At 65.9% G+C, this 56878-nt stretch carries 56 protein-coding genes and 1 pseudogene; 30 read left to right on the top strand and 27 right to left on the bottom strand.

Annotated elements, in window-relative coordinates; genetic code table 11:
- Nucleotides 1-62 precede the first annotated feature (62 nt).
- The 21 genes from ccsB to ABTU82_RS15270 form a co-directional block, all read right to left on the bottom strand.
- The gene (gene ccsB, locus ABTU82_RS15370) at nucleotides 63-1079 is read right to left on the bottom strand and encodes a c-type cytochrome biogenesis protein CcsB (RefSeq protein ID WP_407174072.1); all 1017 of its coding nucleotides are present in this window, start codon (nucleotides 1077-1079) and stop codon (nucleotides 63-65) included.
- A complete protein-coding gene (gene lnt, locus ABTU82_RS15365; protein ID WP_407174070.1) occupies nucleotides 1072-2664 on the bottom strand; it encodes an apolipoprotein N-acyltransferase in 1593 nt (530 codons plus the stop codon). Before lnt (ABTU82_RS15365) ends, ccsB begins: the two co-directional genes overlap by 8 nt.
- A complete protein-coding gene (locus tag ABTU82_RS15360) occupies nucleotides 2636-3292 on the bottom strand; it encodes a DsbA family protein (protein WP_407174069.1) in 657 nt (218 codons plus the stop codon). Before ABTU82_RS15360 ends, lnt (ABTU82_RS15365) begins: the two co-directional genes overlap by 29 nt.
- 20 nt (nucleotides 3293-3312) lie before the next feature.
- A complete protein-coding gene (gene resB, locus ABTU82_RS15355) occupies nucleotides 3313-5007 on the bottom strand; it encodes a cytochrome c biogenesis protein ResB (protein ID WP_407174068.1) in 1695 nt (564 codons plus the stop codon).
- Complete coding sequence (locus ABTU82_RS15350) at nucleotides 4988-5737, bottom strand: cytochrome c biogenesis CcdA family protein (protein WP_407174067.1); 750 nt, start codon at nucleotides 5735-5737, stop codon at nucleotides 4988-4990. The genes resB (ABTU82_RS15355) and ABTU82_RS15350 overlap by 20 nt, the downstream gene beginning before the upstream one ends.
- Nucleotides 5734-6393: a TlpA family protein disulfide reductase gene (locus ABTU82_RS15345; RefSeq protein ID WP_407174066.1), complete on the bottom strand. Its 660-nt coding sequence runs from the start codon at nucleotides 6391-6393 to the stop codon at nucleotides 5734-5736. The genes ABTU82_RS15350 and ABTU82_RS15345 overlap by 4 nt, the downstream gene beginning before the upstream one ends.
- Before the next feature lie 89 nt (nucleotides 6394-6482).
- The gene (locus ABTU82_RS15340) at nucleotides 6483-6899 is read right to left on the bottom strand and encodes a hypothetical protein (RefSeq protein ID WP_407174065.1); all 417 of its coding nucleotides are present in this window, start codon (nucleotides 6897-6899) and stop codon (nucleotides 6483-6485) included.
- A gap of 179 nt (nucleotides 6900-7078) precedes the next feature.
- Complete coding sequence (locus tag ABTU82_RS15335; RefSeq protein ID WP_407174064.1) at nucleotides 7079-7345, bottom strand: hypothetical protein; 267 nt, start codon at nucleotides 7343-7345, stop codon at nucleotides 7079-7081.
- Between the two features lie 94 nt (nucleotides 7346-7439).
- Nucleotides 7440-7784, bottom strand: a complete 345-nt coding sequence (locus tag ABTU82_RS15330; protein ID WP_407174063.1) for a hypothetical protein — start codon at nucleotides 7782-7784, stop codon at nucleotides 7440-7442.
- Nucleotides 7781-8143, bottom strand: coding sequence for a hypothetical protein (locus ABTU82_RS15325; protein ID WP_407174062.1), 363 nt, complete (start codon nucleotides 8141-8143; stop codon nucleotides 7781-7783). The genes ABTU82_RS15330 and ABTU82_RS15325 overlap by 4 nt, the downstream gene beginning before the upstream one ends.
- A 70-nt stretch (nucleotides 8144-8213) precedes the next feature.
- Entirely contained in the window at nucleotides 8214-8576 is a 363-nt protein-coding gene (locus ABTU82_RS15320; protein ID WP_407174061.1) for a single-stranded DNA-binding protein, read from the bottom strand.
- A 10-nt stretch (nucleotides 8577-8586) separates the two neighbouring features.
- Entirely contained in the window at nucleotides 8587-8832 is a 246-nt protein-coding gene (locus tag ABTU82_RS15315; protein WP_407174060.1) for a glutaredoxin domain-containing protein, read from the bottom strand.
- 838 nt (nucleotides 8833-9670) lie between these two features.
- Nucleotides 9671-10057 (bottom strand): hypothetical protein, encoded by a 387-nt coding sequence (locus ABTU82_RS15310; protein WP_407174059.1) that lies wholly within the window; start codon nucleotides 10055-10057, stop codon nucleotides 9671-9673.
- The gene (locus ABTU82_RS15305) at nucleotides 10057-10719 is read right to left on the bottom strand and encodes a ParA family protein (protein ID WP_407174058.1); all 663 of its coding nucleotides are present in this window, start codon (nucleotides 10717-10719) and stop codon (nucleotides 10057-10059) included. Before ABTU82_RS15305 ends, ABTU82_RS15310 begins: the two co-directional genes overlap by 1 nt.
- A 989-nt stretch (nucleotides 10720-11708) precedes the next feature.
- On the bottom strand, nucleotides 11709-13670 hold the full coding sequence (locus ABTU82_RS15300) for a TOTE conflict system archaeo-eukaryotic primase domain-containing protein (protein WP_407174057.1): 1962 nt from the start codon (nucleotides 13668-13670) through the stop codon (nucleotides 11709-11711).
- A 191-nt stretch (nucleotides 13671-13861) separates the two neighbouring features.
- Nucleotides 13862-14101: a hypothetical protein gene (locus tag ABTU82_RS15295; protein ID WP_407174056.1), complete on the bottom strand. Its 240-nt coding sequence runs from the start codon at nucleotides 14099-14101 to the stop codon at nucleotides 13862-13864.
- Nucleotides 14102-14383: 282 nt separating this feature from the next.
- Nucleotides 14384-14650, bottom strand: coding sequence for a hypothetical protein (locus tag ABTU82_RS15290; protein ID WP_407174055.1), 267 nt, complete (start codon nucleotides 14648-14650; stop codon nucleotides 14384-14386).
- Nucleotides 14651-14904: 254 nt separating this feature from the next.
- Nucleotides 14905-15330, bottom strand: a complete 426-nt coding sequence (locus ABTU82_RS15285; RefSeq protein ID WP_407174054.1) for a helix-turn-helix domain-containing protein — start codon at nucleotides 15328-15330, stop codon at nucleotides 14905-14907.
- A 116-nt stretch (nucleotides 15331-15446) separates the two neighbouring features.
- A complete protein-coding gene (locus tag ABTU82_RS15280) occupies nucleotides 15447-16343 on the bottom strand; it encodes an FHA domain-containing protein (RefSeq protein ID WP_407174053.1) in 897 nt (298 codons plus the stop codon).
- On the bottom strand, nucleotides 16340-17464 hold the full coding sequence (locus ABTU82_RS15275; protein WP_407174052.1) for a M23 family metallopeptidase: 1125 nt from the start codon (nucleotides 17462-17464) through the stop codon (nucleotides 16340-16342). Before ABTU82_RS15275 ends, ABTU82_RS15280 begins: the two co-directional genes overlap by 4 nt.
- 3 nt (nucleotides 17465-17467) lie before the next feature.
- Nucleotides 17468-18160: a hypothetical protein gene (locus ABTU82_RS15270; RefSeq protein WP_407174051.1), complete on the bottom strand. Its 693-nt coding sequence runs from the start codon at nucleotides 18158-18160 to the stop codon at nucleotides 17468-17470.
- A gap of 530 nt (nucleotides 18161-18690) precedes the next feature.
- Between ABTU82_RS15270 and ABTU82_RS15265 the strand changes: the two genes are divergently transcribed.
- From ABTU82_RS15265 to ABTU82_RS15145, 25 genes are all read left to right on the top strand, one after another.
- Entirely contained in the window at nucleotides 18691-19209 is a 519-nt protein-coding gene (locus ABTU82_RS15265) for a DUF6668 family protein (protein WP_407174050.1), read from the top strand.
- Nucleotides 19210-19220: 11 nt separating this feature from the next.
- On the top strand, nucleotides 19221-19511 hold the full coding sequence (locus ABTU82_RS15260) for a TrbC/VirB2 family protein (protein ID WP_407174049.1): 291 nt from the start codon (nucleotides 19221-19223) through the stop codon (nucleotides 19509-19511).
- 22 nt (nucleotides 19512-19533) lie between these two features.
- Complete coding sequence (locus ABTU82_RS15255) at nucleotides 19534-20262, top strand: DUF8175 domain-containg protein (RefSeq protein ID WP_407174048.1); 729 nt, start codon at nucleotides 19534-19536, stop codon at nucleotides 20260-20262.
- Between the two features lie 2 nt (nucleotides 20263-20264).
- The gene (locus ABTU82_RS15250; RefSeq protein WP_407174047.1) at nucleotides 20265-21881 is read left to right on the top strand and encodes a TrbL/VirB6 family protein; all 1617 of its coding nucleotides are present in this window, start codon (nucleotides 20265-20267) and stop codon (nucleotides 21879-21881) included.
- A gap of 14 nt (nucleotides 21882-21895) precedes the next feature.
- Nucleotides 21896-23416 (top strand): SCO6880 family protein, encoded by a 1521-nt coding sequence (locus ABTU82_RS15245; RefSeq protein WP_407174046.1) that lies wholly within the window; start codon nucleotides 21896-21898, stop codon nucleotides 23414-23416.
- A complete protein-coding gene (locus ABTU82_RS15240; RefSeq protein WP_407174045.1) occupies nucleotides 23416-25077 on the top strand; it encodes an ATP/GTP-binding protein in 1662 nt (553 codons plus the stop codon). The genes ABTU82_RS15245 and ABTU82_RS15240 overlap by 1 nt, the downstream gene beginning before the upstream one ends.
- The gene (locus tag ABTU82_RS15235; RefSeq protein ID WP_407174044.1) at nucleotides 25074-26849 is read left to right on the top strand and encodes a type IV secretory system conjugative DNA transfer family protein; all 1776 of its coding nucleotides are present in this window, start codon (nucleotides 25074-25076) and stop codon (nucleotides 26847-26849) included. The genes ABTU82_RS15240 and ABTU82_RS15235 overlap by 4 nt, the downstream gene beginning before the upstream one ends.
- The gene (locus ABTU82_RS15230) at nucleotides 26846-27256 is read left to right on the top strand and encodes a DUF4913 domain-containing protein (protein WP_407174043.1); all 411 of its coding nucleotides are present in this window, start codon (nucleotides 26846-26848) and stop codon (nucleotides 27254-27256) included. Before ABTU82_RS15235 ends, ABTU82_RS15230 begins: the two co-directional genes overlap by 4 nt.
- Nucleotides 27257-27277: 21 nt before the next feature.
- Nucleotides 27278-27544 carry a hypothetical protein gene (locus ABTU82_RS15225; protein WP_407174042.1) on the top strand — a complete coding sequence of 89 codons (267 nt, stop codon included), beginning with the start codon at nucleotides 27278-27280 and terminating at the stop codon, nucleotides 27542-27544.
- A 2-nt stretch (nucleotides 27545-27546) separates the two neighbouring features.
- Complete coding sequence (locus ABTU82_RS15220; protein ID WP_407174041.1) at nucleotides 27547-28548, top strand: hypothetical protein; 1002 nt, start codon at nucleotides 27547-27549, stop codon at nucleotides 28546-28548.
- 258 nt (nucleotides 28549-28806) lie between these two features.
- Nucleotides 28807-29163: a Cd(II)/Pb(II)-sensing metalloregulatory transcriptional regulator CmtR gene (cmtR, locus tag ABTU82_RS15215; RefSeq protein WP_407174040.1), complete on the top strand. Its 357-nt coding sequence runs from the start codon at nucleotides 28807-28809 to the stop codon at nucleotides 29161-29163.
- 170 nt (nucleotides 29164-29333) lie between these two features.
- The gene (locus tag ABTU82_RS15210) at nucleotides 29334-31253 is read left to right on the top strand and encodes a heavy metal translocating P-type ATPase (protein ID WP_407174039.1); all 1920 of its coding nucleotides are present in this window, start codon (nucleotides 29334-29336) and stop codon (nucleotides 31251-31253) included.
- 511 nt (nucleotides 31254-31764) lie between these two features.
- Complete coding sequence (locus tag ABTU82_RS15205; RefSeq protein ID WP_407174038.1) at nucleotides 31765-32538, top strand: copper resistance CopC family protein; 774 nt, start codon at nucleotides 31765-31767, stop codon at nucleotides 32536-32538.
- A 50-nt stretch (nucleotides 32539-32588) separates the two neighbouring features.
- On the top strand, nucleotides 32589-33062 hold the full coding sequence (locus tag ABTU82_RS15200) for a signal peptidase II (RefSeq protein WP_407174037.1): 474 nt from the start codon (nucleotides 32589-32591) through the stop codon (nucleotides 33060-33062).
- Nucleotides 33059-33673: a TlpA family protein disulfide reductase gene (locus ABTU82_RS15195; RefSeq protein ID WP_407174036.1), complete on the top strand. Its 615-nt coding sequence runs from the start codon at nucleotides 33059-33061 to the stop codon at nucleotides 33671-33673. Before ABTU82_RS15200 ends, ABTU82_RS15195 begins: the two co-directional genes overlap by 4 nt.
- A complete protein-coding gene (locus tag ABTU82_RS15190; RefSeq protein WP_407174035.1) occupies nucleotides 33670-34413 on the top strand; it encodes a cytochrome c biogenesis CcdA family protein in 744 nt (247 codons plus the stop codon). Before ABTU82_RS15195 ends, ABTU82_RS15190 begins: the two co-directional genes overlap by 4 nt.
- Nucleotides 34394-36103, top strand: coding sequence for a cytochrome c biogenesis protein ResB (gene resB / locus ABTU82_RS15185; protein WP_407174034.1), 1710 nt, complete (start codon nucleotides 34394-34396; stop codon nucleotides 36101-36103). The genes ABTU82_RS15190 and resB (ABTU82_RS15185) overlap by 20 nt, the downstream gene beginning before the upstream one ends.
- Nucleotides 36100-36774, top strand: a complete 675-nt coding sequence (locus ABTU82_RS15180; protein ID WP_407174033.1) for a DsbA family protein — start codon at nucleotides 36100-36102, stop codon at nucleotides 36772-36774. The genes resB (ABTU82_RS15185) and ABTU82_RS15180 overlap by 4 nt, the downstream gene beginning before the upstream one ends.
- A complete protein-coding gene (gene lnt, locus ABTU82_RS15175; RefSeq protein ID WP_407174032.1) occupies nucleotides 36746-38332 on the top strand; it encodes an apolipoprotein N-acyltransferase in 1587 nt (528 codons plus the stop codon). The genes ABTU82_RS15180 and lnt (ABTU82_RS15175) overlap by 29 nt, the downstream gene beginning before the upstream one ends.
- An 80-nt stretch (nucleotides 38333-38412) precedes the next feature.
- Nucleotides 38413-38955: a vitamin K epoxide reductase family protein gene (locus ABTU82_RS15170; RefSeq protein WP_407174031.1), complete on the top strand. Its 543-nt coding sequence runs from the start codon at nucleotides 38413-38415 to the stop codon at nucleotides 38953-38955.
- Between the two features lie 215 nt (nucleotides 38956-39170).
- Nucleotides 39171-40868 (top strand): bifunctional copper resistance protein CopD/cytochrome c oxidase assembly protein, encoded by a 1698-nt coding sequence (locus ABTU82_RS15165; RefSeq protein WP_407174030.1) that lies wholly within the window; start codon nucleotides 39171-39173, stop codon nucleotides 40866-40868.
- 645 nt (nucleotides 40869-41513) lie between these two features.
- A complete protein-coding gene (locus ABTU82_RS15160; protein ID WP_407174029.1) occupies nucleotides 41514-42497 on the top strand; it encodes an NAD(P)-binding domain-containing protein in 984 nt (327 codons plus the stop codon).
- A 31-nt stretch (nucleotides 42498-42528) separates the two neighbouring features.
- Nucleotides 42529-43440, top strand: coding sequence for a cation diffusion facilitator family transporter (locus ABTU82_RS15155; protein ID WP_407174171.1), 912 nt, complete (start codon nucleotides 42529-42531; stop codon nucleotides 43438-43440).
- An 84-nt stretch (nucleotides 43441-43524) separates the two neighbouring features.
- Nucleotides 43525-44553 (top strand): cytochrome c oxidase assembly protein, encoded by a 1029-nt coding sequence (locus ABTU82_RS15150; protein ID WP_407174028.1) that lies wholly within the window; start codon nucleotides 43525-43527, stop codon nucleotides 44551-44553.
- The gene (locus ABTU82_RS15145; RefSeq protein WP_407174027.1) at nucleotides 44510-44869 is read left to right on the top strand and encodes a DUF6804 family protein; all 360 of its coding nucleotides are present in this window, start codon (nucleotides 44510-44512) and stop codon (nucleotides 44867-44869) included. Before ABTU82_RS15150 ends, ABTU82_RS15145 begins: the two co-directional genes overlap by 44 nt.
- Before the next feature lie 68 nt (nucleotides 44870-44937).
- Here ABTU82_RS15145 and phoA read toward each other — a convergent pair whose 3' ends face one another.
- From phoA to ABTU82_RS15130, 3 genes are all read right to left on the bottom strand, one after another.
- Nucleotides 44938-46818 (bottom strand): alkaline phosphatase, encoded by a 1881-nt coding sequence (gene phoA, locus ABTU82_RS15140; protein ID WP_407174026.1) that lies wholly within the window; start codon nucleotides 46816-46818, stop codon nucleotides 44938-44940.
- A 1067-nt stretch (nucleotides 46819-47885) separates the two neighbouring features.
- Nucleotides 47886-48773 (bottom strand): peptidoglycan DD-metalloendopeptidase family protein, encoded by an 888-nt coding sequence (locus tag ABTU82_RS15135; RefSeq protein ID WP_407174025.1) that lies wholly within the window; start codon nucleotides 48771-48773, stop codon nucleotides 47886-47888.
- Nucleotides 48774-49731: 958 nt separating this feature from the next.
- On the bottom strand, nucleotides 49732-50073 hold the full coding sequence (locus tag ABTU82_RS15130) for an ArsR/SmtB family transcription factor (protein WP_407174024.1): 342 nt from the start codon (nucleotides 50071-50073) through the stop codon (nucleotides 49732-49734).
- Between the two features lie 91 nt (nucleotides 50074-50164).
- Between ABTU82_RS15130 and ABTU82_RS15125 the strand changes: the two are divergent.
- A pseudogene (locus tag ABTU82_RS15125) lies at nucleotides 50165-51480 on the top strand (FAD-dependent oxidoreductase).
- Nucleotides 51481-51528: 48 nt separating this feature from the next.
- Here ABTU82_RS15125 and ABTU82_RS15120 read toward each other — a convergent pair.
- The gene (locus ABTU82_RS15120; RefSeq protein ID WP_407174023.1) at nucleotides 51529-51927 is read right to left on the bottom strand and encodes an arsenate-mycothiol transferase ArsC; all 399 of its coding nucleotides are present in this window, start codon (nucleotides 51925-51927) and stop codon (nucleotides 51529-51531) included.
- A gap of 21 nt (nucleotides 51928-51948) precedes the next feature.
- Nucleotides 51949-52623, bottom strand: coding sequence for an arsenate reductase/protein-tyrosine-phosphatase family protein (locus tag ABTU82_RS15115; protein WP_407174022.1), 675 nt, complete (start codon nucleotides 52621-52623; stop codon nucleotides 51949-51951).
- Nucleotides 52624-52671: 48 nt separating this feature from the next.
- Here ABTU82_RS15115 and ABTU82_RS15110 point away from each other — a divergent pair, with 48 nt between their 5' ends.
- The 3 genes from ABTU82_RS15110 to ABTU82_RS15100 are packed head-to-tail and all read left to right on the top strand — an operon-like array spanning nucleotide 52672 to nucleotide 55092.
- The gene (locus ABTU82_RS15110; RefSeq protein WP_407174021.1) at nucleotides 52672-53433 is read left to right on the top strand and encodes an aquaporin; all 762 of its coding nucleotides are present in this window, start codon (nucleotides 52672-52674) and stop codon (nucleotides 53431-53433) included.
- A gap of 11 nt (nucleotides 53434-53444) precedes the next feature.
- Nucleotides 53445-54824, top strand: coding sequence for an FAD-dependent oxidoreductase (locus ABTU82_RS15105; RefSeq protein ID WP_407174020.1), 1380 nt, complete (start codon nucleotides 53445-53447; stop codon nucleotides 54822-54824).
- Nucleotides 54825-54855: 31 nt separating this feature from the next.
- Nucleotides 54856-55092 carry a hypothetical protein gene (locus ABTU82_RS15100; RefSeq protein ID WP_407174019.1) on the top strand — a complete coding sequence of 79 codons (237 nt, stop codon included), beginning with the start codon at nucleotides 54856-54858 and terminating at the stop codon, nucleotides 55090-55092.
- An 84-nt stretch (nucleotides 55093-55176) separates the two neighbouring features.
- Here the strand turns inward: ABTU82_RS15100 and ABTU82_RS15095 are convergent, their stop codons facing one another.
- On the bottom strand, nucleotides 55177-56169 hold the full coding sequence (locus tag ABTU82_RS15095; RefSeq protein ID WP_407174018.1) for a bile acid:sodium symporter: 993 nt from the start codon (nucleotides 56167-56169) through the stop codon (nucleotides 55177-55179).
- 95 nt (nucleotides 56170-56264) lie between these two features.
- Between ABTU82_RS15095 and ABTU82_RS15090 the strand changes: the two genes are divergently transcribed.
- Nucleotides 56265-56684: a MerR family transcriptional regulator gene (locus tag ABTU82_RS15090; protein ID WP_407174017.1), complete on the top strand. Its 420-nt coding sequence runs from the start codon at nucleotides 56265-56267 to the stop codon at nucleotides 56682-56684.
- Nucleotides 56685-56878: the final 194 nt, after the last annotated feature.

Raw genomic sequence — 56878 nt, 5'->3', positions numbered from 1 at the left:
CTCAGTGTCCGGGGGCGGGAGCGGTGCGGGCATGCGGTGATCTCTCGGTGAAGGTTGGCGGGTCAGGTGAGGCCGGAGTATGCGTGCAAGCCTTTGAAGAAGATGTTGACGATGGTGAAGTTGAACAGCACGGCGGTGAAGCCGATGATCGACAGCCATGCGGAGCGGGTGCCGCGCCAGCCGCGGGTCGCGCGGGCGTGGATGTAGCCGGCGTAGAGCACCCAGATCACGAACGTCCACACCTCTTTGGTGTCGAATCCCCAGTACCGGCCCCAGGAGTCGTTGGCCCAGATCGACCCGGCGATGAGGGTGAAGGTCCAGAAGATGAACCCGATGATCGCGAACCGGTAAGCGAGGGATTCCAGCGTGTCGGCGGTCGGCAGCGTGCGCAGGTATCCCGACCGGACCGGCTTCGCGCCCTCACCCTGGGCTGTCGCTCGTCGTTCCCGGCGGGCTTGGAGGAGTTGTGTGGCGGAGAGGCCGCAGGAGATCGCGAACAGGGCGGTGCCGAGGGATGCGACGAAGACGTGGATGACGAGCCAGACGCTCTTGAGCGGGTCCATCAGCGGGGTGATCTCGACGTAGAACGCGAGGGTCGCACCGCCGAGGAGCAAGGCGACCATGCCGATGAGGAAGGAGCCCAGGAAGCGTAGGTCGTACCGGCGGAGCACGGTGAGGTAGACCGCGACGATCAGCAGTGTCCCGGTGAGCGCGAACTCGTACATGTTCGCCCACGGGACCCGTTCCGCGGCGAGTCCTCGCCCGATGGCACCAGCGAGGTGGAAGACGAACGCGAACCCGGTCAGGACGGTGCCAATGCGCGCCCAGATCAGACGCTGCCGCTGCCCCGGCCGGGTGCGGACCTCGTTCAGTGCGGGACGTTCGTCGTCCATGTTGTGCGTGGTTCTTTCGCCGCCGGCGGTCACCAGCGCGGGAACCCGCTGGGGTTCGTCGCGGCGTACGGAGCGTTGGGCCAGGTCGACCGCGTAGGCCACGAACGCGAGCAGGTACACGGCGATCGCGGTCCACACCAACAGCAGGGAGATGCTGTCCAGGGTCAGGGATTCGGGGTCAGGCATTGGTTGCTCCTTGTGCAGATAGTGGGCGGTTGCGGCGGCGCCAGTGGCTGATTCCGGCGAGGGTGAGACCGGTGATCGCGCTGAAGGCGATCAGGGCGGTGAGGGCACCGCCGAGTACAACGGCGGGAGTGAGGCCGTCGCGCAGCGGGACGCGGGTGATCGCCGCGGCCGCCTGGTCGACCCCGGCGCCGGCGATGATCTGTCCGTCCGGGGCGATGACCTGGCTGGTGCCGACAGTGGAGACGTTCACCACGGCGCGTCCGGTCTCGATCGCCCGCATCCGGGCGAACGCGAGCTGTTGAAGGTTCTCGTCGGTGCCGCGGAAGTCGGCGTTGTTGGTCTGGAACACGTAGACCTGAGCGCCCTGGCGGGCGGCGTCCCAGATGACGGAGTCGTAGATGACGTCGAAGCAGATCGCCAGACCGACCTGCACCCCGTCGACTGTCACGAACGGAGGGTTCTGGCCGGGGGTGTATTCGCGTTGGATCAGGCCGATGAGGTGGGGCACGATTTGCTCGTAGAACCACCGGTCCGGGACGTACTCGCCGAAGGGGACGGGGTTGACCTTGTCATGCAGCTGCGGGGCGCCCTGCCCGTCCCACAGCATCGAGGTGTTGAACACATCGCCGTCGCGCGCGGTGGCCGCGTTGGCCAGCAGCGGGGCGCCGGCCCGGGCGACGAGGTCGGTGAGGTGGCGCGCGGTGGCCGGGTCGGTGAGGGGGTCGCTGTCGACGGCACCCTCGGGCCATACCAGTAGGTCCATGTTCTTCCCCAGCAGGGGGTCGGTCGCGGTCGTCTGCGCGGCCAGCACGCCCCCGGGGGTGCGGTCGTCGAAGTACCCGGAGGGCCCGTTTCCCTGCACCCAGCCGATGTCCATCCGGCCGGCATCCCCGGTGGGGAACTGCGGCACGATCACCAGGACGGTCAAGATCACCGCTGCGGGCAGGATGCCGCGGACACGCCGAAACCCGCCGGCCCGCCACCACTGCACGAGGCACGCGCAGGCGGCGACGATGAGGAAGCTCAGCCCGGTCACCCCGACCCAGGACGCCGCTTCGGGGAGCGGGCCGTTCGCTTGGGTCATCCCGATCCGGGCCCAGGGGAACCCGGAGTAGGGCCAGGACCCCATCACCAGCTCCCGGACGCTCCACAGCCCCGCTACCAGCAGCGGCACCCCGACAAACCACAGGACGGCGTGTCCGCGGGCGCGGTCGGTCCACCGGTACGCGAGGGCGAGCGGGATCGCCCCGATCCCGAATAGCACCGTTTCCAGGCCGGCTAACGCCACCCAGGGGATGGGGCCGAGGTACGAGCCCACCCAGACCAGGTGGGTGAAGAAGAACGCGGCGCCGAATGCCGCACCGGCCAGGAACGCGCCGCCGATGCTGCGGCCGATCATCGTGCTCAACGCGGAGGCGATGCTCACAAACGCGAGCGGCCACCATCCTACGGCGGGAAAGGACAGGTCCAGGAGCCCGCCGGCGGTCGCAGCGACGAGGATCGCTGCCCACAGCGGCACCCCCCGCCGTGCGGCGGGAACGACGTCTGTCGGCCTGTCAGTCAGCGAGGGCGCGGTCGAGGGCATTGGTGAGATCGGTCAGTTGGGTTAGCTCGAGTCGTTTGCCGTCGAGGAAGAACGTGGGCGTGCCCTGCACACCCATCTGTTGCCCTTCGGCGAAGTCTTCTTCGACGCGTTCCCGGGTGGCGGGGGCCGCGACCGCCTGGTCGTAGGCGGCCATGTCCAGGCCGAGGTCGTCGGCGAAGCTGCGGAACAGGTCAGCTTCGGAGACTTGCTGCTCGCCCCACTCGGCCTGTGTCTCGAACAGCCGGTGGTACATGTCCTCGACCCGGTCCTGCTGCGCGGCTGCCTCCACTGCGAGGGCGGCGTTCATCGAGTTGTAGTGGCTGGGGATCGGATAGTACCGGAACACATAGTTGATTCGCCCGTCGTACTGCTTCCGGATCTCTTCAACGTACGGGTAGAACGCCCCGCACACCTCGCATTCGAAGTCGAGGAACTCCACCAGGGTCGGCGCGTCCGTCCCGGCGCTGTCCAGGACGTGTGAGTTGCTGCGGGCGGCGGGCAGCGCGGCGGCGGCGTTGTCATCTTCGGAGGCTTGGGGGCGGGTGGTAGTCGTGTAGATGATCGCGCCGATGACGAGCACGATCACGGCCGCGATCGCGATGAGTGTGACTTTTAGGGGAGTCTTCATGGGTTCTTCCAGTCGCTGGTCTATGGGGTGTGCTCATCGCGGGCGGCGAGGTTGCTGTCGCGGATGCTGGCGATCGCGTCGGACAGCTGCGGGTCCTCCCCGCGCGCGAGGCCCGCGTACTCCAGACGCAGGATGGGCGTCTTCGGGCTGCCCGTGAGGGATGCTTTGACGAACACGCGGCGTCGCGGAATGAGAAGCCCGGCGATCAGGCCCACGGTCGCCAGGGTGGCGAAGACGAGCACCCAGGTCGCACCGGTGTCGCGTTTGATGTCCAGCGATGCGAACCGCTTCACCGCCGCCAAGGGGTTCGTGCCGCCGGATGCGTCCTCGAAGGTGACAGTCCCCCATCCGTTGGGGAGCTCGGCGGTCTGCCCAGGAGTGAGCTCGATCGAGTCGGCACCACTGGTCCCGCCGGTGAGCTGGGTCATCCCGCTGGTGTCGAGGGTGTACACCGACCGGGGCACCCCGTCATCGATGCCGAGGCTGCCGGAAAACACGTTGAACGTAACGACCGGGTTCACCAGGTCGGGATACACGGACGTGAACGCCCCCGTAGCAAGAGCACCCTGGGTGGGGTAGAAGAATCCGACGAGCCCAACCTGTTCGGGGAGCCCGTCCGCGACCTTGATGATCCCGAGGGAGGTCATCATGCTGTCTTGCGGGAGGAACGGCTGCGATTCGCTGTACACGACCGTGCCTTCGGCATTGCGGACGGTGATGGTGGGTGCGTAGCCGTTGCCGAGCAGGTAAACCCGGTCGCTGCCGACGGTGATGGGGTAGTTCACGCGGACGCTCTCGGTGTCCTCTCCCCCGGTGCGGGCGTCGCGGATGGTGAGGTTCGCACCGAAGTCGCCCGCTTGACCCGCGCCGGGAACTCCCGGTGGCACGTAGCTGACGTCGAAGCTGTCGAGGGTCAGCGAGTACGGGTCCAGCTGGGTGCCGTCCACGAACCTGCCCGGGGTGAACGAGGAGTAGTCGTTGAGGGTGTTGACGAACGTGGTCCCCTCGACGATGACCCGCTGCCCGGTGTAGGAGAAGCCGCTGGCGGCGAGCACGGCGACCAGCACCCCGACGAGGGAGGCGTGGAAGATCAGGTTGCCGGTCTCACGGAGATACCCACGCTCGGCCGACACCGACCAGGACCGCGCGGTGTCATACCGCTCGACGCGGTATCCGCGGCGGCGCAGGTCTGCGGCAGCAGCGGTGATCGTGTCCGCTGCGTCGGCGTCGGGGTTCTCGGCCGAGGCGGGGACGTCTTCGAGAAGGTGGGCGCTCAACCGACTGAGCCGTGCCGGGGTGCGTGGTGGCCGGGTGCGGAGCGCTTTCCAGTGATGCCGGGTGCGAGGAATGATGCAGCCGATCAGCGAGATGAACAGCAGCAGGTAGATCCCGGAGAACCAGGCGGAGTTGTACAGGTCGAACACCTGGAGCCCGTCGAGGATGGGGGCCAGGTCGGGGTTGTCCCGGAAGTATTGGAGGACACCGTTGGGGTCCGCGGTGCGCTGGGGGAAGATCGACCCGGGAACCGAGGCGATGGCCAGCAGGAGCAGCAGCAGGATCGCGGTGCGCATGCTGGTCAGTTGCCGCCACCCCCACCGCAGCCACTCGAGGGGTCCCAGCGTCGGGGAGGTGACGGTCTCCGGCTCGTCCTGATCGATATGATCCGCGGGCCGGAAGGGGGCGGTGGGTGCCTGGTCAGAGAGGGAGCGTGACATTGAGCATCACCCCCTGCAGAACGGACATCAACGCACCCCAGATGCCGGTGACCATCAGCACGCCCAGGGCGATCAGCAGGCTGCCGCCGATGATGTTGACCACCCGGATGTGACGTCGGAGGAAGGTGACCGAGCGGGTGGCCCAGCCCAGTCCGAGCGCGAGCAGGAAAAACGGGATGCCGAGGCCGAGGGAGTACGCCAGGCCCAGCAGCGCGGCACGGCCGGGGTCGCCGAGATTCCAGGACACCGACATGATCGCCGCCAGCGTCGGTCCGATGCAGGGGGTCCAACCGATCCCGAGCGCGATTCCCAGCAACGGTGCGCTGAGCAGGCCCAGGTTGCCGCGGAGACGGGGTCGGAGGGTGCGTTGCGCGCGGGGGAACGCGCCGATGAACACCAGTCCCAGAACGATGACGACTACCCCGAGGACCCGAGTGAGGATGTTCGCGTATTCGAGGAAGAACAGTCCCGCCACCCCGCCGAGCACCGTGACGGTCATGAACACGAGAGTGAACCCGGCGACGAACAACGCCACCCCGCCGAGCAGCCGTCCACGGCCGGCGGCGGGAGTTGGTGTCGGGGAGGTGGAGAGGGAGGACCCGAGGTAGCCGAAGTATCCGGGGACGAGCGGGAGGACGCACGGGGAGACGAAAGAGATTAGGCCCGCGAGCATGGCGATGAGCACGGCCACCCAGAGCGCGCCGTCGAAGATGAGCCCTTCGGCGCTCATTCGCTCTCCGCCAATGCGTCCGCGACCAGGGTGGATAGGATCGACGCGGCCGGGAGTTGCCCGATGATCCGCGCGGCAACCCTGCCCTGACGGTCCATCACCAGGGTCGTCGGGGTCGCCTGGATGGGGGTGACCGCGGCGAACGCGAGCTTGGTCTTCCCGTCGACGATGTCAATCACGCTCGGGTAGGTGATCCCGTAGTCCTCCGCGAACGACAGCGCGGTAGCAGGCTGGTCGTAGATGTTTACCCCGATGAATCCCACCCCTTCGGGCTGGTAGGTCTGCCACACCTCTTCCAGTAGGGGTGCCTCGACCCGGCACGGGCCACACGCGGCGTACCAGAAGTTCACGACGTACACCTCACCGGCGAAGTCGTCGCTGCCGACGGGGTTGCCGCGCTCATCGACGCCGGCGAACACCACTGACTCGCCGCGGTCCGCCTCAGAGATCTCGACGATGCGCTTATCAACGCTGGTGGAACCGGTGCCGCTGTTCACCGTGGCGGCAAGCTCATCCTGGGATGTGCACCCCGCGACCGCGAGCACAGCGGTCGCGGCGAGCATCGCGGCCGCCGCACGGAAGGTGCGCCAGGACCTTCGATGGGCAAGCGGGGGGATGGCGCGGGTGACGGAAGTCACCCAGAACGGGTTTGCCACGACGTACTCCTACCAGGACTCAACAAGCGTGCGGTCTGGCAGTGCAGACACCGCACGCTTTCACGGGTGCGAGGGGGTTGAGTCGTGGATCAGGTTCGGGAAACGCCCAGCTGCGTAAGAGTGAGCACCGGCATCCGGGACGGCGGGACCGCGATCAGCCCACGCACCATTCCCGCGACACGCTCGACGCTGCACGAGCGGGACCGTGCACGCCAGGCCAGAACGACGAGCGCCAACGCGCACGCCACTCCCAGCAGGCACAGGGCACCGAGATATCCGGCCTCACCGGCGTCCCCACCCGTTGTCACCGCCGCGACGGGTACCGGCTCGTTGGTGACGATCAGCTCCGCCACCGGCGCCACCGCGAGGTCTTCGGTCTCCGAGTGTGTCGCAGCCCAGCACCCCATCAACAGCACCACGACGAGTCCCAGGCCCACGAGCAGCCGGGCCACTGCCCAGTCCGCGCGCGCAGCGATAGCGCGTTCGGCGGTGGCGGAGCGGATCATTGGGGATGGTCCTACGTTCTTGGGTGGTCAGGAAACGGAAATCACATTAGACACTATCAGGTGTATATTCAGCACCTGCTGACCATTTGCGTCTCGCGTTAATGTGATGAACCGGCCGGGAGTTCAAAACGTGGGTGTGGTCCTTCGCGGTGAGGGAGCCCCGTCCGAAGCTGTAGCCGTCAGCCTCGGCTTGTGCGGCGGAACCGATGCGTGAGCACGCCGGCGGCGATCGCAAATGCCGTGGCGGCGAGGCCGGCCGGCACCAGCAGGTACGGCACGACGACGAGCATGGAACGGCCCAGGAAGCTCTCAACGTGAATGAGGCTGGCCAGGGTGCAGGCGAAACTCACGAGGGCCAAGACGGTCCATTGGCGGCCGCTGTAGCGCAGCACGCGGACGCCGGCACCGTCGTGCCAGCACAGCCGTAGAGGCTCGGGGATCTTCACGGCGTTCTCCTGTCGGTCGGTGGCTCCATTGTCGCGCACAGCGACACCCCCCGCCGGGAGAGAGTGCGGCCGGGGGCGTGCTGAGTATGTGGGGTTAGTCGTTGCGCGAGGGCGGGACGTTGGCTGCCTCGATCAGATGCGGGAGGAGGCGCTGCAAGACCAGTCGAGAGTGATACAGCTCCCCCAGGGTGTAGTCCGCGAGGGTGACGTGATCGTGCTCGTCCAGGTGCGATACCGGGTCAGCGATGAACAGCAGCGACCCCCGCACCGCCTCGACGCGCTCGGAGACGGTGAGGAGGTCCCAGTCTTCGCGCATGGCGTGTAGGTGCCAGTTCACGGGCTGAGTGGGCGGCTCGGGGCCGCGCAGCAGCCGGTCGCCTTTCCGGGCGACCGATAACGGCCCGTGGCTGGCATACGTCAGTGCGTCGTCCTCGTTCACAGTTCGTCGAACCACCGCACCACACCGTTTGCGGAGTGGGCGGCCCGGAGCGCTTCGGCGGCGGCGGACAGCGCGGCCGCGGCCCGTTCGAGTTCGGCGGCGGCGGTGACGGTTCCTGTCGCTCCGTCCCCTCGGCTGTCCTCCCCCGCATAGTGTGTGCCGTCGACGACCCGTGAATGCCACCCTCCGAGCTGTCGACAGACCTGTTCGAGGTCGTCGACCGTGGCGACGAGCTCTCCGAGAAGCGTGTACGAGTCGAAAGGCGCGGGCACGTCTCGGGTCGAGTGTGCAAGGGTCCTGGCTTGAGCTGAGAGGTCGCGGGCGACCTCGACCTGGCGGTGTTGTTCGTTCTCGGCCATGTCTTACCTTCTCTGGGATCACCGACACGGCCGGGGCGGCTCTGACAGCCCCGGCCGTGTCGCGGGTTGGTTACTGCTGGTCGTCGCGGGCGTTGCGGCTGATGGTGACCGTCGCTCGAGCGAGGTCCGCGCCGATGCTGTCGGCGTCGATGACTCGGCCGTACTGCCTGTTGGCGTCGTCTCCCCAGCTCGACGTGTGCTCGCGTCCGGTGACGATCACGGCGTCTCCCTTGTGCAGGGACGCGGCCGCATTCTCGCCCAGCTCGAACCGGGCTTCGATGAAGTGGGTGGTCGGGGTGTCGTGGGCCTGCCACTTGCCCTGTCGGTACTCCCCCGTGTTCTCGATGACGCGCAGCTTGGTGATCTGGATGCTGCCGGCCGGCACGACCTCGGGGTCGGCGGCCAGGTTTCCGGTGATGGTGCGTGTGGACATGGTGTCTCTCCTATCGATTACTTGCGATGCGGTCGATGTGGTCGGGGCGGAAGCCGCTCCAGTGGTCCTCGTCGGTGATGACGACGACGGGTGCTTCGGTGTATCCCAGGTCCTCGACGACGTAGGCACGCGCCGCCTCGTTCTCTCGGATGTTGACCTCTGCGAACTCGATGCCCTTGGTCGTCAGCACTTTCTTGGTGAGTGTGCAGCGGGCGCATGACGGGCCGGTGGTGTACACCGTGATCGGCTCAGCCATTGCTCTTGCCCTTCTCTCTACCAACCGTTCTTCTTTGCCTTCCGGCAATCAAGAGATTTACGGCGAGCGGTGCGGGAGGGAGCAACGGACGTGGAATACCGGACTGAGCGCAGCGAGGGAGGATATGCCGCGAAAGCCGATGGCCCGACGCGAAGCCGGCGTATTCTCCGAAGCCGGAAAGGTCAAAGAATGAGTGAGAGTCACAGTGCCGCGCAGCGGCTCCCATAGCGAGCCGGCCTCCGTGCCGGTGCGCCTGGCGGGTGGTCGTCGCTGTCGTTGTCATGCCGGTTCGGCCGTGCTAGAGGTGGACCAGAGGCCTGCCCCGGCGGCCGGTGCGGCGCTCTCAGGCTCGCGTGAGCCTGGTGGTCGGTGCACGGGCGTCGTAGGTGCACTCGAGCTCGGCGCCGGCCGCCAGGGCTGTTAGGGCGGCGCGCTGGCCGTCGATGAGCGTGTGGCGTAGTGGCGGCCGTGGCGGTCGACGTTGGCTTGTACGGGATTTCCGACGAGCTAGACGGTCTTGCCGTACAGCAGCAAGTCGAGGAAGTCACGAGCTTCCTCCGCGTGGCAATCCCCCGGCTGGGCCATCGCCCCTCGTCTCAGGAGTGTCGATGCCGCTGAGGCGGTCGCGTGCGCTGCCGCCGGCGGTTGCCACCTCGATTGTGTCGCCGTCGATCACCGTTGTCACTTCGGCGCGCTCTGTCGCCGGCACAACTGCAGGAGGGGGTGCACAGCCCGCGAGCATGGGGACGATCCCTACGAACGCGGTAGGTACGGCTGTCCGCACCGGGTCGGCGCGTCGCATCGCCGTCACTCCCTACTAACTCTGTAACTTACAGAGTTACGGAGTTACAGAGTGTCGAATTTCTTCTTCGGTGGCACCGGCGAGCCGATCGCTGCGCTCGAGGAGGAGGTCGATCGCGACGCGGATGAGGGTGTTCTCCGTGATGCGCTCTCCCCCGGTTTCCTTGGCCCTGTTCAGCCGTCGCGATTCCTCGGTGAGCCGTGCGTACTGGTCCGGGCGCAGCCGGGCCTCCTTCCGCTCGTACGAGCGGTAGCCGCCCGCACTGGGCATGGGCGCGGGGTCGCGCCGCGGTGCGGACGGGCGGCTCGCGCGCTTGGCTGGCTGCGCGGCGGGCATGGCTGCGTCTTTTGTCGCGGCGGTAGGCGCGGCCGCGGGAGGCTCGTCGAGCTTCCCCAGCATCGCGGTCAGATCGGTGCGTGCCATTAGATCGCGGCCTCCGTCTTAGCGGGCTCGTTCGCCCAGATCGAGATGAGTTCCATCGCGATGTGCGTGTAGTCGAAGATCGCGTTGGAGTTCTGGCGGGTGTCGGGGTACTGGGTGACGACGCGGCCGCTCAGGGGCGCGTCGGCGTGGGCTGCGTAGAGGCGGATGTACTGCCGGAACCTCGGGAGCTTGAGCCCGTCGTCGACGAGTTGCTCCCAGTCCTCGAGCTGACCCGCCCGGCGGCGGTCGATCTTGCTCAGGAGAACGCGGTACGGGATGCTGCGCGGTTCGATGTGCTGTCGGATGGTGCGGATCATCGCGGGGGTGTTGAGCGGCTCGGGATTGAGGGGCAGGACGACGAAGTCGGCCACGTCAAGAACGGCGGACAGGACACGGGTGTCCTCCAGACTGCCGGGGGTGTCCACGAAGATCGTGTCGTAGTCAAGCTCCCGGAGTCGGACGAGGTTGTTCGGGTCGACGTCGGCGGCGAAGTCGAACGGCAGGAACTCCCCTGCGTTCGTCGCCCACCACGTCGTCGACTGTTGTGGGTCGACGTCCACGACGAGCACGCGCGAGTGCTTGGACATGACGGCGGCGAGGTTCATAGTGGTGGTCGTCTTGCCGACGCCACCTTTCTGACCAACGAGAGCGACGATGCGCATGGCTTATCCAATCGGCTGACCGCCTAACGACGGCGGGTGCATGAGTCCGAAACTCTGGAAGTCCGGTACTTACAAACATCGTAACTGGCGGAGTTCGCGAGTTCCAGAGTTTGTCACTACGGGTGCCTGTAGGTTCGTTAGTTCGAAAGTACCAGAGTCTGTAAGTACCAAAGTACGTGGGTCCCAGAGTCTGTTTGTCACAGAGTCCGTGAGTAACAGACTCTCTAAGTACGCGGGGATCTTCCCTCGCCTGGCCGATCGAAAGAAATTCGTGCCCGAAAACACGGGGAGTGAGGCGTCCGCATACGACTGGCGGGTGGACGCGATGGGGTTCAGCAGTGGTAAATACTGGAGCAGCCCCGATAGAGCGAATGTGGTCGCCTCATCCTCGGAGACGGAACCACCAACAGCGCCGGTCAAGAGGCTCTGCCCGAGGTCGCCGAGAGCATAGTCCCAGGCCAACACCTGCCCGAAGGACGCGGCATCGGTGGCGGCAGAGTAGCGCGAGGTCTCCTCGCTCGTCACGCCCTCGACCGCTCCGAGGACGACCGACAGTGCCACGTGCTGGGACTGCCCAGAGGTCTGCTGACCATACACACGAGGCGTTCGCAACGCCCGAAGCCGAGAGCGGAAGTGACGCAATGATAGGTCGCACCGCCGGACTGAGCGCGGCGTCGGAGCCGATGCCGCTCTAGCCCGAAGCGCAGGCACGCCAGAAAACTAGGATCCGATCCCGGCAGAACAGGCAACCGAAATACATAGACGCAGACGCCACGAACGTTCTGCTTAGCTCGCAGAGGTCGCCGTCGACGCCCAGTAGCGCGCGCGCGATTCGTCGCTCGGAATCGAACAAGAACATCCGGTGACAGTCTCGGTCGCGATGAAGGCTCCGCCGAGCAACGTTCCTTTAGCGTTGCCCATAACGCCTCCACACCGCCCGAGGGGTGACCGAGGGAACCCGACGCGACGGAGCGCGCGTAGGTGTCTCGCTAGGCTGCCAATGCCAACCCTTGACTGAGGTAACCAGCCCTGACGAGCTCGAGAGCCTTCATGTGGTCGCCACGGCCATTGGGACCTCGCGGATACGCGACGAACTCGGCGCGATCTGTTAGCGCCGCCCAAGGGGTGGGCTTCTTTCCACGCCGGCGCTTCCCCGTCGTCTTCATCCATGTTTCTTCCGCCAGCCACCAAGCCCATCGGATTCGTTCGTGTTCGTATCTTTGCCGCCGGTCGTTGAGGTAGCCATCGACGCACAGGCCCCGGGCCGCGAAGTCTCGGGCAGCCGGGGAGTGGCGTCGCCATCCAGCTGGGCCTCGAGATGCCAGACCCGTTTCGACAAGTCGATGTAGCCTCTTGCGGACCTGTTCTGGGTCTACTCCTGCCCTCATCGCGAGGAAGCCCGTACTTTGGCCCCCCTCGGGTGGAAGCAGTTTGTAGACCAAGCCAGCGGTGCGACCCAAGCTCTGTGGCGCAGCGAAGATATCGTGCGCGAGAAGTTCGAGCCGTTCCGAGATTTCGCGGATGAGCTGGTGACACGACGCGAGGGGCTGGGGTTCGGCGCGCATACGCGCTTGTGTCCGGTTCGTTGTCTCTTCGCCTGTGGATAGCCCGTTCCGAAGTCGGTATTTCTGCCCGTGGACTCCTTCCGCAACGCCGACTCGCTCGATCCAGGCGGGACCTGTCCCTTCGGAGCAGAGGGCTCGGAGAGCGTTGCTGACTGTGGTCCTCCCGTACCCGGTGTCTGCGGATAGCCGCCGGACGTCTGCCTCGACAACGTGCTGGGCACTCTGGAGCATGTAGAGGCAGAGCGCGTCGAGAACCGCTCGTTGGCTGTGCGTCCCGCCGACGCGGTTGTTGTGGGTGGCCCACAAGCCAGGGCGTGCGTCTGCGCGTTCGAGAGCGAAGCTGACAGCGTTGGTGACGGTAGTCATTCTGTTGCGGAAGTCGGAGTCGTCGCCGGTGTCGAGCAGGGGGTTCATGGCGACGAAGTTGACGGCGTACCGCCAGAGGTTGGAAAGCACCTTCTCGGTCTGCGCGGCGGTGCGGGAGATACGCCCGGTGCCGCGGCGTTTGCTGCGCGCGTGTTCGAAGCTGTCGGTGCTTTCGACGTGCGCGTAGATGTCGTCGTAGGACCACCGCACGTTGGCACACGCGATCAGGAGGCGCGCGAGCGTGTAGGACGGGTCATTGCCCGCGGGGCCGAAGAGAACGTCCTCCATTCGCTGGCTAAGACGACGCTTCGGGCCTCGCATGCGGGGGTGCCCGTTCGAGTCCTCGACAACATTGTGGGGAAGCGCCGTCTTCGGCAACACGAGCTCGGCCCCGGCTTCGACGAAAAGCTCGGTGAGTTGGCTCACCGCTTCGGGGCCTGCTGCGTGCTCGGTGAGGAAACGAAGATCCCCCTGCGGGTCGGAATAGCCGCCTGCGCGGTGAGGGGCGTAGGGCGGTCGGACACAGCCGGCGGCCGCGTTCGTCAGCGGCTGGATGTCGAGCGAGGGCAAAAGCTGCTTCGCCATCTTCGCCAGGAGTAGGACCCGGTCAGCCTCGGCAGGTTCTTCGAGGTGCACCCACACGTGACGGCCGCCCCCTGGGCCGGAGATGCAGAGGAGGTGGGGGATGTTCAGCTGCTCAAGCCAGTACACCAAACGAGCGGAGTCATGGAGGACGTTGCCGCTGGTGGTGTCGAAGTCGAAGCAGAGGTAGGTAAAGCGGTGGTCCTCGTCAGCGAGGAGCATCGCCCAGGTCGTCGACGGGGGCTCCTCATTGAGCGGCCACAGCCGGTCGTACTCGTTGAGGATCTCCCCGGAGGCGTCACGGGCAGCGACGCGGACTTGCGGCCTGGGGGAGAGGCGACGTGTGAGCGCCCAAACCTCGTCGAGTGAGTAGGGCGACACGCCGGTGGCGGTTTCAAGCGTCAATGCTCGAGCACGCGCGCTGTTGCGCGTTATCATCGGATCGTCCTCCTCTCGGGATACAACAAACGCCCCTTACCAAGGGGAGTTAGAACTGAATCGCCTGACCTGACCTCGGTCGCCAAACTTCTGGTCAGATTGGGCACTTAGCTTTCGCAGACTTCGAACTCGCCAAAGTTCTTGGTCTAGCTCCGGCCCCGCACTCGCCAAAGTGCCGGGGCCGTATTGCTTTACTCGGGCGGCATGTCGAGCTCTCCGTCCCTAAGTTCTGGTTCCGGCCACCAGGTTGGTAGGCCGCGGGTTGTGAGGTTCTCGCCGAGGTGGTCGATGACACGCTCCAGGAAAACGGCGGCTGAGACGCCGGCGCGATCGGCAAGTTTCTCCAGCTGTTCCTTGCTGCGCTCTTCGATGAGCCAGCTGACCCGGACCGGTCGCTGACGCGTACCGCGGGGGAGTCGTTTCGCTGCCATGGCCCTCACGCTAACGGTGCATGTTTCGCTAGTCGCCCAAAGGCGCGCTGAGGTTAGCGATACATGTGTCGCTATAGCGCAGCGGTGGGCCACGTGAAGGGCCCCGTCAATCTCCGACACGCGGGCACGCAACAGGAAAGGAGCCCGCTTTCGCGGGGTTTCGGGTAGCATCAAAGCACCTCCTGACAGGCGATGTTGGTGGGTAATCCGGACCGAGGTTTGGTCGCTAAGGTCCGGCGATATTCGGTTGAGGCCCCGTTCGAGAGGACGGGGCCTCTTTCGTTAGCTGGCTATCCGCGTCTGCAGCTCCTGGTGTTTCATCGTCGTGATGGATGCGACGGAACCCGACGCCGGGGCGGTGGGCGAGTCCTCGACCGAGAGGCTCTCCAAGGTGTCGAGCGTTCGCACTGGCTGCGGAGCATGATCGTGCATCCCCAGCTGGGTAGCGGCCAGGTTGACGATGTAGTCGCCGAAGCTCATCCCGAGCAGCTGAGCATTACGGCGAATCACCTCGGCGAGTTCACGGTCGGGCTTCGCGGTGATTGACACGCGGTCGCCCTTATACGGTCGTCCCATGTGCACAAGCATGGGGGTGAAACGTAAGTGAGTACGTTAAGCGCACGGCGTGTCTGAACGTAATCGCTTAGGAAATTCCGTCCACCATGCATCGATAGGCGACGACACGAGGCGCTCTAGTTCTCGGCGGCCTCATCGACGTCCAGCTCGTGCACCCGAGCCGTGCAGTCAGGGACGCGCTGTGGCGAATATCGCAGGGGCATGGGTGACCGCGCGCGGCAGGTGGGCTACTCCGTGTCTGTTGCGGCGGCCTGGTTGCTTGCTCGGGTGAGGCGGTCTCGTACCTGCCACTTGTGCACGACCCAGCGGCCGCCGACGAAGGCGCCTGGGATGACCCCGCGCTCAAGGTAGGTGTAAACGGTCTGCTTGGACTTGCGGAGTAGCTGAGCGAGATCGTGGTGACTGAGCTCGTCGGGATAGGTGGCGAGGAGGTCGACCGGACGACTTGGCGGCTGCGGCTGGTTGCTCGCGGAGGCGAGCCAGGCGCGGATCTCCGGCTTGAACATGATCCAGGAGCCCCCCAGGTGGTAGCCGGGGATGGTGCCGGCATGTAGGCGCGCGCGGACGGCCCCGACACCGGTCCTGATGATCTTGGCCACGTCGGCCGTCAGGAGGGTGTCGGGGAATTCTGCCCAGTAGTCCTCTTCACTCACCGGGTGTGGGCTTTCATGTGGGTTCCGATCGGGCTCGGAGGGAACTGCGAGTAACAGGCGGGGGTGCTGTGGCCCCGATCTGTTGTCAGAAGTATCCCAGTGACGATTGCCGGTCATCACAGGTTTACCTCACGGTTACCTTCTTGGATAGCAACCGTGGCTCGAACTTCGCCGAGCTCGGCGACGTCGCCGTTGTGCAGTTGGAAGGGCTGCCAGGGGACGAGATCGCGCGGTTCGTCGTGCGCCCGCTCGACGCGTGTGCCATTGGAGGAGGCGCGGTCGGTTGCCCACAGGCCGTTGTCGTGCCACTCGACCCGGAGGTGTGTGCGGGAGACGCTCTTGGGCCCGTCGTCGACGGCAACGGTGAGTTCCACGTCCTCGCCCGGATCAGCGGTCGGCCTGCGGCCGATGAGCGCGCCGCCGGGCGGGATCTGAGCGACGTCTCCCGTACTGAACGTGAGGGTCGCGAACGGTTCACGCGGTGGCGGGGAAGTGACGTTCCGCCGCGAGAACCGCGTCTCCTCGAGCTCGTCATCGAGCGGCTCGGGCGCGGCTGGGGAGACGTTCATGCTGACGGGTTCACGTGTGGGAAGCGCTGCGGGTGCCACGGGCGACGCGACGCGCGTGGGGACGCGGTAGGCCGGTGGCGGCGGGGCCGGAGGCGTAGCGGGCGCGAGAGGGGCAGCGGGGGAGGGTTTCGGGGTCGGGGGCACGGCGACGCTCTGCTTGCGGGCGCGGCGGGGTTTCTCCGCTGGCGCCTGGAGGTCGGTGACGGTGCCGTTGGGGTGTACGGCCACAAGCCACCGGCCCTGTGAGTCGGTGATCTGCATGCGGACGGGGCGGCGTAGCTCGCCGGCGAGTTCGGTGGCGAACGCGGTGACACCGCGGCGGGTGTACTCGGGGGAGCCGACCGGGTAGTCGTGGTGTTGGCCGGCGACGTTGAGGTGGCCGCTACCGTCAGCTGCCACGTTGATGTAGATCACCGGGTACGGGGGGACCGGGGGTGTGCTCATTGGGGCATCCGGCAGGAGTCGGGCGGGCAGATGTCCATGCCGAAAGCCTCGTAAAAGTCGATCGGGTTCACGAAGCCGTGGGCGCTGGCGGGACCGCCCTGGTCCTCGCCGGCGGGGAGGTTGGCGATCGCGCTGTCGGCGCTGCCTTCGTTGTTGATGCGGAGGTCGAGGTGGCATCCGCCGGACACGCCCTCGTTGCCGACGAGGGCGATGGGTTGGCCCGCGGTGATCGGGTCCCCGACGCCGACAGATACGTCGCTGAGAGCGACGTGGAGGTAGGAGGCGCTCCAGCCGTCAGGGGCTTTGATGGTGACTTGGATGCCGCCGACGTAGGTGACCGTTCCGTCGCTGATGGAGTAGATCTGGTCGCCGCACGGGTTGGGCCAGTGCTGGAGGTCGACCGCGGGGTGCCATGAGGATGCGCCGGGGACCGTGACCGGGCGCGGGCCGTAGCCGCTGGTCATGTTGTAGCCGGGGCTCAGGGGGTAGACGATTTCACCGGTGGCGGAGCATCCGCCGCCGGTAGTGCCGTCGCCGGCGATAGCGGTGACGACCTGGTCGGCGGCGTCGAAGAAGCGCTGGTAGTGGAACGGGTCGGCGTTGCGCTGCACCTTGTGGGCGGCGAGCGTGGGCTCGAGGCTCTGCCAGTCGGGCACCGCGGTGAGACGGGTGAAGAACTGGGTGGAGGCGTAGGTCGGGTCCATCACCTGGTCGCGGGTGCCCCAGCTGCCGAGGCACCATTGCTGCTGGAAGAGCCCGAGCGAGCACGTGGGCGTGCCGTCCGGGTTGGTAACGCCGTTGATGTCGTCGCCGTACCCGATGTTGCGGAGCGAGCTTTCACCCATGGCGGTCATGACGCCGATCACCTGGGCCTGTCGGTCGAGACGGAGCGGCACGGCGGCGTTCATGATCAGGGCCGCGTTGTTGAGTTGTTCGCCGGAGTACCCGGCGACAGGCTCTTGCGGGACCTTCTCGGGGCCAACGCTGCCAGCGCCGCCGATACAAGCGGCCGCGGATCCGGGGCCGGTCATGAACAGGAGCACGAGGGCGAAGATGCTGGCCACGACGACCAGGGGAACGGCGACGAGGATGGGTCCGGTCTTGGAGCTGCCTTCGGCCATGCTCTATCCCTCCGCGGGACGAATCCGATCGGCCAGCCAGGGCGCGTCCGTGCTCGGGCGGCTCAGGCTGACGTTGTACAGCCCGGCGTCGGTAGGAACCTGCACGATGAGAGCCACCTCGGTCGACGCCGGCAGGATCGTCCCGGCACCGGTAACTTGCCGCACGGGGACGTTCGCGGGGTCGGTGTCCTCGTACGCCGCGGCACCGGTCTGCGTGAGGTACGGGTAGAGCCCCGCGATCCACTCGTCATAGCCGAGATCCGGCCGGGCGAACGCGGTCACGGCGCGTTCCGCCGCGGTGATCGCCGCGCTCTGGCTGTCCTCGGCCGCCTCGGGCACCGGCGCCACGGTCTCGTCATCGAAGGGCGGCGAGGGATTGACGGGATTGGTCGGCGTCGGCGAGGCCGGCGACAGGCCTGTCAGGGACACCGCGGGCGCGGGCCCGTCCCCGCTGCCGACGCAGCCGGCGAGGGTGAGAGCGAGCATGAGCGGGACGATCGCCGCGGTGCGGCGGTTCACAGCTGGGCGGTTGAACTCGATCGCCGTGGCCGCCACGGTGGCGGTGATCTCCTGCTTCACGGCGTTCTCGTCGGCGCCGGGGACGACGGTGATCGCGCCGTCGATCGACAGGGTGCCCGACGTTGGAGTAGCCAAGACGGCTTCGATGTGGGGGAAGTTCGCGATGCTCCCACTCATAGTTCGCCTCTCTGATGGGTGGAGCTCACGGCGGGGTCGTTGTGGTTGGCGATGAGATATCCGCGCAGCTGGTCGCGATCTACGCGCCAGCTCGTACCGAGCTTCACGCCTGGCATGCGTACATTCCGATCGGGGGTCGTGAGAAGTCGACGGACGTTGGACTCTTCGATATTGAGAGCGAGCGCGACGTCGCGGACGCTCATCATCTGCCCGTAGCTCAGAAAGGACTCGGGCCACTCCGTTGTCGGTGAGGTCACGTGCACAACGGCAGGTTACCTCGATAACGGGGTGATTTGAATAAGAATCGTTCGATTTAGAGCGTTCTGGGTATGATTACGTCATGGCCCCGACCTCGTTCGCGGGGTTGGCGATCGAAGATTGACGGAGGCCGACCGGAGTATGGGTGCATTCCCTTGCAGAGCGGAGCGAGCTTGACGAACGCAAATCCGTGGCTCACCGGCCCCGAAAACGCGCCGGAGCCCGAACCCCAAACCGCGGCGCCGACGAGCCGCAAAGAAGCTCGCATCGGCGTGAGTGAACCGCAGGCGGGCGTAGCCGTACCCGACACCGCCGACCGGCTGCCGCGGTGGCTGCAGGCGTGGCCGGCAACAGTATGGTGGCTCGGCGTCCACGGCGGTGCGGGGGAGTCGACCCTCTCGGCACTGGCCACGGGAAGCAGGCCAGCTCAGCACGGCTGGCCGATCCCTGACACCGGGGGCACCGCGCACCGAGTGGTCCTGGTGGCGCGCGCCAACTGGGGCGGTCTGACCGCGGCGCAGCGCGCGGCGACGGAGTGGGCTTCGGGCGCCCTCGGCGACGGTGTGCGGCTCGAGGGACTCGTCCTGATCGCGGACGCCCCCGGCCGCCTACCAAAACCGCTTCGAGATCTTCAACAGGTCATCAGCGGAGGCGTCCCGCGCGTGTGGACGCTCCCGTGGGTGGATGCCTGGCGGCTCGGACCTGTCGAACCGTTTACCGCCCTCCCTAGAGAATTCCGCGCACTGCTGGCGGATTTGCGACTGACACCGAGCGGCTCCGCTCACAACTGAAAGGACACCCCATGTCGCTCCAGCTTCTCGCCGCCGATGCGGTCATCCTCATCGCGGCACTCCCTGACCCGGACCCCGCAGCACCTCCGGGCTTCGAAGCTGTGACCACCATCCTCGGATGGGCCAAGTGGGTCGGTCTTATCGCCGCGATCCTGGCGCTGATCGCCGTGGCCGTCATGTTCATGTTCAACTCCCGCCGCGGCGAGGCCGGCCAGCACATCGGAACGTTCGTCGCCATCCTGGTCGGCGTCATCATCATCGGCGGTGCCACCAGCCTCGTCGGCTTCATTTCCGGCGCCTGAGCCCCCACGAGAGGACTGACAGATGAGCAACGCTGAATCGGGCGGCCCCTTCCGCCGAAGAGGCTTCATCATCGCCGCGATCGTCGTAGGGGCCATCCTGCTTCTCGGCGTTATTGCGATCGTCGCGTCTCTTCTGACGAACCGTGACGACGACGAGCCTGGCCCGACGTCGGCGCCGACCACCTCGAGCAGCACCGACCCTGCCGACGCCGACCTAAGCATCTGCGGGTTGGAGGACTTCGAGGAGACGAGCAGTCTTGACGGCCCGCCGTCTAACGAGTGGGAGCTTGTCGGCACGATCGCGGCACCTGTCGACACGCGCGGCGCTGGCCCCGGTGTTATCGACGCGAACGGCTTCCGCTCCTGCTACGCCCGTACGGCGGAGGGCGCGCTTTTTGCAGCGGTGGGCTACGTGGCCGTCGGCTCTGACGCCCGCAACGTTCCGCGTCTCTACGAGCTTCTGGCTGCAGGACCCGTCCGCGATGAGCTGGAAGCATCGCCCGCCCCCGGCGACGCCTCGGCGACGCGCCTGCAGGTGGCTGGGTTCAAGATCAACTCGTACACCGCCGACGAAGCCACGGTCGACGTGGCTTGGCAGGTCACGTCGGAGGGAAGCGCGCTCGTGAGCCTTCCGACCGTTCTCACATGGGAGGACGGCGACTGGAAGGTTGTCATCGGTGAGAACGGGCCACCGTTCGCTCCCTCACCCCTCGAGAACCTCGGCGGTTACACGCCCTGGGCTGGCGTGTAACTGTGGCTGCCGCCGCCCCATCCGGTGACTGCTCAAACCCGATCTACTGGGCCTCTCACGCGGGCGAATGCATCGGGCAAGGAGTCAATGACGTCGTCTCACAGGCGTCCAATGACGCGATTCAAGAGCTCACGAATCGCGTCATGGAGGGCTACGGCAAAGCGATTGCCAGCATGGGGAGCATGTGGGTATCCGTGCCCACGCCGATCTTGACGGCTGGCGACGGTTCGACGACTGGTGGAGGCACCCCGCCCGGGAGCGAAGCCTTCACCACAATCCTGAGCTACGTCACCTACATCGGGCTCGCGATCGCCGTCCTCTCGCTGATCGGCCTCGGCGCTCTCATAGCGTTGCGGATACGCCGCGGGGAGGGTCTCCGAAGTCTCGGAGCCCTCGGTGTGGTGTTTGTGGCCGTCATCCTCGTCTCGAGCGCGTCGGCGATCGTTGGTGGCCTGCTCAGCGTCAATACCCCGGGCGGCTCGTCCTCGGCCGTTGGGTTTCTCCAGAACTCGCTGTGGTTCTACGTGGGCGGCCTCGCGATCCTGTCGGTGGTCATCGGTGGAATCCGCATGGCGTGGGAGCAACGCGCTCAGCCGGGCAAGGATCTGATTCAGTCGCTCCTTACCCTCATCGTGGTCTCGGGTGCAGGCCTTGCGATACTCACGCTCGGCGTCACCGCGGCCGACGCATTCTCGATCTGGGTGCTCAACAACGCGACCGACTGCGACGTGTCAGCCGGGGGAGCATCGCAGTGCTTCGGGACGAACGTGTCGGCGATGATCGCGCTGAGCATCAGCTCTCCCATCGGAATGATCGGCGTTCTGATCCTTGGGGCGATCGCTCTGCTCATGGTCTTCGTTCAGGTCGCTCTTATGGTGGTCCGCGGTGGCCTCCTCGTCATTCTCGCTGGTGTTCTTCCCCTTGCAGCGAGCTTCACCAACACGCAGATGGGTAAGCAGTGGTTCGGCCGCATCGTCGGCTGGACCATCGCCTTTGTGCTCTACAAGCCCGCCGCGGCGCTCATTTACGCCGCGGCGTTCCAGTTGGTGGGCACCGACGCTTTCCAGGACGACGGCGGCGGGCTCTGGTCGATCCTGACCGGCCTGGCGCTGATGCTCATGGCTCTTGTCGCCCTCTCGGCTCTCCTGCGCTTCGTCGCCCCGATGACCGGCGCTGTCGCCGGCGGTGGTTCGAGCGGTATGGCCATGGCCGGCGCCGCTGGCGCGGTCGGCGGCGAGCTGGCGACGGGCGCGATCCGCCGTTCTTCTGGCGGAGGCGGCGCGTCGAACGGCGGGGGCGGAGGCGGTGGTGGTGGCGTGAACGCGGTGCCGAGTGGCGCCAGGTCTGGTGGAGGCGGGGGCGCTACCGCGGCCCGTACAGCCCCGTTGGGGGCGGGTGCAGGAGGAGGCGCGGCTGCCGGCGGCGGCGCGGCCGCGGGTGGTGCGGCTGCCGGCGGTGGTGCAGCTGTTGGGGGAGCGGCTGCAGCTGGTCCCGCCGCGCCTGTCGTGCTCGGTGCGAAGGTGGCCGGCGACGTGGCGAGGGGCGCGGTCAACACCGCCAAGGGAGCGGTTCAGTCCGCCGCCGACGACTCGGCAAACGGGCCTAGCGGCGCGAATTGAATGGGGGGCTCGTGATGACTACGACGACCAACGCCGAGACGCGCGACTACGCGCCGCGCAGCTACGGAAATTGGACCAAGCCGAAGACGGCCGGACTTCTCGGGCTGAGCGCGCTAGGGACGGCGATTCTCTTCGTCGGCGCCGGCTTCGCCGTTGTCGTGACGATGTTCTCCAATATCGGAAACGGCGTACTCACGGGTCTTGTGTTCGGGCTCTTTCTCCTGACGGTGGCCGCGAAGGACAAGCACGGATTGAGCCTGCTGCGGCGGGCAACAACAAGGGTGGGATGGATGTTCACAAGAGCGAAGGGCACGCACATCTACCGCTCCGGGCCTCTCGGCCGTGCGGAGTGGGGCACGGCGCAGCTTCCCGGCCTCGCGGCCGGCTCGCGGCTGACGGAGTGGCAGGACAGCTACAGCCGTCCGTTCGCGCTGCTGCAGGTGCCGTCGACGTCGGATTACACGGTCGTGATCGGCACGGAGCCGGACGGCGCAGCGCTCGTCGACGGCGAGCAGATCGACGCCTGGGTCGCCGAGTGGGGCCAGTGGCTCAAGAGCCTGGGCGATGAGCCCGGCATCGAATCGGTGTCGGTGACGATCGAGACAGCCCCCGACACGGGCACCCGTCTACGACGGGAGATCTCCGGCCGCATCGATCAGAACGCGCCCGAGTTCGCCAAGCAGCTCCTCGGCGACCTGGTCGACCGCTACCCGGCCGGCTCCGCCACCATCAGGGCCTACGTCGCGATCACGTTCAACGCGGCCGCACGGCCGGGCGGGCGTCGTCGTAAGCCAGAGGAGATGGGTCGAGAGCTCGCGTCGCGCTTGCCCGGCATCACCCAAGGGCTCACCGCCACCGGCGCGGGAACGTCGCGCCCGCTCAGTGCTCAGCAGCTGTGCGAGGTCATCCGCGTCGCCTACGACCCGGTTGCAGCGCGCCTGATCGACGAGGCGAACGCCGCCGGCGAACCACCGGAGCTGTACTGGCCGGAGGTTGGCCCTACCGCCCATCAGGCCGGATGGGACACCTACCGGCACGATTCGGCTCTGTCGGTGACTTGGATGATGAGCGGAGCACCTCGAGGCAACGTCCCGTCGAGCGTGCTGTCGCGGTTGCTTGCTCCGCACCGCGACGTCGCCCGTAAGCGGGTGACGTTGCTGTATCGGCCGATCGACCCGGCGAAGGCGGCCGCGATCGTTCAGGCCGATGTGCGTGCGGCGAGCTTCAACCTCACGTCTTCGAACCGGCCGACCGCGCGCAACATGACCGACGCCCGGGCTGCTCTCGCCACGGAGCAAGAGGAATCATCAGGCGCCGGCCTGGTGAACTTCGGCATCCTCGTGACCGCGACGGTGCTCGACGGCTCTCAGGAGGCGGACGCGAAAGCCGCGATCGACAGTCTCTCTGCCACGGCGCGGCTTCGGCTGCGCGTCGTGCACGGTTCTCAGGACTCTGCTTTTGCCGCGGCGTTGCCGCTGGGCCTGGTCCTGCCGAAGCATCTTCGGATGCCCGCTGAGGTAAGGGAGCAGCTGTAGTGCCTGCACTCGACGACCGTCGCCGCCGCGCTCAGAAGCGCAAGCCCCGCGAGCTGCCCCGCGAGAAGCCCACCCGCTCCGAGCGGGAGAAGAAGCCCGCCCTGCGCATCCCGGGCCCGCGCGGCTGGCTCGGCCGCGCTCGAGGTGAGGCATCGGTGATAGACCCCGTCGAGGAATGGCGCGGGACCACGGTGCAGGTCTGTGGTCTGCACCCGTTCTCGATCGGGACGGGAACCCCGATGATCGGCGTTCCGATGGGTCTGCAGCTCTTCACTGGCGCGACCGTCTGCGCCGACCCTGTCAGTTGGTTCCAGGACGCCGACCTCATCTCGAACCCGTCGATGTTCGTGCTGGGGCTCCCCGGTCTCGGCAAGTCGACGTACACGCGCCGCACCGCGGCGGGTCTCGCCGGCCTCGGCACTCTGCCGTTGGTGCTGGGGGATCTCAAACCCGACTACGTCGACATGATCAAGGCCCTCGGTGGCCAGGTGATCACGCTCGGCCGCGGCCGAGGGAACCTCAACGTCCTCGACCCTGGCGAGGCGTACGAGGCCGCTGAGCGTCTCCGTATCGCCGGCAAGGAGAAGGAGCGCATCCAGGTCCTCGCCGATGCCCACGGGCGCCGGCACACGATGGTGTCGGCGCTGCTGACGATCCTCCGCAAGGAGCCGCCGACCGACCGTGAGGAGTCGATCATCGACCGCGCGCTGCGGGTGCTCGACGAGCACCACGAGGGCGTGCCCGTGCTCGGAGATCTCCTGCGCGTCATCCAGGAGGCACCCCAGGAGATCCGTGACGTTGCCTTGGACCGTGGCAATGACGAGCGGTACAAGGCGATCACCGAGAACCTCGAGGCGTCGCTCATCAGCCTGACGACCGGTGGGCGTCTGGGGGAGACCTTCGCTCACCCGACCACCGTGGCGATGCAGCGCGATCGCCCCGTCGTCTATGACGTCTCCTCGATCGACGATTCCGACACCGACCTGCAGGCCGCGATCCTCCTCGCGTGCTGGTCCGCCGGCTTCGGCACGGTCAACGTCGCGAACGCGCTGGCTGACGCCGGGCTCGAGCCCCGGCGTCACTACTTCGTCATCCTCGACGAGCTGTGGCGGGCGCTGCGCGCCGGCCGCGGCATGGTCGACCGCGTAGATGCGCTCACGCGCCTGAACCGCCAGCGAGGCGTCGGGCTGGCCATGATCTCGCACACTATGAGCGACCTCCTCGCCCTGCCCACGGAGGAGGACCGGATGAAGGCGCGCGGCTTCGTCGAGCGTGCCGGCATGGTCGTGTGCGGCGGCCTACCGGGAGCGGAGATGGGCATGCTCACGAGCGCTGTGCCGCTCTCACGCGCCGAACAGGAGTTGCTCACCTCCTGGCAGGACCCCGGAACCTGGGACACCGGCCCAGGCTCCGAGCCACCCGGGCGCGGCAAGTTCCTCATCAAGGTCGGCGGCCACCCCGGCATCCCAATCAAAGTCGAGCTCGTCGAAGCCGAGCGGGCAATCAATGACACCAACAAGCTCTGGCATGCCACCACGGCGTTCCCCGAACCGAACGAGTCGAACCCGATGATTGGCCTCGAGGACGCCGAGCACGCCGCACACGAGTTCGCCGTCGAGACCGAGGGCGCAGCACTTATCGAGGATGCGGGGGCCGCATGAGCGCCACCAACAAACGCGGACAGGGCATCGAGCCCGGAGCGATCGCGCTCCTCGTCGCGGTGCTCCTCGTCCTGGCAGTGCTGGGCAGCACCTGGGCCGCCGTCGCCCTCGGCTCACAGCTCGACGGACTGAATGAGGGCGGCACGAGCGACCCCTACGAGGTGTTCTTCGGGGTGATCCGCGGCACCGTCGTTTGGCCGCCTTCCGCGACGTGGATTCTCCTGGGGCTCGTCGCCGTCGTGCTCACGCTGGGGATCCTCACCGCGGTGGCGATCTCGCGTGCTCGTCGACGCCGTAGCGCCGTCGACGCCGCCGCTGCGCACATGGGCAAGGGCAAGCAGCTCCGCTCACTGTCCGCCACGGGAGCGCGTCAGACCGCGCAGCGCCTCGGCACCGGCGACTGGCTCGGCGTCCCGATCGGGGTGACCGTGGCTGGCCGCCAGCGCCTTTACGGTTCGCCCGAGGACATGCACGTCGATATCTGGGGCCCCCGCACGGGAAAGTCCACGAGCCGAGCGATCCCGGCGATTCTGTCGGCTCCCGGCGCCGTTCTCACGACCTCGAACAAGCGCGACGTGCTCGACGCGACGCGCGACGTTCGCGCCGAAAAGGGCCCCGTGTGGGCCTTCGATCCGCAGCAGATCGCGCTCGAGCCCGCGACCTGGTGGTGGAACCCGCTGAGCTACGTCACCGACGACACCAAGGCGGCCAAGCTCGCCGATCACTTCGCCTCCGGCTCACGTGCTGGTGATGCTCGCGCCGATCCCTACTTCGACAACGCCGGTCAGGATCTCCTCGCCGGCTTCCTGCTCGCCGCGGCCCTCGACGGCCGCCCGATCACCACGGCGTTCACCTGGACCACGCGCCCCGGCGATGACACCCCGGTCGAGATCCTCCGCGACCATGGCTACCACCAAATGGCCGACGCCGTCGACGGCCAGGTCAACGGTGAGTCCCGCCGACGCGACAGCGTCTACGGGACCGCCGCACAGATGGCCTCGTGCTTGAAGGTCCGCGCGATCGCCGAGTGGGTGACGCCGCAAGGCGCCGACTCCGCCTCCGACCCTCGCCCCCAGTTCGACCCGCACACTTTCGTGCGGGCCTCCGGCACGCTGTATTCGCTCTCCAAGGAGGGCCGGGGTACCGCGGGCCCGCTGGTGACCGCGCTCACCGCCGCGACCGTGGAGGCGGCCGAGGAGCTCGCCACGACTCAGGCCGGCGGGCGCCTGTCGATCCCCATGCTGGGCGTGCTCGACGAGGCCGCCAACGTCTGCCGGTGGCACGACCTCCCCGACCTCTACTCGCACTACGGCTCCCGCGGCATCGTCCTCATGACGATCCTGCAGTCGTGGTCGCAAGGCGTGCAGGTCTGGGGCCGGGAGGGCATGCGCAAGCTCTGGTCGGCATCCAATATCGCCGTCTACGGCGGCGGTGTGAAAGAGCCCGAGTTTCTCAACGAGCTCTCTCAGATGATCGGCGACTACGACCGCCGCACGACGTCAACGAGCGTCGGCCGCGGCAACCGCTCTACCTCTCACGGCATCCAGCGCGAGCGCACGCTCGACGTCGCCGACCTCGGCTCACTCCCGCGCGGCCGCGCGATCGTTTTCGCGTCCGGAACGCCGGCGACGCTCGTCGAGACGGTGCCGTGGATGAAGGGCCCGTACGCGGATGCGGTCAAGGCGTCGATCGCCGCGCATGACCCCGCCGCCCGTGCCTCCGCGTCGCCGACCGCCACGGCCGTCGCTGACCACCCCGAGGGGGAGCGATGAGCGAGTTCGACGACTTCCGCGACGACGAGGACCTCGAAAACAACGTCGAAGAGATTCCCCAGCTGTTCTACGGCTCCGCCGATGAGTTCTTCCGTGAGCGGCTGCGCTACATGTACTCGCGAAAGGTCGGCGGCGGCAACGCCGAGTTCCGTTGGTCTGCCCGGTGGTGGGAGTCGCCCGAGGCGGTCGCCCGTATCGAGGCGATATGGCGCGCGTGGGAACACCTACGCCAGGATGCCGCTACCGGCTCGAGCACCTGGTGGGCCGAGCACGCCGATCACCACATGCCGATCCTGATGAGCCCCGAGGGCCCATTCGCGAAATCCGAGGACGCGAACAAACACGGTCAGCCGCTCCCGTACGAAGCACCGCCCGAGGGGTTGTTCCCCGATATGCGGCTGCAGTAGCCCGCGAAGACTGGAGAGACGATGATCACTCGCGAGGACGTCAACGACGCGCTGCAGCGCGTCGGCATGGTGGCGATGATGTACTACCCCGAGCTGCAGGTCGACGACCCGGACTACCGGCTCGACACCGACGTCACCTGGTGCATCGAGCCACTCGCCGAGATCTCCGACGAGGCCCGAGCGTCGATGGTGAACCTCATCGGCCTCGCAATCGTTGATCCCACTGCACACCGCGGCGCTCTGTTCGCCGCCGTGATGGACCTCGCTCCCGAGGCCGACGCCCACTGACCGTGGCTGAGCCGGCCGACCCTGCAGACGAGCGCCGCGCACGCGCGCGCAATGCTCGTCTGCGCTGGCATGCTGCGAACCCGAACTACCGCGCGGAATACGACGCGAAGAACCGGCCGAGGATCCTCGAGAAGAAACGCGAGGCGGAGAAAAAACGCCTCGCCCGGGTCCACGTCGACCGGGACCGCCGTGTGAAAGCACGTGAGCGGGCACGCCAGTGGGCCGCGGAGAACCCGGAGAAAGCTCGCGCGCAGCGGCAGCGCTACAGAGAGCGCCACCCCGAGCGCGTGAAGGCAACTGACCGGGCCTCCTACGCCCGCCACCGCGACGCCCGCACCGCGGCCGCGCGAGAGTACCGGGAACGCAACCCGGAGCGCACAGCTGCCGCAGCGCGCCGCTGGCAGCAGGAGAACCGCCAACGGCTCACCGCTTACCAGCGTGACTACCGCTCTCAGAACGGCGCCGTTTACGATCGCACGCTCGCCTCCAACCGCGACGCCCGCCGGCGCGACCGCCGGCTGAAAGCCCTCGGCTTGCCAGCGAAGCGGGTCCGCCGCACGAATGTTGCCGAGCGCAGCCGCAACGACCAGGCCGCCACGGCGTTCTTCACTCGCCTCCGCGGGCCCGCGGAGCGGCGCCGTATCCTCGCCCAGTACGAGCCGACCCCGCCCGAGCTCATCGCGGACTGGCAGCGGCACTCCCGCCTCGGCAAGCAGCGCGCAGCCGCGCTCGAGCGTTTCCCGCACCGGCTTGAGGAGTATCGCGCGAAGCACGGTGAGCGCCTGCGTGAAGAGGTGCGTATGGACTCCACGGCGCGCACGCTCCGCGGCGCGGCACCCCTGGCAATCGACGACGAGGTGAACCGGCGCGCCCTTGAGGCGGTGTGGCGCGCGACAGCTGGTCTTGGCCGCCCGACGCCGGGAACGCCGAGCAAACTCACCCGCATGTCTCGTCCACGTCGTGGCACAACGCCGGGGCTACGAGACCTCGGCCGCGATCGCTGAGCTCCACCTACGAAAACGGGGCCCCTGTTTGGTCAGGAGCGATGACGAGGATCGCGAGTGATCCAACGATGGGGCCTATCGAACCCCCTCCGATATCTCCGGTTCGGGGCGGTCGCTGAGTCTCAGTGACCCGCGACAGTCGTCAGCCGGGTCTGCCTCACTGGCGGGCGACCTTATTGAGGCACCCTTCAGTCGGGTCGGGAGAGGAAGCACAGCGGAGGGTTCAACACTGGTCACTTGTGACTGTATAGTCACTAAATGCTGACCATTGCCTCGCGACTGGATGTCATGACTCGCCTCGGTAGAGCCATGGCCGACCCCACCCGCTCTCGGATCCTCCTCTCACTGCTTGATAGTGCGGGGTATCCGGCGGAGCTTGCCCGGGATCTCGAGCTTTCGCGGACCAACGTGTCGAACCACCTGACGTGCCTGCGCGGGTGCGGACTCATCGTCGCAACGCCGGAAGGCCGTCGCACCCGTTACGAGATTTCTGACCCTCACCTCGCGATGGGAATGCGACAGCTGCTGTCGGCAGTCGTCGCCGTAGACGAGGGTGTGCCTTGCACTGACGCCGGGTGCGAGTGCTGCACCCCGGGCGCGGAGTGTGGACTGTGAGCGAGGAATGCTGCGGCCCCGAAGACGCGCCTAAGACGCACACCCTCCGTCGCCTTGAGCTTGCACGTCCCAGCGCCGCGGGAGACATGTGTTGTGGTCCGACAGCGTCTGACTCCGAACACACGAAGCACCATGCGGCGCACGAGGCTTGCGATTGTTCTGACTCATCGATGACGGCTGTCGCCGAGATCGAGTCTCGCCCGCCGTGGTGGCAGGACGCGGCGCTCCTGCCGTCCGCCGCGTCCGGGGCCTTTCTAGCGGCTGGCTACGTCTTCGAATGGTCCGGTATGGAGATACCGGCCCTCGTCCTCCAGTGGGTAGCCCTTGCTGCCGGCGCGTACACGTTCGTGCCGGGCGCGTTGCGTCGCTTGCGGCAACGTCGGCTGGGTGTCGGACTCCTCATGACGATTGCGGCCATCGGCGCGGTACTCCTGGGGCACGTGGGGGAGGCTGCGACCCTCGCGTTCTTGTTCTCGCTCGCCGAGGCGCTCGAGGATCGCGCGATGGATCGCGCGAAAGAGGGGTTGCGTGCTCTCCTGTCGCTTATCCCGGATACCGTCCGGGTATCGCGACTTGCCGGTGACGTCGAGATTCCCGCCGCACAGGTGCGAGAACTCGACATCCTGGTCGTCGGCGCCGGGGAGCGGATTGCCACCGACGGCGTCATTGTCGAGGGTCGGTCAAGTTTGGACGCATCCGCCATCACGGGAGAGTCGATACCCGTTGAGGTCGGGCCCGGACATGCCGTCGCTGCCGGCTCGATAAACGGGTCAGCGACCCTCCGTGTGGAGGCTACGGCCGACGGCCTCGATAACTCGCTCACCCAGATCGTCGCCCTTGTCGAACAGGCTCACGCCCGCAAGGGAGAACGCGCGCGCTTGGCGGACCGAATTGCCCGCCCGCTCGTTCCCACTGTGTTGATTGTTGCTGCACTGGTCGCGCTGTTCGGCGTGGTCATCGGAGACCCGTGGACGTGGCTTGAACGTGCCCTGGTCGTTCTCGTTGCTGCGTCCCCGTGCGCCCTCGCCATCGCGGTACCGGTGACGGTCATCAGCGCAATCGGCTCAGCGTCCAAGTTCGGTGTCATCATCAAATCCGGTGAGGCCTTTGAGCAGCTGGGAACTGTCCGCACCCTCGCGTTGGATAAGACCGGAACCCTGACGCGCAACGAGCCTTCCGTCGTGGAAGTTCGGACCATCAGTGGGGTGTCCGGCGGCGATGTGCTGGCGTGGGCCGCGGCCGTGGAAGCCAACAGCACGCACCCTCTGGCCGCGGCAATCATCGATTCCAGCACCCCCATTGTTGTACCGGCGACAGGCGTCGTCGAGGAGGCGGGGCGCGGGGTGACCGGACTCGTTTCGGGGAGAGCCGTTCGCATCGGCAATACACGCTGGCTCCATCCCGGCGATCTCCTCGCCGACGCTGACGCGTTCGCAGCGGAGGGGATGACCGTGGTCGTCGTCGAGGTCGACGGCGTCACTACCGGGTTGATTGGGATCCGGGACGAACTGCGCCCTGAATCCGCCGAGACCATCCAACTACTCAACGCCCAAGGCATCGACACGGTCATGCTCACCGGCGACAACGCCCGTACCGCTGGGGCCATAGCGCTCGAGGCAGGTATCGCTGACGTGCGAGCCGAACAGCTCCCCGCGGACAAGGCCGCCGTGATATCCCAGCTCGCCAAAACTCGTCCCGTCGCGATGGTGGGCGATGGGATCAACGATGCCCCTGCTCTAGCCACGGCAACAGTCGGAATTGCGATGGGCGTGAAAGGATCCGCCGCAGCCATCGAGTCCGCTGACATCGCCTTCACCGGGAATGACCTGCGCCTCCTGCCAGCCGCGCTCGCCCACGCTCGCCGCGGCCGGCGCATCATGACGATGAACATCGGACTGGCGCTGGCCATCATCATCGTGCTGTTCCCCCTCGCGCTGTTCGGGGTACTCGGACTTGCTGGGGTCGTCCTCGTCCACGAAGTAGCCGAGGTCATCGTGATCCTCAACGGAGTCCGCGCAGCTCGCCGACCAGCCGCACTTCGTGGACTCACCGCTATCCCCGCCGCGCGCAGAGACCTGGCAAGCCTCTGACCACATCTCAAGGGTCGAACACGCGTCGAACCATTTGAGATGTCTGCGAGCCGCCCGCACTTAGGATCGTGACGATGCGTACGGAGAAATCACCGCTCGGGCGTCTGACCCGAGGTAGTGCTCCGCTGGCGACCAAGATCGTCAGCGCGATCTTGCTCGCGCTCGCGCTCCTACTCGGATCATGGGCTGGAGGGCACTCCACAAGTGGCGAGGCCAGCGTCGCCGACGTCCTCACCGCCGCCGTAACAGAACTCGTTCATGACGCTGCACCCCTCAGCGACACGCCCCCAGGAATAACATCGGCGGACGCCGCGAGTGTGATGACCGCCGGCGCCCTGTGCGTTTTCGGTTTGCTCTGCGGTGCGCTCTTCTTCCTGGTGCTTCGGCGTGCTCGGTGGCTTCGTCTACAACGCGTACCCGTTCGTGCTGCCGTCGTTTTCCAGCACAGCTGGCCGCGCACGCGTTTCCTTGCTCCTCCATTGACTCTTTCCCAGCTGGCGATTCTCCGAACTTGACGGTCATTCGGCCCGCGCGTCTTCGACGACGCCCGCGGGTCGGTCCTCAACCGTCTCTGCCCGTTCGTGGCTTCTTCGCTGCGGTCTGGGCGTTCTTCAAGTCTTCGGAGTACCCACCAATGGCACGTTCACAGCCCGCCCATCCGCGCCGTCCTCGGCACCTATTCGCCCCAGTCCTCGCGGTCGTTCTCGCGACCGTCGGGATGATTCTTCTCCCGTCCCCTGCATCGGCGCACGACAGCATCGTCAGTTCTTACCCGGCGGCGTCGTCCTCCGTCGACACCGTCCCCGACGAGATCTCCATCACCTTCAGCGCTGAGCTTCTCGGGGAAGGCGGCAGCGGCATCATCCAGGTCACCGGCCAAGACGGCACCGTCTACAGCGAAGGCGAACCAGAGATCGCTGCTGAAACCATCACGCAGCACCTATCCGCGGACGCCCCCGCCGGGGCGTACACCGTCCTGTGGCGGGTCGTCTCCAGCGATGGGCACCCCACGAGCGGTGAATACACCTTCGACGTGATCCCGGTCGTCAGCGCCACCCCCTCCGCGACCCCGACAGAGTCCACAACTACGCCGGTCGCGAGCCCCAGTCCCGACTCATCAACCGAAACCGACAGCGTCAATACTGCAGGTCACGGGGAACCAACCGGCGGCGGATCAGCGTTGCCGGTGTTCCTCATCACCGGCGCGACCATCGTGCTCGCCGCATTGCTGATCGTGGTGCTGTTTGTTCGCAACGCACGTCGCCGGCGAGACGCACAACCGTGAGGCCTCTCCGCGCGCGCGCTCTCGCCTGGGCCTGCCTGGCGGCTGCCGCGGTGGTTCTCGTCGACCAGTCCACCAAAGCACTGGCCATCGCGACCCTATCCACGACGACACGGGTGCCATTACTTGGGGATGCTCTGGGGCTGCAACTGGCATTCAACCCCGGGGCGGCATTCTCCCTCGGCGCAGGTTCGACAGGGATCATCACTGTCATCACCTTCGCCGCCGTCCTCTTCCTGACACGCGCTGCCCTACGCACCACGTCCCCTTCGTGGGCAACAGGCATCGGTCTGATCTGGGGAGCAGCCATCGGCAATCTCCTTGACCGACTGTTCGCGCCCCCGGGGTTTGGAATCGGACACGTCACAGACTTCCTCGCGTACGGCGAGCTGTTCATCGGCAACATTGCTGACGCCGCGCTTTCCGTTGGCTTTGGAGTGCTTGGCTGGGAGCTCTGCCGGGCCCGGAGAGGGGTCCAGGCGCCGCAGAGCCGCCTCGCACCCGCCGAGAGAGAGGCACCCGAATGACGGTGTCGGCTCGGAGACGACACCGTCTCCTCAGCGCGCTGACCGCGGCCGCGGTCGTGCTGGGCGTCGCGGGTTGCGCCGCGAACGAAAACCTCAGTACGCAGTATCGGGAAGGCGACAACAAGGGTTTCATCTCCGGTGACTTCCGAGTCGTAGAAATACCCGACGCCGAACGAGGCGACCCGGTCGTATTCGAGGGTGTCTCCGAACGGGGGGAGACCATCTCCAGCGACGATTACCGCGACCGCGTGTACGTCGTGAACTTCTGGTACGCCGCTTGCGGGCCATGCATCGCGGAAGCACCGCTTCTTGAGCAGGTGTGGCAACAGAACCAAGCGGCGGGCGTGGGCTTTCTCGGGATCAACATCTACGACCAGCCGGGAACGGCAGTGTCATTCGCCGAGGACAACAGCATCACCTACCCCAGCGTCATCGACGTCAACGAAGGGTCCGTCAAACTCGCGTTCGCAGCGGCTACACCCATTCAAGCGACTCCCACCACCCTCGTGATGGACCGGGACGGGCGCGTAGCGGCCCGCATCATCGGACAACTTCCCACCGCTTCGATTCTGTCGACGCTCGTACGAGACGCGCTCGAGGAGGCGCCATGAACCTCGGCATGCTCGTCTTTGACGGGGCTCTGTGGGTCGCCGTCGCCATTGCTTTGGCCGCCGGTCTGATCTCGTTCGTGTCGCCCTGCGTCTTGCCTCTCGTTCCCGGCTACTTCGGCTACCTGACCTCGTCGATGACCACGCCGACCGGCCGCAGCCGCGGGAGAGGCCCTCTGCTCCTGGGCGTGTTGTTGTTCGTTGCTGGTTTCACCACCGTGTTCATGTCCGTCACCATTCTGGGAGGAGTTCTCGGGCTCTTCTTCCTTCAATACTCCGCCGTAATCACGCGGATCCTCGGCGTCTTCGTGATCGCCATGGGACTCGCCTTCCTCGGCGTCTTCAAAGGCGCGCAACGCACGGTCCGCCCCAAAGCGCGCCGAAATCTCGGGATTGCAAGCGCCCCACTGCTCGGCATCGCCCTCGGCGTAGGGTGGACCCCCTGCATAGGCCCGACGCTCGCGGCAATCATGTCCGTCTCCTGGAACATGGGCGACCCGTTCCGCGCCGCCATCCTCGGGCTGGCATACTCCCTCGGACTCGGCATCCCGTTCTTCCTCCTCGCGCTAGGCGCCGGGTGGACGATGCGTTCGGTGACGTTCGTCAAACGACACATCCGGATGATCAACATCGCTGGCGGCACGGTCATGATCTTGCTGGGCATCGCGATGGTCACGGGAGTCTGGGGCGCTCTTATGTCCGTCCTGCAGGGGGTGATGGTGAATGTCACTCTCCCGATCTGACACTGACCGTTCCCGCCCCGCGGACCACATCGACCAGTCAGACACCACGGAACCCATCTCCAGTCCAGCGCTGGGACCGTGGGGATACGTTCGTTGGGGATGGCGCCAGCTCACCAGTATGAGGACCGCAATTGTCCTCCTTCTTCTCCTTGCCCTCGCCGCCGTCCCCGGTTCTGTGTTCCCCCAACGCAGCGCCGACCCAAACGGAGTCACGCAATGGTTCCGGAACAACCCAGAAGCCGCCCCCGTTCTGGATTGGTTCCAGCTGTTCGACCTCTACAGCTCATCGTGGTTCTCCGCGATCTACCTTCTCCTTTTCATCTCCCTCATCGGCTGCGTCATACCCCGAACCCGCCACCATCTGAAAGCACTGCGAGCCGCACCACCGCGCACTCCCGCACGGCTGGGCAGGCTCGAGAACTACCACCACGTCCTCGTCGACGGCGGCAGCAATCCGGACGCGTCCGCAACCGCAGCAATCGACGTCGCGACCGACCACCTAAAGTCACGGGGCTACCGCGTCAAGCGCTACGACACCAAAGGAAGCTGGTCCGTATCTGCCGAACGGGGCTACGCCCGAGAGACGGGCAACCTCACCTTCCATGTCGCGCTCATCGGAGTACTCGTCTCCGTGCTGCTAGGTAGCGGCTTTACCTACACCGGCCAGCGGGTCATCGTCGAAGGCACCACCTTCGTTAACGCGTTGAGCGACTACTCGTCATTCAACCCTGGTCGGTTCATCGACGGAACCGAGTTGACGCCGTACTCCATGACGCTGGACGCCTTCGACGTGAAGTACGTCCCGCCGGGATCTGCAGGCGCTGGTCAGGCAGGAGACTTCGCCGCCGCGGTTACCGTGCGCACGCCTGGCACCGCCGAGACCCTTACGAAGACGGTGCGCGTGAACTCGCCGCTCACCGTGTCTCAGGATCGAATCTTCCTCCTGGGAAATGGCTACGCCCCCACCATCACGGTCCGCAATGCTGAGGGAAACGTCGTCTACAGCGATTCGCAACCGTTCCTCCCACAGGACTCGATGATGACCTCCCTTGGCATCATCAAAGTCCCCGACGGGCTCCCCGAGCAGGTCGGACTCGTCGGCTTCTTCTACCCCACGCAGGGAGCTCTTTCCACAGGCGCCTACGCGTCGATATACCCAGACCTGTTCAATCCCGTCGTGACGTTCAACGTTTTCTCCGGGGATCTCGGTATCGACGACGGCACACCACGCTCTGTCTACACTTTGGACACTTCCGGAATGGCCCAGCTCACCGGAGGTGAGACCGGCGGCGACTCCATCGAACTCGGCCCGGGCCAAACCGCAGACCTCCCGAACGGTTGGGGCACCGTCACGTTCGAGGACGCGTCCGCCGGGACCGACCCCCTCGGCACGGTCAAACGTTTCGCGTCGCTGCAGATCCAGCACGACGCCGGGGCAACCTGGGTGCTCCTCTTCGCCATGGTCGCGACCCTTGGTCTGATGGCAGGCCTCTTCATCCCGCGCCGGCGGCTGTGGGTCAAAGCGACCCTCGACCAGTCCAGTCACACCCACACACTTCGTCTTGAATACGCCGGCCTTGCACGCGGAGAAGACCCGCAGCTCCCTCCCGCGGTACTGCAACTCCGTGACGCTCACCTCTCCGCGATACAACCCTCCATCCCATCACCGACCCGCGAGGAAGACTCATGACCCGCACATCGACTCTGTCCACCCCTGCTAAAGCCACAATCGCCGCCGGCATCGTCGTGGCTCTTCTCACTATCTCCGCAGTCGTCTACTCCTTCGCCTCACGCCCCGCAGCACCGGATCCCGCAGGCGCAGAGGGTGCGCTACCCGGGACCCGAACAAGCACACATGTCCTGGACGAGGTCGGGCCCGAGGCCCCGACGCTGGTGGAGTTTCTCGACTTTGAATGCGAGGCATGCGGCGCCTTCTATCCCGTCATCGAACAGCTGCGGGAAGAGTACGCCGGAGAGATCAACTTCGCTATCCGGTACTTCCCGCTGCCCGGACACTTCAACGCTATGAACGCCGCAATCGCTGTCGAGGCCGCCGCCCAGCAAGACGCGTTGGAACCGATGTACAGCAAGATGTTCGAAACCCAGGAGCAGTGGGGCGAGCAGCAAACTTCCGAGGAAGCACGGTTCCGCTCCTACGCAGAGGAACTGGGTCTGGATATGGTCGCCTACGATTCTGCCGTCGCCGACCCCGCGACACGGGCCCGTGTCGAGGAGGACTACAACGACGCCCGGGCCCTCGGCGCTTCCAGCACCCCCACCTTCTTCCTCGAAGGTGAACAGCTCCAGCTCACCCAGCTCACCGACCTGACCGATGCAATCGACCGCGCTATCGCGGACTGAGCACCCTCGGCCCAGCGCCGAGCCCACCAAGTCCGCCTCCCTTCCCCTTCCCTGGGCCGTCGCCACGGCGGTGCTCGCAGGTGTCAGCCTCGATCTTGCTTACCCTTCCTCCGGGCTGTGGATGCTAGCGATCCCGAGCGTCATTCTCATCCTGCTCTCCCTCATCGGGCGCAGAACGCGTAGCGCCTTCCTCGTCGGAGGCGTATACGGGACGACCTTCTTCCTGCTTCACCTCGATTGGGTGGGGAGCTTCCTTGGCCCGGTGCCTTGGCTGGCTCTCGCCTCGTTTCAAACCGTCATCGTCGCAGCGGGCTGCGCCCTCATCGCGTGGGCCTATCGGTGGGGCGAAACCAGGCTGCATGGACGGTGGGCCCGACTCATCGTTCTCCCGCTTGTCATTGCCTCGGTATGGGTGCTGCGGGAATCAGTCGCAGGCTCCTGGCCCTACACGGGGTTCCCCTGGGCGCGGCTCGGCATCACGCAGTCGAACGGGCCTCTGGTCGAGATCGTGTCCTGGACCGGGATAGCCGGGCTCACATTCCTTCTGGTGGCGTTCAGCGCGGCGGCGCTTCAAGCAGTTCGCGCTTGGCGCGTCGCGGGGCTCCGCAGCGCGGTCATGCCGGCGGCCGCCGTCTGCGTACTGGTGCTCGCGCCCCAGTTCCCTACAACGGATGCAGGGTCGTTCACGGTCGGGTGGGTGCAGGGGAACGGACCCTCCGGATACTTCGACAGACGGTCACCGGGAGAGATCCTCGCCTCCTACGTCGATGCGACCGACGGTCTGCTCGGCGAAGACGTCGACGTGTTGGCGTGGCCCGAAGGTTCCGTCGACAGCGACCCCCTACGAAACCCCCAGACGGCCAGGATCCTCGACGAGGTCGCGCGCGCCGTGCGGGCGCCCGTTCTTGTGAACGCAGCCACCGACCGCAACCGGCAGACCTTCAACACGTCGCTCCTGTGGGATCCCACTGCGCCCACGCCGCAGGTCCACGACAAGCGAAATCCGGTGCCGTTTGGTGAGTATGTGCCGGATCGCTGGTTCTTCGAGGCAGTGGCGCCGGAGCTCGTGGGGCTCATCAAACGGGAGTATGCGCGCGGCGACAACCCGCCAATCATGAGGGTGAACGACACCCGTGTCGGCCTCGCGATCTGCTTTGACGTCATCTACGACGATGTCATCCGGGAGAGCGCGGCGGCGGGGGCACAAGTACTCATTTTTCAAACCAACAATGCCGATTTCCGCAACACCGACGAGAACCTTCAACAGCTCGCCTTCGCACGCATGAGAGCCGTCGAAACCGGGCGGGCTGTCATCAACGTCTCTACCGTCGGAACCAGCCAGGCGATTGCTCCGGACGGGAGCATCATCCACGCACTCCCCATAAACACCACCGCGTCAGCCGTGACGACCCTGCCGCTGCGCGACGGTACGACCCCCGCCGTGCAATTCGGCCGGCCGATAGAGGTACTTCTGTCCGTCGGCGGGGTTGCGTTCTGTCTCGTCGTCTCGACCCACGCTCGGTTCAGAACCCGCGCACCCCGGAAGGGAAAATCATGAGCCCTAGTGACCTCGCCTTCGAGCGAGCTTCACCCGTCGTGTCGGCGCCCAGCGACTGGCGCTTTGCAATCTTTGTTCTCGTGACCGGACTGCTCGGATTGGTCGCCGCTCTAGCGCTCTCCATAGAGAAGGCCGAGAAGCTCCTCGACCCGCAACAGGCACTCGGATGTGACCTTTCTGTCCTGGTCCAGTGCAGCGCCAACCTCGACAGTGCGCAAGGAGCAGCCTTCGGCTTCCCCAACCCGTTCCTCGGCCTTATGGGCTACGCCGTCGTCGTCACCGTCGGAGTCGTCATCATGGCGACGACGGGGCTTGCTCGGTGGTTCTGGATGAGCTTCTCGCTAGGGCTGACGTTCGCTCTGGGATTCGTGGTGTGGCTCATCGGTCAGAGCGTGTTCGTGCTCGGGACCCTGTGCCCGTGGTGCCTGCTCGTGTGGGTCGTCACCATTCCGCTATGGGTCTTCACCGTCGGTCGCTGTCTCCGAACAGGAGTCTTCGGCACCCGCGCAGCGCGGTTCGGGAAAGCTCTCTGGCCCTGGCTCACGCTCGTCACCCTCTTTGCGTACGTCACGGTGGCAGTCGTAGCGCAACTGCGACTAGACGTCATCGGGAGCCTCCTGTGAAAGCGGATACTCGCTCGACGCGTGCCGCCAGCGGAACGAGGTTGCTGGGTCCGTTCGTGCTGGTCGTCTCTGCTCTGCTCGTACTCATCGCGGCGCTAGCGGTCGGCAACGGTGCGGCACCGTTGGCGGTCGGCGATCCTGGAGCGACCGTGCGGTGGAGTCTCCCCGTTGCGAAGCTGCTGGTGAACCTCTCCGCGGCCACAATGGTGGGTTCTATGGTTCTTGCCCTGTTCGCACTCCGTTCGGGAACCCGCCCTTTCGACGTAGCGCTGGACACGGCATCCATCGGCGCAGCGGTTTTCACCGTCGGGTCGGCGGCGACCGCGTTCTTCACGTTTCTCAACGTCATTCCCGCCGTACCGACGCCCGCCCCTGCTTTCGGGCAACAACTTGGGAGGTTCCTTGTTGAAACCGAGCTCGGTCGCGCCTGGCTTATTACGACGATCTGCGGGGCCATACTCACCGTTCTGACCTTCGCTGTGCGGGCGTGGGCGCCGACTCTCCTCGTCACCGTGCTGGCGATGGCGGCACTCGTGCCGATGGCAACTCAAGGCCATGCCGGTGAGGAGGCCAGCCACGAGGCGGCAGTCATGTCGCTCATCATCCACACCATCGCTGCCGCCGTGTGGCTGGGAGGGCTGGTCCTCCTTGTGGTGCTGCGACCAGTCCTCGAGAGGGCTGCGTCGCAGCCAACTCTGTTGCGGTATTCGTCCATCGCGCTGTGGGCCTTCGTTGTGGTCGCAGTGTCGGGGACGGTGCGGGCCTCCATCGGCTTAGGGGGATGGGATGCGTTGTGGTCTCCTTACGGTGCGCTGGTGCTCGTCAAGGCAGGGACTCTCGTTGTGTTGGGAGTCTTCGGCGCGCGCTATCGTCGGCACCTCATCGAACGCGCAGGACAGCCGTCCGGGTCCCGTCGGTTTTGGGGTCTGATTGTTCTCGAGTTCGCTTTTATGGGCATAGCCAGCGGCGCAGCTGCGGCGCTAGCGCGAACGCCGACTCCCGGCGGAAACGAACCACCCGTCGCTCAAAGCGCCGCGCAGGTTTTGACCGGGAACGTCGTACCGCCGGAACTCACCGCGTCGGTATGGCTCACCAGCACGAGCATCGACCCCCTGTGGGTGCTCGTCGCGGGCTTCGGAGTGTTCTTCTACCTCGCCGGCGTTCGACGCCTACGGCTGCGCGGCGATTCGTGGTCGCCCCACCGAACAGTTCTCTGGTGCAGTGGATCCCTGGCTCTGCTGTGGGTGACTTCGGGTCCAATCAGCGTCTACCGCGAGTATCTTTACAGCCTGAATGCGCTGGGACTGACGGTATTGGCCGTGGCCATTCCGTTGCTGTTCGTACTCGGTGCTCCCGTGACGCTGGCCGTGCATGCCATCACTCCTCGTCAAGACGGGTCTCGAGGAGGCCGCGAATGGATACTCTGGCTCGTCCAGAGCCCGGCCGCTCGTATCCTCACCAACGGCTACGTCATGTCGGCCATCCTGATCGTGTCGCTGTGGACCACGTACTACACCGGTGTGTTCCGGTGGGCGTTGACGGATCCGCTCGGGTACGAGTGGCTAGTAGCCCATTTCCTCGTCGCCGGGTGTCTCTTCGTTGCGGCGTTCGTCAGGACCGCAGTTGTGCCGACCTATCGACGTGTTTTCGCGCTGGTCGCCGTCATCGCGTCGTTCAGCTTGGTGGGGATTTCCATCATCACTTCGCCGGGGCTTTTTATGGCTGACTGGTTTGGTGCGATGGGGAGGCAATGGGGCCCGTCGTCCCTCGCAGACCAGGCCACAGGCGGCATCCTGATCTCGGTCTTCGGAGTTGTGCCCGTGGCAATCCTGGCGGGCATATTCCTGCTCCACCGTGATGAGGAGCGGCCGCCAAGAGGTTTAGCTGCGTCTACGACGAGCTCCGCGGGATGATGTCAGGGCCTGTTCACCGGGAGCGCACTCTTCGTATGAGGCCGTGCTTACAATGTTGGTAATGCGCGCAGCGGATTACAGGGTCCCCTCCGCCCACGTATCTCCGGCCATATTGACAATGAGATTCATTGCCGCCGCGGTCCTTCTTCTCGCCATCACGGTGATGACGCTGAGCGCCCATCACGATCAGGACCCAGTCGTGGTCGGAGCCGTCGCGGTGGCAGACGGGGCCGGAACGACCGATACTGCGCCCGTCGGGTCAGCGGCCGCCTCTGACGCCGTCGAGTCGGCAGCGCTCACCCTCACCGCCGTGTGTGTATTACTGGCGGTCAGCTGCTTTGCTATCGTCGCCGCCCACCATCTGCGCCGTCAAAATCACCGCCCGTCACCCATCGAGGTGTCGCCCCGACCCCCCTCGTCGCCCCCGATAGCTTCGTTGGCGTCCTCGCGCCCTCCTTCCCTCACGCTGCTCTCTGTTAGCCGCATTTGACCCCTCCTGATCCCCGGCCTGATCTCGCCGGGGCCGAAGGCGTGTCCTTTTGTAGCCCTATAAGGAGTGTTTGTGAAAAGCCCTACCCTGTCGCTGCCTTCCGCAGCAAAAATTGTTATCTCTCGTACTTCCGACGCGGCGCGGCGGCCGCGCTCATGACCGGCCACATCGACGGGCTCTCCCGGCGCCGGGCCATCATCGTCGGCGCGGGCCAGTCCGGCCTCGCGGTCGCTGCCGCGCTGGTAGCTCATGGCTTCCAACCTCAGGCTGACTTTGCCGTGATTGACGCATCCCGCGTCGAGGAGCGCACCTGGGATCGTCGATGGCGCTCGTTGAGGCTTCAGACGACCGCTCGTGACTCCGCACTGCCAGGGTTCGCCTTTCCTGGTGACCCGACGCGGCGCCCACTGGCGCACGAGATGGGGCACTACCTTGCCAGCTTCGCGCGCACCTTCGGAATCAAGCCAATGTGGCGGACCGGAGCTCTGAGCGTTCGGAAGCCTGGGGAGGGGTCAACGCTTGAGTTGGTCACGAGCCGGGGCACGATCCAGACTCGCAACGTCGTTGCAGCGTCCGGCGCGTACGCCCGCCCGCGACGGCCCGACTGGGCGTACGACTTGGCTGTAACCGGTGTAGCGATGCACAGCCACGACTACCTCTACCCTCGGCAGCTTCCTGGCGGACGGGTCCTCGTGGTGGGAGGAGGCGACGCCGCCGTCGAGATCGCTTCCGAACTCGCTCTCCACGGCGATGTGATCGTCTCAACGCGTAACCGGCGCATCAACCGTTCTTTGCGTGCATTCCAGGCTAGGGCGGCCTCCGAAGGGGACGGTGGGCCGCGTGCGGCGGGCAACATCTCCATCCGCCCTCACGTGGTACGCGCCGCAGGGCGCACGGTCACCTTCAGCGATCTCACAAGCCTGACTGTGGAGTCGGTCGTCTTTGCTACCGGGTATCTACCGGGCGATGCGTGGCTGCCCGACTCCGTGACGCCTCATCGAGGGCGGGCCGTCGATTCCTCAATCCCAGGACTCTATGCGGTCGGTATCCCCGGATACGGCGACCCTCACACACCCCGTATCAACACAATTGCGCGTCACGCTGAGCGCGTCGCTCGCCGGATCGCTGAACGCCCATGATCCGCAAACCCGACAGTTCGGAGAGACAACCATGACCGCGGAACACTCCCACGGCAGCAAGACCACGCCTCGCTCCCGTCTCGTCATTGCCTTCAGCATCACCGCGTCGGTGTTTATTGTCGAAGTGTTCGGTGCTGTGCTCACGGGGAGCCTTGCGCTCCTCGTTGACGCGGCGCACATGCTCACAGATGTCATCGGACTTGCTCTCGCGCTGACGGCCGCCAACCTCATGAATCGGAAGCCATCAGATCGTCACACGTGGGGGTTCCGGCGAGCGGAGGTCCTTGGCGCTCTTACTCAAGCAGCGCTGCTTTTCGGCGTGGGCATGTTCGCACTCGTCGAAGGCGTGCGACGACTATTCGAACCGCCCGAGATCGCGTCCGGCAGCCTTCTCCTGTTCGGAATTATCGGACTCATCGCCAACGTCGTCGCCCTGGTCGTCTTGACTGGCGGGCGCTCAGAGAACCTCAACATGCGGGCTGCGTTCCTCGAGGTTCTCAACGACGCGTTGGGGTCTGTCGCCGTCATTGTCAGCGCGATTCTGATCTCAACCCTGGGCTGGAACCAGTCGGACGCTCTCGCAGGCATTGCGATCTCATTGCTCATCGTTCCGCGAACCGTTGTGCTGATGCGCGCCAGCGGAAGTGTGCTCCTCGAGACCACGCCCAAGGGACTAGACCTCGCCGACGTGCGAGCACACCTCCTCGAATTGCCACACGTGGTGGAAGTGCATGACATGCATGCATCCCACATCTCGACGGACCTCCCCGTGCTTACCGCGCATGTCGTCGTGGAGGACGAGTACCTGAGGAACGGTGACGGGGGAGCGCTGCTGCGTTCGTTGCAGCAGTGCGTCGCAGAGCACTTCCCAATCAGCGTGGAACACTCAACCTTCCAGATCGAGCCGGCGAGCTACGAAGAAGACCATTTACCTCATGGCTGAAGCTGCGACGAAAGCTACCCGGTCGCGCCGCCTTGATCTGAGGGCTCGGAAGGGTGCTCGCGTGACCGGCACGGAGTCTCTTCGATGACGAGGCTGCAAGGAGCGTTCATCCCTGAGGCGCCACCCTCCCTCCTCACGATGCTTGTCCCAGAGACGCACGCGCCACCGGTGCTCCCTGTCGTCGCGGTTGTCCTTGGACTGCTCTATCTGTGGGGCGCCGTGCGACTCTGGCGGCGAAAGGACCGGTGGTCGCTGGGGAGGACGGTCTTGTTCCTCTCTGGGTGTTCGCTGCTCCTGGTGGTCACGGGCACGGAGATCGATTCGTACGGCACGGTTCTGTTCTCCGTCTTCATGTTTCAGCAGCTCACTCTCATGATTGCTGTCCCGCCGCTCCTGGTCTGGGGGTCACCAGGGAGGCTCCTTCTCCGCGCTGTGGGTCATTCTGGGCTGGGCGGGATCGTTCAGAGGGCGGCGCTCGTCGGACTCCGGTCATCGTTTGCTCGGTACCTTCTTCATCCAGCGGTCACCATCCCGCTCTTCCTGATGAGCTACTACGGGTTGTACCTCACGGGTATCGCCAGCTCGGCGTTGGCCTCCACCGGAGGGCACCTCACTCTTGAGATCTTCTTCCTGGTAGCGGGGATGCTGTTCACCATCCCTGCGCTGAGCGACGACCCGCTGCCGACCCGCCACGGACACGGTGCACGCATTCTCGACGTCTCTGTCGAGATGGTCCTCCACGTCTTCTTCGGAGTCATCATCATGATGAGCACGACCGTGCTCGTCGACGCTTTCGCGAACCCTCCCGCGGAGTGGGGCATCGACCCTCTGGAGGACCAGGGCGTCGCGGGCGGCCTCGCCTGGGGGTACGGCGAAGGTCCAACTGTCGTCATCCTGGTCGTTCTCCTACATCGCTGGTTCATGGATGACACTCGCCGTGCTCGCGCCGCCGACGCCCGCGCGGACCGTGATGGCGACCCAGACCTCGACGCATACAACCGCCACCTCGCAGACCTCGCAAGGCTAGCGGCGACCCAGCAAGGCCACCGAAACAAGAATCAAGAACCTCATGGAGAGACCGATGCACTCCCGAACAAAACGCACCCCATCTGAGTTTCAACGCAATGCATTCGCTCCGGGAGTTCTCGCAGCAGTAGTGCTCCTAGCGGGCATCGCTCTGATTGACCAGGAGTTCTATCTCGCTGTGCGCTTCATAGTCGCAATCCTGGCCGTAATCATCGGGTGGTTTGCCTTGCAAGCTCGCCAATGGTGGTGGGCACCCGTGATGCTGGCTATCACCATCGCGTGGAACCCGGTCTACCCTCTGCCGGTCAGCGGACAGGGTTGGATGGCAGCGCACATCGCGGCCGCAGGCGTATGCGTGGTGGCTGGATCGATGATCAAGACCAGGCGTGTCGTGAACAAGTAGGCGGTGACCGCTGAGATGCAGATGGACGGCAACGCACACGCGTTGCCGTCCATCTGCGTCTTGTCGTACTAGGCGATGCCGCGACGGCGACGGTTGACCGCGTATGCGCCGACGGCGAGCATCGCGGCTGCGATACCAGCCAGCGCCCACGGCACCGCGGCGCCGGTGACTGCCAGTGCCCCATTGCTCGGAGTGCTGCCCGCCCCCGCAGGTGCCGTGGTCGGGGAGGGCGACGACGTCGGGGCGGGGGCGGGGTTTGCGACAACCGTCACCTCCGCGGCGAGTTCCACATCGGTCTGCACACCGTTCACCGTCACCGTGCCGGCGCCGAGAGCCTCCGGAGCGGTGACGGTGAACGTTGCCTCACCATCAAGGACATCAACCTGGCCGAGATCGGCTGCTCCGGGCTGGCCCAGGGCAGTCGCCTGCCAATCAGCATTCAAGCCTGAAACCGTGACCGTGTACTCGGCGCCCGGTGCAACCTCGGCGGGGGCCGAAATGGTGGCCCCGGCGCTGAGCTTCTTCAAGTCTCGTTCGAGCCCAAGGGTGTTTGCGGAGGTGAAGAACAGGTCCGTCTGATCTGTGAGCCCCAGCACGTTGGCGGCGCCCGGACCATACCCAGCGACGCGCACCTGCGAGCCGGTGTGCTGCTGAGACCCGCCGGCGGGAGAGGTGCCGTAAGCGACAATCATCGGCTGGCCCTCGGTGGTGAGCAGGTGCGTGTTCAAGCCGGGGATTGCCGAGCCGACAATTTGGCTGGTGTGCGCGTGGTCGGCGGTGACGACGACCATTGTGTCGCCTTGTTTCTTCGCGTACTCGAGCGCAACCTGCACTGCCTCGTCGAGGTCGACAGTCTCGCCAATCTGACCGCACGCGTTCGCGGCGTGGTCCTGCTTGTCGATGCTCGCACCCTCGACCTGGAGGAAGAAGCCGTCCTCGTTGTCGAGGAGGTCGATGGCCTTGGTCGTCAGCGATGCGAGCGAGAGCCCGGTCTCGAGGCGAGCCGGGTTCTCGACACAGGCCTCGGCCGGCGGAAGCGTTCCAGCGGCGGGGAGGTCGACGGCGGCGGGTCCGTTCCAACGGGTGGGGAAGTTGCCCGCGGTGAACAGCCCCAACAGCGGCTGTTCGGCATTCGCCTCCGTGACGGCGGCGAGGCCCTCGGCGTCATCGACGAGCTGGTAGCCACGGTCCTCCGCCTGCGCGAAGAGGGTCTGCCCGTTCCACGGGCCAGCCTGCGCGATCTGCGTGAAGCTGGCCGAGCCGCCGCCGAGGGTCACATCGGGGCGCACATTGAGCAGCTGCTCGCTGATGGAACCGAGACCGCCGTTCTGAAGCGCTTCAGAGGTGCAGTTCGCGGTGGCCTGCACGGGGCCGTAGCATCCGCGCGCGGAGATGTGCGCAATCTCGGCGCCGGGGGTGGCGTCTTGGATCTCGGCGGTCGTGACGTTGCCGGTCTTCAGTCCGTTGGCCTTCGCCAGTTCGAGGAGCGTCGCCTGCGGGGCGTTGTTCACGTCCACGCTGAGGCGGCCGTTGACCGTCTTGGTGCCGGTCGACCAAGCGGATGCGGTCGATGCCGACTCCGAGGCGTAGTTCGGTGTGCCGTCGGGGTTTACAGCCCAGTGCACGTACTGCCCGGTCAGGGGGAGTGCGTCAATGCCCGCGAAGGTGCCGGCGGCGCCCTGCGCGTAGTTGCGAGCGACGGTGATTTCCGAATCTCCCATGCCGTCGCCGATGAGCAGAATGACGTTCTTTGCGGGGCCATCGATGAGCGCGTCGCGGATGGCATCGTTTCGGTCCGTGTCGTGATCGACGCGAGCGGCCCCGCCGTTATCCGTGACGGGTGCCGCGGAGGCGGGCAGCGCCGCACCGACGCTGCCGAAAGCCAACAAGGTGATGGCCAGAGCAGACCACGCCTGACGTGCGCGGTTCTTCACAATACGAGGGGGCATCCGGAATCCTTCGATGATCGGGCCGACGAGATCACCGGCGTCGCTTCCAGAGAACGCTTCCTCGGGAAACGACAGGGGAAATTGGCGAAAATCGTGCGTGAACGCGTACGGTCCACTTCATCCGTCGAGTCACGCTACGGTCGTCACTCCCCGTGTTGTAGGCAGGCAAGAACCGGATGGGTGTATCTGGGTCATGAGCGGCTGCGCAAACCAGGAAGGACCTGCGATGCCATCTCCGTTTGAGACGCTGTCTCGCTGTGGCGTGCGTCCTCGGATGACTGCGATTGCTCCGCGCATGGCACGCTTCAGCAGCACCAGCCAATTGGCTAAGAGCCTTCTGCGACCCGGAGAGAGGCGCTCACGCTTCGCGCGCCCCGCCCGCTGTTCCCGATCATCGGCTCCTTGCTTCGGTCACACGTGACTTGGGAGAGGATTTCGCAACCTTGGGCCGCAATCAGACAAGGCGAAGCTCATCACCCGTCGACGGGTGATGATTCATTCGCTCAACCCGCTATCCGGGGTGACCTCACGCCACGCGACGCCGCTCTCTGCCATACGTTTGGTTAGCTGCTGCAAGCTCGTGATCTGCTCGTCAACCCACGGGTGAACTCTGCGCAACTCTTCTAGTTCCGAGCCCTCTTCAGGGCTGAGGTCATCAGCCAAGAATGCAGCGATGAGTTCTCTCCACCGGTCATGGATACTTTCGATGCTTACTCCCGACTTTCGGGCTTGATCCCTGCGCCGACCCCTGGCGGAGGGGGATGGACGAGGGCTTGAATCAGCTACCCTGGTGCCGTTCCCTTATCCTCAGTCGCCTCGTTTGAAAACCGGCTATGGCCCCCAGCAGGAGAAAGCCGACTGCCACGGGCACGGCAACTTGCCACAATACGTTGCCCGCCAAAAAGCTCGAGACCAAGATCGCTACCGACAATCCGTTGAGCGCAAGGGCGAGGTACGCAAATTGAGTCGAGGACCATCGTAGAAGTCGTCTCGAGTCTTTCGGTTTGGTGGTCACAGTATTCCGTTCTCGACCACCGTATGGCGGTGCGGCTTGTTCGATACACATCTCATTGCGTGTTTGCCTTTAGCCAGATGAGGGAGTCAACGGCAACGCCGTCCGTGTAGACCTCAAAGTGGAGGTGATTTGCGGTGGAGCGTCCTGTGCTGCCTACGTAACCGAGGAGTTGTCCGGCCGATACTGCTTGGCCAGGGCTGACCTGTCTGCTTCCGGATTGCATGTGCGGGTACACGGTGCCCACCCTCTGCCCGTTCAGGTTGGATTCAAGCGTGACGGTCACGCCGTAGCCGCCATAGCTGTCTTGCGAGACGCTTACGGTCCCGTCGAGTGCCGCGTAGACGGGGGTCCCGCCTGCGGCGACCATATCGGTGCCCATGTGTGCTCCGCCACGGGCTCCGAAGCGGTCGGTGATGGTGAATGGTCCTCCTACCGGCCAGCGGACCGTTCCGCCCGCAGTGGTCACCATGCCGTAGTCAAACGAGGCCGACGCCTCGGCTGTGTTAGCTGCTCGTGCACTTTTGGCGGCAGCGGCAGCGGCCGCTTCTTTCGTCTTCCTCTCAGCAATTTCTTCTGACGTAGTTGCGGAATAGCCGTCACGAGCGAGCCAGAACGCGGGCAGATCGGATGCCACAACTAGAGACTGTGCGTCTGCTGCGGCGAGTTGCTGCTGAGTTGGCGCTGACTTGTCTGTCGACTGCCACGTCCCGTAGGCCGGGAGCGCGACGGTCGAGATCAGCCCGGCGACGATTGTCAGGATGGCAGCATTTCTGAGCGTGCGGATCTGGGATAGCGGTTCCCGGGGCGCACTCATCCTCGTTTTTGGTCGAGGTTGTGATGGCTCGACTTGCGGCGACGACCGTTGTCTCAGATCACGGCGGGTGGGCTGGGTCTGCTGGGGGCTCTGCTCGAGGGGGGGTGAATCGTTCTGTTCAGTCACTTATGCTCCTGCGGCGTTCGACATCGATCGCGACGCTACGATGACATAAACTGCCTTCGCTGTCGGCGAGGTCTTCAGCCCTTACTCATCGACCATTGGTGGCGCACGAGCCATAAGGCTCCGAGTTTCTCGGAGGAGTGCGCCTCTTAGCACCGGTGATACGAGAGTTCCGAATCAGGTACGGCTAATCGACAACTGCGAAAGTGAAGGACGTGGCGCAAAGATCCGCAGCTTCACGGCCGGAGTAGGTGGGTATCTAGGCGCTATCGCTAACAGCACCCGTGACTTCGATCGACGCAAACTGAAACTTGCCGCTACCATCACGCAGCACAAGAAAACGAAGACGCACAACACGATCGGTGCTGTGAACGAGTTATCCGGGGCCGTCACCGAATCGATGACGTCGGCTGCGTTGACGCCAGCGCTTACTCCAGAACTGATCGGCGTCGCCACCGCTACGCCCGCGGCCTCGACGTGGTGAGCTCCAAGGGCCGCACTACCGAGAGTGAGAAGAATCACAGCGGTAATGAGTTTCATTGTCAAACAGACCCAAGGGGTCAGCGCATCGGGACGGAAACCTTCCGCGGGAAGCATCAGGACGAGCTTACCGGCCGCTTGTCTACGAGAAGCTGGGTTTCGTTGATCTCGCACCAGGGAGCATCCGTCGTCGCCCCATTTGACGTCTAGAAGTACGACCACGCTAAGCACTTGCCAGCGCAAGGCCTCGACGCGATACACGACGACCTGCCTTACACGCCGCGCTCGGGGCCTCTATGACGCGGTGGATATCACGGCGCAGATCTGGGAGCGGGGCCCGTCACTCTACCGCCGGGCGGCGCAAGACCACACGCGCTGACCCAACGCCCGCACTCTCACTGTGCGAGGCAACGGATACAGCTGGGGCACTTAGGGCCGTTGGCGGGCCGCGTCACGGAGACTCGCATTGATGGGCCGGCGGTTATGGGCGAAGTGCTTTCGACGCTAGTTCTAGGGCTTCGGTCGCGACGCGGTAGTAGGCCCAGCGTCCGCGTTGTTCGCGGGTCGCGAGGCCTGCGTCGACGAGCAACTTCATGTGGTGTGAAACGGTGGGCTGGCCGAGTCCGACGGGTTCTGTGAGGTCGCAGATGCAGGCCTCGCCGCCGTCCGATGCGGCGATGAGTGAGAGCAGCCGTACCCGTGTCGGGTCGCCCAGCGCCTTGAACGTGTGAGCGATCCGCTCAGCCTCATCCGGGCTCAGCACGCCTCCAGTGACCGGGGTGCAGCACGCGGCGGCTATCAGCAGGGGGAGCGTGGTGGGCATGCCACGAGTCTGACACGTCGTATTGACATTCGTCGATACGTCGACCAGCCTCGATCCATCGACTTCCATCGATGCGTGAAGAGGGGTTCGGATGAACGTGTCACCTGTCATCGTCATCGGTGCTGGCCCGCAGGGACTCGCCGCGGCAGCCCACCTAGCGGAGCGAAACGTCCCGGCGGTGGTCTTGGAGGCCGGGGACGGCCCCGCCGCCGCAGTAGCCGAATGGGGGCATGTGCGGTTGTTCTCCGAGTGGCCTGAGTTGGTCGACCGTGCCGGGGCGCGTCTTCTCGAGCCCACCGGATGGTCGGCGCCCACAACGGGATATCCCACGGGGGCCCAGTGGATCGCGGGTTATCTTGCACCCCTCGCCGCAGCCCTGAGTGACCGCATCCGTTACGGGGCCCGAGTTGTCGGGGTGTCGCGTCTGGGGCGCGACCGGCTTGTCGATGCGGGCCGCGGTGAGCAGCCCTTCACGGTGCACGTCCAACCGGTCGACGGGGACGAGTACCGGTTGCAGGCCCGCGCGGTTATCGACGCCTCGGGCACCTGGTCGTCCCCGAATCCCGCCGGCGCCGATGGTCTGCCGGCGCTCGGTGAGAGGACAGTGTCTGACCTGTTGTCGTACCGCATCCCTGACTTCCGCGATCGTGAGGGTTTCGAGGGCAAGCACACCGTCGTCATCGGCTCCGGTCACTCTGCGATCACCGCCGTCCTCGCGCTGGCACGAATGGCGCGACGCGACTCGAACACGACCGTCACCTGGGCGCTAAGCCGCACCACCACGGGCAACGCCTTCGGCGGGGGAGACGCGGATGAGCTACCCGCCCGCGGCGCGCTCGGGATTAAAGCCAAGGAGTTCGTTGACGCCGGTCTCGTCTCGCTGGTCACCGGGTTCCGAATCGAGCGCGTGACCGTGACGGCGAACGTCCCGTGCTGGTTGCCGAGGACGGCCGCACCCTTGCCGCTGATCGCGTCGTGGTGCTCACCGGGTTCCGGCCTGACCTGTCCTTCCTGTCAGAGCTGCGGCTGGAGCTGGACCCTACGCTGCAAGCCCCGGTGCGGATCGCCGCGGAGGTGGACCCGAACCTGCATTCCTGCGGGTCGGTCGCCGCGACAGGTGCCGTCGACCTCGCGCAGCCGGAACATGATTTTTACCTGGTGGGCGCGAAGTCGTATGGACGCGCCCCGACGTTTCTCGCCCTGACCGGGTATGAGCAGGTGCGCAGTGTGGTCGCGGAGCTTGCGGGTGACCGCGAGGCCGCACGGCGGGTGGAGCTTGTGCTGCCAGATACGGGTGTGTGTGGCGGGGCGGGGTTGTTCGATGCCTCGGGGTCGTCGCTCGGGGGCGCCTGCTGCGCCCCTTCCGCCCAGGTTCTTCAGATTGGGCGCATCCCCGCATCCGTCTGACCAAGAACGGGAGGGCGGCGCGGACGCGCTTAGCCCTCCCGTTCTGCGTTAGCGGCTGAGGATTGTTGCCTGGATCTTCTCGGAAACGGCTTCGCGGAGCGGTCGCACAGCGTCGGCATCCCATGACTCCGGGTTGGGGAACGACCACTCCAACACTTCACCCCGCGGCGTCGAGGGAAGGGTGAGGCCTGGCTTCATCAACACCACGACGTCGGCCTTATCCAAGCCGTCGACGGTGACCGCGCGGGGCACGCGGTCGGTGATGTCCATGCCCAGTTCTGCGACGGTCGCCGCCACCGCGGGGTTCACCTCGTCGGCGGGCGAGAGCCCTGCCGAGGTCGCGGTGAACCGATCACTGGCCAGGTGCTCCAGCAGGGCTGCGGCGAGCTGGGAGCGGCCGGCGTTGTGCTGGCAGATGAATAGGACAGTAGGGGTGTGGTCGCTCACGGGTTCTCTTTCTGGGTCAGGTCAGCCAGCGGCGAGTCGGGGGGCGAGTTCCGCGATGCGGCGCTCCAGCTCGTCGTAGGCGTTATCAAAGGCGTCATCAGTACCGATGCGCACGGGGTCGGGGATGGACCAATGCAGGTGCCCGGTCACGCCGATTTCTTCGTGCGCGTTGTCGCACACCGTCACCACGAAATCCGTATCGGTCACCACCGCTTCCAGCGCCCGCGGGGGCTGATCCGCCAGCGGCAGGGCGTGTCGGTCGGCGGTGGCGATCGCGCCCGGGTCGATTCGGTCAGCCGGGTGTGTACCTCCGGAGGCGGCCGGGATGCTGCTGCGGGTCGACCACAGCGCCGCGGCCAGTTGAGAGCGGGCCGAGTTCGCCGTGCAGACGAAAACCACCCGACTTGCCCGCTCCACGCGGCCGGGAGTGGGGCCCTGGAGGGCGGTATCGGTCAGGTGAACGTAGCTGCGTCGCTTATCGGCCTCAGAGCGCGACCGCGCCACCATCCCTACGGACTCCAGCACGTTCAGGTGGTGAGCAAGCAGGTTGCCCGGCATGCCTAGGGCCGCTCCGATTTCGGAGGGGGACAGGTCGCCCAGGGTGAGAAGGTCGACGATCCGTAGGCGCGACGGGTCGCCCAGCGCCGCGTGTTTCGCTGCTCGCGCGTCTACTGCCGCGGTTCGCTCAATGTTCATTGGGTCAATCTTGACTGAAATACCTTGCTCGGGTCAAGATGAGCCGACATGAACACCGCAACCCGATCCCACGCCTCGACGACACGGCCCCATTTACTGCGCCGTACCGCGGCAGAATTCGTGGGAACGGGATTACTGGTCACCATCGTGGTCGGGTCGGGAATCGCCGCGCAGCGTCTGTCTCCGGGGGACGTGGGGTTGCAGCTTCTCGAGAACAGCCTGACTACCGCCCTCGGGTTGACGGTGCTTATCCTCATGCTCGGCCCCGTCTCCGGGGCGCACTTCAACCCGGTGGTATCCCTCGCAGACTGGCTGCTCGGTCGCCGCGCCGGCACCGGTCTTCCGCTACGCGACCTCGCCCCCTACCTCGCCGCCCAGATTCTCGGCGGCGCCGCCGGAACCCTCCTGGCCGGGGTGATGTTCGACACCAGCCCCACGTTCTCCTCGAATGATCGCGCAACCGGCGGGCACCTCGTCGGGGAAGTAGTCGCCACCGCGGGCCTGGTGCTGCTGATCTTCGCTCTCGCTCGCACCGGGAAGGGATCGGTGACCGCGGCCGCTGTCGGCGCGTACATCGGCGCTGCGTACTGGTTCATGAGCTCCACATCGTTCGCCAACCCCGCCGTCACAATCGCCCGCATGTTCACCGACACCTTCGCCGGCATCGCCCCCGCCTCCGTAGCACCGTTCATCCTCGCCCAGCTCGTCGGCGCCGCCCTCGGTCTAGCCCTGCTGCTCGTCTTCTACCCGACCGCCGCCCGCACCGCGGGCGACGTCGTGGTGCCCACACAACTCGAAACCCAGCCCTGAAAGGCACCCTCATGCACCTTGTAGCGATCGGCGGAAGCGACGCAGGAATCTCCACCGCACTCCGAGCCCGCGAACTCGACCCCTCCGTCGACGTCACCGTCGTCGTGGCCGACTCCTACCCCAACTTCTCCATCTGCGGCATCCCGTACTACTTCTCCCGCGAAGTGCAGCCCTGGCAATCCCTCGCCCACCGCACCCACGCCGACCTCGAAGCCACCGGCATGAACCTGCGCCTCGACACCCTCGCCACCGGCATCGACGTCAACGGCCGAAAGCTCACCGTCCGGGACGCGAACGGCGCCGAGTCGAGCATCGCGTATGACGAACTCATGGTCGGCACCGGGGCATCCCCGTCCACCGCCGGCATTGCCGGACTTGACCAGCTTGGGCCCCACGACGGTGTGCATCTGCTGCACTCGATGGGCGACACGTTCGCGCTGGAGCGTTACCTCGACGAACACCAGCCCAAAACCGCGGTCATCGTCGGCGCCGGCTACGTCGGCCTCGAAATGGCCGAAGCCCTCACCGTCCGCGGCCTCCAGGTCACCCAGCTCCAACGCGGCCCCGAAGTGCTTTCCACCCTCGACCCGGAACTGGGTTCCCTCGTGCACGACGAACTCACCCGCCACGGTGTGGAGGTTCTCACTGGGACGCGCGTCGAAGCCGTCACCCGCGACGCGGGCCGACTCGCCGTTGTCGGCACCCGCGACGGTGACGCCTTCTCGCGCAGCGCCGACCTGGTGCTTATTGTCGTCGGTGTCCGCCCAAACACCAGTCTTCTCACGGCCGCGGGCGCGACCACGGGCGCCGGGGGAGCGGTCGTCGTTGACGAGAAGATGCGCACAGGGTTGCCGAACGTGTGGGCAGCCGGCGACGGCGTGGTCACCCACCACCGACTCCTCGGCATCACCTACCTCCCGCTCGGCACTACCGCGCACAAGCAGGGCCGCGTCGCCGGAGAAAACGCGATCGGCGGTGACGCGACCTTCGCCGGAAGCCTCGGCACACAGGTCGTGAAAGTGTTCGATGTCGTGGCTGCGCGCACCGGCTTGCGCGATCACGAGGCCGCAGCCGCCAACCTTGCCCCGCACAGCCACACCACGATCGCGGACGACCACAAACGCTATTACCCGGGCGCGACCCCGATCAGCATCCGCATCACCGGAGACACCCACGACGGGCGCCTCCTTGGCGCACAGCTGGTCGGTACTCGCGGCGCAGAAATCTCCAAGCGTGTCGACACCTACGCCACCGCCCTGCACCACGGCATGACCGTCGCCGCGATGAGCGACCTCGACCTTTCCTACACGCCCCCGCTCGGCTCCCCGTGGGATGCCGTGCAAATGGCAACCCAGGCGTGGGAGCGCGACGCTCGATCCGTGAACATCTGACCTTGTCTGACGATCACGCCACTATGGGGACATGAGCGAAGAGCAGTACGACGGCAATCGAGTAGTCGACGCGCAATCCGGGTCCTTGATCTTCCGAGTGCGAGGATCGCGAATGGTCGACGCCAACTCTGGGCAGCTTGCGTATCGCATCCGGGACGACGGCCGCGTCGTAGATGCTAACTCCGGTGCTCTCGTCTTCCGCATTCGCGATGACGGCCGAATTGTCGACGCCGCGAGCGGCGGGCTCCGCTATCGGCTCCGCTCGTAGCAGGGCGGCTTCCTACTTCGAGCGGCGGCGACTTCGCAAAGGTCGGAAAGCTAGTTAGTGGCCGGCACGCGCTGAGCGATTTCCTCAGGGGACGGCCGTATCGGACGGCTGCACTCCCGCCTGCGTGGGCGCGAGCCGCGGGATGAGTCGGACGAAAACGACCATGCCCACGAGCTCGACGAGCGTCTGGGTGACGACAACGACCGGCGCGAGCGCGAGCGACGCAGGCAGTGCGAGCGCGAGGGGCAAGACGACGAGGGAGTTCCGGGTGGCACCGCTGAAGACGAGTGCGCGTGTCGCGGAGTACTCGAGACGGAAGGCGCGCGCGACCCCGAGGCCAGCGGCGGCCATCACGACGAGGAAGCCCGCGTAGATCGGGACGAGGACGAGCAGCTGACCGGCGGCGGCGCCGACGGCGCCGGCCTGGGAGGCGACGACCACGAAGAGGGTCCCCATCATCAGCGGCACCATGAGACCGAGCATCGTGTGCTCGATAACCCGGCCCGCCCGATAACGACGACCGACTGCCTGCACAAGCGCGGCCGCAGTCAGCGGCACGACGATGAGCAGCAGGAACGCCCGCGCAAATGGCCCGACTTCGACCACGGCGACGCCTTCAGGTCCGAGGAAAAGCAGCAGGTACATCGGCAACAGCAGGATCTGCGCGAGCATCAGCAACGGCGCCGCAGCGAGCAATCGGTCCGACGCGCCGCCCGCAAGGCCGGCGAAAACAATCACGTAGTCGATGCAGGGAGTCAACAGGACCAGCAGCACCCCGAACAGCAGCGACGGGCTGTCCGCCACGAACCGAGACAGGCCATAGGCGACCACGGGCACAACGACGAAGTTCAGCACGCCGACCGCCACGAGGAAGCGACCGTCGCGCAGTGACCGACCGATCGCGGCGAACGGGACACCAAGAAACGTGGCGAACAGCAGAAGCGCGAGCACCGGCTCGATCGCGACCTCCAGATGGTGCGCGGCGGGCAGCATCAGTCCCAGCGCGGCGCCAGCGGCGATCGCCACGAGATAGAGGGCGATCTGGCGGCGTTCGAGCCAAGCGACGAGCGCACTCACGACAGCCGGCCTGGGAGAAGAAGGGGCACGAGGTGCAACGGTAAACGTTCAAGCCACTCGAAGGTCAAGCGGGGCTACGACCGTAGGGTCGGGGTATGCGGATCTCGGATGTCAGCAAGCGCAGCGGCGTCTCCGCGACAGCGTTGCGATACTACGAGTCGATCGGGCTCATCACTCCGGGTCGCACCAGCAACGGTTACCGCGACTACGACGCCGACGTACTCGCTCGCCTGGACCTCATCGAGTCCAGCAAAGAGCTGGGGCTGCCACTCGAAGACATCGGCCGGCACCTGCGCGCCCTCGAAACCACCTCCTGCACGGACGTCCGCGACGCGCTCCGGCCACTCCTTGCGGAACGGGTACGGCAGCTGGACGAGAAGCGCGCACGACTAGACGAGCTGCGCTCTCGCCTCGACCGCGCAGACCATGACCTCGCCGCCTGCCCCGACCGCGACGAGCTCTGCTCAACCGAGTGCATCTTCCGCATCCGCAAACAGTGCAGCACCATTACCTGACTCGAACTTAGGGACGGGACCGACGAACGATCCGCTCCCGGGCACGTGTCGCGCGCTGTTGCAATCGACTGGGTCGATCAGGCACAAAATAACCCCCCTGATCTGGGCTTTTATCCGATAATAGATATTATGTCAGTAAGAAGACGACATCTTCGCGTCTGATGCGAATTGGCCGCTCCCCTCGACCTCCGTTG

It is taken from the genome of Microbacterium deferens, from assembly GCF_045517775.1.
Taxonomy (GTDB): Bacteria; Actinomycetota; Actinomycetes; order Actinomycetales; family Microbacteriaceae; genus Microbacterium.
The sequence above is the reverse complement of the archived record's forward strand: the minus strand, read 5'-3'. Positions and strand labels throughout refer to the sequence as shown.

Bases quoted from the DNA above. Each gene is read 5' to 3' on its own strand.
- ABTU82_RS15180 (WP_407174033.1), top strand. From the start codon at position 36,100: ATGACCCGCACATCGACTCTGTCCACCCCTGCTAAAGCCACAATCGCC.
- ABTU82_RS15320 (WP_407174061.1), bottom strand. From the start codon at position 8,576: ATGTCCACACGCACCATCACCGGAAACCTGGCCGCCGACCCCGAGGTC.
- ABTU82_RS15155 (WP_407174171.1), top strand. From the start codon at position 42,529: ATGACCGCGGAACACTCCCACGGCAGCAAGACCACGCCTCGCTCCCGT.
- ABTU82_RS15350 (WP_407174067.1), bottom strand. From the start codon at position 5,737: ATGAGCGCCGAAGGGCTCATCTTCGACGGCGCGCTCTGGGTGGCCGTG.
- ABTU82_RS15165 (WP_407174030.1), top strand. From the start codon at position 39,171: ATGGTTCTTGCCCTGTTCGCACTCCGTTCGGGAACCCGCCCTTTCGAC.
- ABTU82_RS15100 (WP_407174019.1), top strand. From the start codon at position 54,856: ATGAGCGAAGAGCAGTACGACGGCAATCGAGTAGTCGACGCGCAATCC.
- resB (WP_407174034.1), top strand. From the start codon at position 34,394: ATGTCACTCTCCCGATCTGACACTGACCGTTCCCGCCCCGCGGACCAC.
- ABTU82_RS15275 (WP_407174052.1), bottom strand. From the start codon at position 17,464: ATGGCCGAAGGCAGCTCCAAGACCGGACCCATCCTCGTCGCCGTTCCC.
- ABTU82_RS15210 (WP_407174039.1), top strand. From the start codon at position 29,334: ATGACGGCTGTCGCCGAGATCGAGTCTCGCCCGCCGTGGTGGCAGGAC.
- ABTU82_RS15300 (WP_407174057.1), bottom strand. From the start codon at position 13,670: ATGATAACGCGCAACAGCGCGCGTGCTCGAGCATTGACGCTTGAAACC.
- ABTU82_RS15280 (WP_407174053.1), bottom strand. From the start codon at position 16,343: ATGAGCACACCCCCGGTCCCCCCGTACCCGGTGATCTACATCAACGTG.
- ABTU82_RS15145 (WP_407174027.1), top strand. From the start codon at position 44,510: ATGGAGAGACCGATGCACTCCCGAACAAAACGCACCCCATCTGAGTTT.
- ABTU82_RS15295 (WP_407174056.1), bottom strand. From the start codon at position 14,101: ATGGCAGCGAAACGACTCCCCCGCGGTACGCGTCAGCGACCGGTCCGG.
- ABTU82_RS15160 (WP_407174029.1), top strand. From the start codon at position 41,514: ATGACCGGCCACATCGACGGGCTCTCCCGGCGCCGGGCCATCATCGTC.
- ABTU82_RS15090 (WP_407174017.1), top strand. From the start codon at position 56,265: ATGCGGATCTCGGATGTCAGCAAGCGCAGCGGCGTCTCCGCGACAGCG.
- ABTU82_RS15190 (WP_407174035.1), top strand. From the start codon at position 33,670: ATGAACCTCGGCATGCTCGTCTTTGACGGGGCTCTGTGGGTCGCCGTC.
- ABTU82_RS15235 (WP_407174044.1), top strand. From the start codon at position 25,074: ATGAGCGCCACCAACAAACGCGGACAGGGCATCGAGCCCGGAGCGATC.
- ABTU82_RS15260 (WP_407174049.1), top strand. From the start codon at position 19,221: ATGTCGCTCCAGCTTCTCGCCGCCGATGCGGTCATCCTCATCGCGGCA.
- ABTU82_RS15130 (WP_407174024.1), bottom strand. From the start codon at position 50,073: ATGCCCACCACGCTCCCCCTGCTGATAGCCGCCGCGTGCTGCACCCCG.
- ABTU82_RS15255 (WP_407174048.1), top strand. From the start codon at position 19,534: ATGAGCAACGCTGAATCGGGCGGCCCCTTCCGCCGAAGAGGCTTCATC.
- ABTU82_RS15195 (WP_407174036.1), top strand. From the start codon at position 33,059: ATGACGGTGTCGGCTCGGAGACGACACCGTCTCCTCAGCGCGCTGACC.
- ABTU82_RS15150 (WP_407174028.1), top strand. From the start codon at position 43,525: ATGACGAGGCTGCAAGGAGCGTTCATCCCTGAGGCGCCACCCTCCCTC.
- ABTU82_RS15310 (WP_407174059.1), bottom strand. From the start codon at position 10,057: ATGGCACGCACCGATCTGACCGCGATGCTGGGGAAGCTCGACGAGCCT.
- ABTU82_RS15340 (WP_407174065.1), bottom strand. From the start codon at position 6,899: ATGATCCGCTCCGCCACCGCCGAACGCGCTATCGCTGCGCGCGCGGAC.
- lnt (WP_407174032.1), top strand. From the start codon at position 36,746: ATGCAATCGACCGCGCTATCGCGGACTGAGCACCCTCGGCCCAGCGCC.
- ABTU82_RS15105 (WP_407174020.1), top strand. From the start codon at position 53,445: ATGCACCTTGTAGCGATCGGCGGAAGCGACGCAGGAATCTCCACCGCA.
- ABTU82_RS15245 (WP_407174046.1), top strand. From the start codon at position 21,896: ATGACTACGACGACCAACGCCGAGACGCGCGACTACGCGCCGCGCAGC.
- ABTU82_RS15115 (WP_407174022.1), bottom strand. From the start codon at position 52,623: ATGAACATTGAGCGAACCGCGGCAGTAGACGCGCGAGCAGCGAAACAC.
- ABTU82_RS15225 (WP_407174042.1), top strand. From the start codon at position 27,278: ATGATCACTCGCGAGGACGTCAACGACGCGCTGCAGCGCGTCGGCATG.
- cmtR (WP_407174040.1), top strand. From the start codon at position 28,807: ATGCTGACCATTGCCTCGCGACTGGATGTCATGACTCGCCTCGGTAGA.
- ABTU82_RS15110 (WP_407174021.1), top strand. From the start codon at position 52,672: ATGAACACCGCAACCCGATCCCACGCCTCGACGACACGGCCCCATTTA.
- ABTU82_RS15315 (WP_407174060.1), bottom strand. From the start codon at position 8,832: ATGGCTGAGCCGATCACGGTGTACACCACCGGCCCGTCATGCGCCCGC.
- ABTU82_RS15325 (WP_407174062.1), bottom strand. From the start codon at position 8,143: ATGGCCGAGAACGAACAACACCGCCAGGTCGAGGTCGCCCGCGACCTC.
- ccsB (WP_407174072.1), bottom strand. From the start codon at position 1,079: ATGCCTGACCCCGAATCCCTGACCCTGGACAGCATCTCCCTGCTGTTG.
- phoA (WP_407174026.1), bottom strand. From the start codon at position 46,818: ATGCCCCCTCGTATTGTGAAGAACCGCGCACGTCAGGCGTGGTCTGCT.
- ABTU82_RS15360 (WP_407174069.1), bottom strand. From the start codon at position 3,292: ATGAAGACTCCCCTAAAAGTCACACTCATCGCGATCGCGGCCGTGATC.
- ABTU82_RS15270 (WP_407174051.1), bottom strand. From the start codon at position 18,160: ATGAGTGGGAGCATCGCGAACTTCCCCCACATCGAAGCCGTCTTGGCT.
- ABTU82_RS15305 (WP_407174058.1), bottom strand. From the start codon at position 10,719: ATGCGCATCGTCGCTCTCGTTGGTCAGAAAGGTGGCGTCGGCAAGACG.
- resB (WP_407174068.1), bottom strand. From the start codon at position 5,007: ATGTCACGCTCCCTCTCTGACCAGGCACCCACCGCCCCCTTCCGGCCC.
- lnt (WP_407174070.1), bottom strand. From the start codon at position 2,664: ATGCCCTCGACCGCGCCCTCGCTGACTGACAGGCCGACAGACGTCGTT.
- ABTU82_RS15230 (WP_407174043.1), top strand. From the start codon at position 26,846: ATGAGCGAGTTCGACGACTTCCGCGACGACGAGGACCTCGAAAACAAC.